At 69.1% G+C, this 57,671-nt stretch carries 47 protein-coding genes (1 of these 47 running past the window's edge); 24 read left to right on the plus strand and 23 right to left on the minus strand.

What is annotated here, in order from left to right:
- Nucleotides 1-219: 219 nt before the first annotated feature.
- The 6 genes from IT306_06215 to nthB form a co-directional block, all read right to left on the minus strand.
- Complete coding sequence (locus tag IT306_06215) at nucleotides 220-900, minus strand: ATP-dependent Clp protease proteolytic subunit (GenBank protein MCC7367996.1); 681 nt, start codon at nucleotides 898-900, stop codon at nucleotides 220-222.
- A 218-nt stretch (nucleotides 901-1,118) separates the two neighbouring features.
- Entirely contained in the window at nucleotides 1,119-2,792 is a 1,674-nt protein-coding gene (locus tag IT306_06220) for a family 10 glycosylhydrolase (protein MCC7367997.1), read from the minus strand.
- A gap of 239 nt (nucleotides 2,793-3,031) precedes the next feature.
- A complete protein-coding gene (locus IT306_06225) occupies nucleotides 3,032-3,454 on the minus strand; it encodes a nucleotidyltransferase family protein (GenBank protein ID MCC7367998.1) in 423 nt (140 codons plus the stop codon).
- A complete protein-coding gene (locus IT306_06230; protein MCC7367999.1) occupies nucleotides 3,405-3,761 on the minus strand; it encodes a nitrile hydratase accessory protein in 357 nt (118 codons plus the stop codon). The genes IT306_06225 and IT306_06230 overlap by 50 nt, the downstream gene beginning before the upstream one ends.
- 10 nt (nucleotides 3,762-3,771) lie before the next feature.
- Nucleotides 3,772-4,386 carry a nitrile hydratase subunit alpha gene (nthA, locus tag IT306_06235; protein MCC7368000.1) on the minus strand — a complete coding sequence of 205 codons (615 nt, stop codon included), beginning with the start codon at nucleotides 4,384-4,386 and terminating at the stop codon, nucleotides 3,772-3,774.
- Between the two features lie 91 nt (nucleotides 4,387-4,477).
- On the minus strand, nucleotides 4,478-5,167 hold the full coding sequence (gene nthB / locus IT306_06240; protein ID MCC7368001.1) for a nitrile hydratase subunit beta: 690 nt from the start codon (nucleotides 5,165-5,167) through the stop codon (nucleotides 4,478-4,480).
- 269 nt (nucleotides 5,168-5,436) lie between these two features.
- Between nthB and lhgO the strand changes: the two genes are divergently transcribed.
- From lhgO to IT306_06255, 3 genes are all read left to right on the plus strand, one after another.
- On the plus strand, nucleotides 5,437-6,669 hold the full coding sequence (gene lhgO, locus IT306_06245) for an L-2-hydroxyglutarate oxidase (GenBank protein MCC7368002.1): 1,233 nt from the start codon (nucleotides 5,437-5,439) through the stop codon (nucleotides 6,667-6,669).
- Between the two features lie 84 nt (nucleotides 6,670-6,753).
- Nucleotides 6,754-7,815, plus strand: coding sequence for a phosphotriesterase-related protein (locus IT306_06250; protein ID MCC7368003.1), 1,062 nt, complete (start codon nucleotides 6,754-6,756; stop codon nucleotides 7,813-7,815).
- A 179-nt stretch (nucleotides 7,816-7,994) separates the two neighbouring features.
- Complete coding sequence (locus IT306_06255; protein MCC7368004.1) at nucleotides 7,995-9,041, plus strand: methyltransferase domain-containing protein; 1,047 nt, start codon at nucleotides 7,995-7,997, stop codon at nucleotides 9,039-9,041.
- 93 nt (nucleotides 9,042-9,134) lie between these two features.
- Here the strand turns inward: IT306_06255 and IT306_06260 are convergent, their stop codons facing one another.
- The 5 genes from IT306_06260 to IT306_06280 all read right to left on the minus strand — a co-directional run bounded on the left by IT306_06260 (nucleotide 9,135) and on the right by IT306_06280 (nucleotide 13,758).
- A complete protein-coding gene (locus IT306_06260; GenBank protein ID MCC7368005.1) occupies nucleotides 9,135-10,115 on the minus strand; it encodes a threonine/serine dehydratase in 981 nt (326 codons plus the stop codon).
- Between the two features lie 43 nt (nucleotides 10,116-10,158).
- Entirely contained in the window at nucleotides 10,159-11,124 is a 966-nt protein-coding gene (locus tag IT306_06265; protein MCC7368006.1) for a phosphotransferase, read from the minus strand.
- 237 nt (nucleotides 11,125-11,361) lie between these two features.
- The gene (locus tag IT306_06270) at nucleotides 11,362-11,694 is read right to left on the minus strand and encodes a hypothetical protein (protein MCC7368007.1); all 333 of its coding nucleotides are present in this window, start codon (nucleotides 11,692-11,694) and stop codon (nucleotides 11,362-11,364) included.
- Nucleotides 11,649-12,647 (minus strand): LacI family DNA-binding transcriptional regulator, encoded by a 999-nt coding sequence (locus tag IT306_06275; GenBank protein ID MCC7368008.1) that lies wholly within the window; start codon nucleotides 12,645-12,647, stop codon nucleotides 11,649-11,651. The genes IT306_06270 and IT306_06275 overlap by 46 nt, the downstream gene beginning before the upstream one ends.
- Before the next feature lie 139 nt (nucleotides 12,648-12,786).
- On the minus strand, nucleotides 12,787-13,758 hold the full coding sequence (locus tag IT306_06280; protein MCC7368009.1) for a helix-turn-helix transcriptional regulator: 972 nt from the start codon (nucleotides 13,756-13,758) through the stop codon (nucleotides 12,787-12,789).
- 157 nt (nucleotides 13,759-13,915) lie between these two features.
- On the opposite strand from IT306_06280, the gene IT306_06285 reads away from it, so the two are divergent.
- The 6 genes from IT306_06285 (at nucleotide 13,916) to IT306_06310 (ending at nucleotide 23,563) form a co-directional block, all read left to right on the plus strand.
- On the plus strand, nucleotides 13,916-16,441 hold the full coding sequence (locus IT306_06285) for a CoA transferase (protein MCC7368010.1): 2,526 nt from the start codon (nucleotides 13,916-13,918) through the stop codon (nucleotides 16,439-16,441).
- A gap of 77 nt (nucleotides 16,442-16,518) precedes the next feature.
- Entirely contained in the window at nucleotides 16,519-17,337 is an 819-nt protein-coding gene (locus IT306_06290) for an enoyl-CoA hydratase/isomerase family protein (GenBank protein MCC7368011.1), read from the plus strand.
- A 108-nt stretch (nucleotides 17,338-17,445) separates the two neighbouring features.
- Complete coding sequence (locus IT306_06295) at nucleotides 17,446-19,338, plus strand: ABC transporter substrate-binding protein (protein ID MCC7368012.1); 1,893 nt, start codon at nucleotides 17,446-17,448, stop codon at nucleotides 19,336-19,338.
- Nucleotides 19,339-19,340: 2 nt separating this feature from the next.
- Entirely contained in the window at nucleotides 19,341-20,291 is a 951-nt protein-coding gene (locus IT306_06300) for an ABC transporter permease (protein MCC7368013.1), read from the plus strand.
- A gap of 2 nt (nucleotides 20,292-20,293) precedes the next feature.
- On the plus strand, nucleotides 20,294-21,211 hold the full coding sequence (locus tag IT306_06305) for an ABC transporter permease (protein MCC7368014.1): 918 nt from the start codon (nucleotides 20,294-20,296) through the stop codon (nucleotides 21,209-21,211).
- A gap of 72 nt (nucleotides 21,212-21,283) precedes the next feature.
- Nucleotides 21,284-23,563, plus strand: a complete 2,280-nt coding sequence (locus tag IT306_06310; GenBank protein MCC7368015.1) for a CoA transferase — start codon at nucleotides 21,284-21,286, stop codon at nucleotides 23,561-23,563.
- A gap of 143 nt (nucleotides 23,564-23,706) precedes the next feature.
- Here IT306_06310 and IT306_06315 read toward each other — a convergent pair whose 3' ends face one another.
- Complete coding sequence (locus IT306_06315; protein ID MCC7368016.1) at nucleotides 23,707-25,020, minus strand: DUF4038 domain-containing protein; 1,314 nt, start codon at nucleotides 25,018-25,020, stop codon at nucleotides 23,707-23,709.
- Nucleotides 25,021-25,175: 155 nt separating this feature from the next.
- Between IT306_06315 and IT306_06320 the strand changes: the two genes are divergently transcribed.
- Nucleotides 25,176-25,634, plus strand: coding sequence for a hypothetical protein (locus tag IT306_06320; GenBank protein ID MCC7368017.1), 459 nt, complete (start codon nucleotides 25,176-25,178; stop codon nucleotides 25,632-25,634).
- Entirely contained in the window at nucleotides 25,631-27,493 is a 1,863-nt protein-coding gene (locus IT306_06325) for a hypothetical protein (GenBank protein MCC7368018.1), read from the plus strand. Before IT306_06320 ends, IT306_06325 begins: the two co-directional genes overlap by 4 nt.
- Nucleotides 27,494-27,693: 200 nt before the next feature.
- On the opposite strand, the gene IT306_06330 is transcribed toward IT306_06325, so the two are convergent.
- From IT306_06330 to IT306_06340, 3 genes are all read right to left on the minus strand, one after another.
- On the minus strand, nucleotides 27,694-28,578 hold the full coding sequence (locus IT306_06330; protein ID MCC7368019.1) for a carbohydrate ABC transporter permease: 885 nt from the start codon (nucleotides 28,576-28,578) through the stop codon (nucleotides 27,694-27,696).
- Nucleotides 28,575-29,459 carry a sugar ABC transporter permease gene (locus IT306_06335; GenBank protein ID MCC7368020.1) on the minus strand — a complete coding sequence of 295 codons (885 nt, stop codon included), beginning with the start codon at nucleotides 29,457-29,459 and terminating at the stop codon, nucleotides 28,575-28,577. The genes IT306_06330 and IT306_06335 overlap by 4 nt, the downstream gene beginning before the upstream one ends.
- Nucleotides 29,460-29,704: 245 nt before the next feature.
- Nucleotides 29,705-31,198 carry a hypothetical protein gene (locus IT306_06340; protein MCC7368021.1) on the minus strand — a complete coding sequence of 498 codons (1,494 nt, stop codon included), beginning with the start codon at nucleotides 31,196-31,198 and terminating at the stop codon, nucleotides 29,705-29,707.
- 686 nt (nucleotides 31,199-31,884) lie between these two features.
- Between IT306_06340 and IT306_06345 the strand changes: the two genes are divergently transcribed.
- Entirely contained in the window at nucleotides 31,885-34,737 is a 2,853-nt protein-coding gene (locus IT306_06345) for a PAS domain S-box protein (protein ID MCC7368022.1), read from the plus strand.
- A 125-nt stretch (nucleotides 34,738-34,862) separates the two neighbouring features.
- The gene (locus IT306_06350) at nucleotides 34,863-35,684 is read left to right on the plus strand and encodes a phospholipase (GenBank protein MCC7368023.1); all 822 of its coding nucleotides are present in this window, start codon (nucleotides 34,863-34,865) and stop codon (nucleotides 35,682-35,684) included.
- Here IT306_06350 and IT306_06355 read toward each other — a convergent pair.
- Nucleotides 35,597-35,959 carry a hypothetical protein gene (locus IT306_06355; GenBank protein ID MCC7368024.1) on the minus strand — a complete coding sequence of 121 codons (363 nt, stop codon included), beginning with the start codon at nucleotides 35,957-35,959 and terminating at the stop codon, nucleotides 35,597-35,599. The two genes, IT306_06350 and IT306_06355, sit on opposite strands and share 88 nt — an antisense overlap.
- A gap of 243 nt (nucleotides 35,960-36,202) precedes the next feature.
- Complete coding sequence (locus IT306_06360) at nucleotides 36,203-39,301, minus strand: PD40 domain-containing protein (GenBank protein MCC7368025.1); 3,099 nt, start codon at nucleotides 39,299-39,301, stop codon at nucleotides 36,203-36,205.
- 506 nt (nucleotides 39,302-39,807) lie between these two features.
- On the opposite strand from IT306_06360, the gene IT306_06365 reads away from it, so the two are divergent.
- From IT306_06365 to IT306_06395, 7 genes are all read left to right on the plus strand, one after another.
- Complete coding sequence (locus IT306_06365; GenBank protein MCC7368026.1) at nucleotides 39,808-41,475, plus strand: ABC transporter substrate-binding protein; 1,668 nt, start codon at nucleotides 39,808-39,810, stop codon at nucleotides 41,473-41,475.
- A 20-nt stretch (nucleotides 41,476-41,495) separates the two neighbouring features.
- Entirely contained in the window at nucleotides 41,496-42,533 is a 1,038-nt protein-coding gene (locus IT306_06370; GenBank protein ID MCC7368027.1) for an ABC transporter permease, read from the plus strand.
- Nucleotides 42,534-42,538: 5 nt separating this feature from the next.
- The gene (locus IT306_06375; GenBank protein ID MCC7368028.1) at nucleotides 42,539-43,438 is read left to right on the plus strand and encodes an ABC transporter permease; all 900 of its coding nucleotides are present in this window, start codon (nucleotides 42,539-42,541) and stop codon (nucleotides 43,436-43,438) included.
- The gene (locus tag IT306_06380; GenBank protein ID MCC7368029.1) at nucleotides 43,435-44,478 is read left to right on the plus strand and encodes an ABC transporter ATP-binding protein; all 1,044 of its coding nucleotides are present in this window, start codon (nucleotides 43,435-43,437) and stop codon (nucleotides 44,476-44,478) included. Before IT306_06375 ends, IT306_06380 begins: the two co-directional genes overlap by 4 nt.
- Entirely contained in the window at nucleotides 44,475-45,284 is an 810-nt protein-coding gene (locus IT306_06385) for an ABC transporter ATP-binding protein (GenBank protein MCC7368030.1), read from the plus strand. Before IT306_06380 ends, IT306_06385 begins: the two co-directional genes overlap by 4 nt.
- 24 nt (nucleotides 45,285-45,308) lie before the next feature.
- The gene (locus IT306_06390) at nucleotides 45,309-46,604 is read left to right on the plus strand and encodes a 2-isopropylmalate synthase (GenBank protein MCC7368031.1); all 1,296 of its coding nucleotides are present in this window, start codon (nucleotides 45,309-45,311) and stop codon (nucleotides 46,602-46,604) included.
- A gap of 70 nt (nucleotides 46,605-46,674) precedes the next feature.
- A complete protein-coding gene (locus tag IT306_06395) occupies nucleotides 46,675-47,667 on the plus strand; it encodes a zinc-binding dehydrogenase (GenBank protein ID MCC7368032.1) in 993 nt (330 codons plus the stop codon).
- 170 nt (nucleotides 47,668-47,837) lie between these two features.
- Here the strand turns inward: IT306_06395 and IT306_06400 are convergent, their stop codons facing one another.
- Together IT306_06400 and IT306_06405 are read right to left on the minus strand one after the other, a co-directional pair.
- Entirely contained in the window at nucleotides 47,838-48,200 is a 363-nt protein-coding gene (locus IT306_06400) for a Uma2 family endonuclease (protein MCC7368033.1), read from the minus strand.
- Entirely contained in the window at nucleotides 48,196-48,375 is a 180-nt protein-coding gene (locus IT306_06405; protein MCC7368034.1) for a hypothetical protein, read from the minus strand. Before IT306_06405 ends, IT306_06400 begins: the two co-directional genes overlap by 5 nt.
- A 312-nt stretch (nucleotides 48,376-48,687) precedes the next feature.
- Here IT306_06405 and IT306_06410 point away from each other — a divergent pair, with 312 nt between their 5' ends.
- A complete protein-coding gene (locus IT306_06410; protein ID MCC7368035.1) occupies nucleotides 48,688-50,577 on the plus strand; it encodes an aldehyde ferredoxin oxidoreductase family protein in 1,890 nt (629 codons plus the stop codon).
- A gap of 181 nt (nucleotides 50,578-50,758) precedes the next feature.
- On the opposite strand, the gene IT306_06415 is transcribed toward IT306_06410, so the two are convergent.
- From IT306_06415 to IT306_06430, 4 genes are all read right to left on the minus strand, one after another.
- A complete protein-coding gene (locus IT306_06415) occupies nucleotides 50,759-51,310 on the minus strand; it encodes a hypothetical protein (protein ID MCC7368036.1) in 552 nt (183 codons plus the stop codon).
- Nucleotides 51,289-51,705 (minus strand): HEPN domain-containing protein, encoded by a 417-nt coding sequence (locus tag IT306_06420; GenBank protein MCC7368037.1) that lies wholly within the window; start codon nucleotides 51,703-51,705, stop codon nucleotides 51,289-51,291. The genes IT306_06415 and IT306_06420 overlap by 22 nt, the downstream gene beginning before the upstream one ends.
- Nucleotides 51,706-52,098: 393 nt before the next feature.
- The gene (locus IT306_06425; GenBank protein MCC7368038.1) at nucleotides 52,099-52,365 is read right to left on the minus strand and encodes a MoaD/ThiS family protein; all 267 of its coding nucleotides are present in this window, start codon (nucleotides 52,363-52,365) and stop codon (nucleotides 52,099-52,101) included.
- 374 nt (nucleotides 52,366-52,739) lie between these two features.
- Entirely contained in the window at nucleotides 52,740-53,318 is a 579-nt protein-coding gene (locus tag IT306_06430) for an NAD(P)H-dependent oxidoreductase (protein MCC7368039.1), read from the minus strand.
- A 252-nt stretch (nucleotides 53,319-53,570) separates the two neighbouring features.
- On the opposite strand from IT306_06430, the gene ggt reads away from it, so the two are divergent.
- The 3 genes from ggt to IT306_06445 all read left to right on the plus strand — a co-directional run.
- Nucleotides 53,571-55,322: a gamma-glutamyltransferase gene (gene ggt / locus IT306_06435; GenBank protein ID MCC7368040.1), complete on the plus strand. Its 1,752-nt coding sequence runs from the start codon at nucleotides 53,571-53,573 to the stop codon at nucleotides 55,320-55,322.
- Nucleotides 55,323-55,583: 261 nt separating this feature from the next.
- Entirely contained in the window at nucleotides 55,584-57,194 is a 1,611-nt protein-coding gene (locus IT306_06440) for a hypothetical protein (GenBank protein ID MCC7368041.1), read from the plus strand.
- 426 nt (nucleotides 57,195-57,620) lie between these two features.
- A protein-coding gene (locus tag IT306_06445) for a TIM barrel protein (protein ID MCC7368042.1) crosses the window boundary here: on the plus strand, nucleotides 57,621-57,671 show its 5' portion. 840 nt of this gene lie beyond the right edge of the window; only the first 51 of its 891 coding nucleotides appear in the window; its start codon is at nucleotides 57,621-57,623; its stop codon lies beyond the right edge, outside the window.

A 57,671-nucleotide genomic window follows, 5' to 3' on the forward strand; every position in this document is an offset into this window, starting at 1 on the left:
GGAACGGGCGGTCGGGGGTTGAAACCCCCGCCTACAGTCACACCGTCGCTGCGCGACGGAGACCGGGAACAGCCGTCGTCCGGTGAGACTGGAGCGTCGCGCAGCGACTGCAGGATCGTAGGCGGGGCTTTCAAGCCCCGACGCGGCGGCACGACCACATCAACATGCAATCGCCCTGTCCGGCGACCGCCCTTTATTGATCTGGGGATGAACGGCGAGCTAAACGACGCTGGAGCCGTTCGTCGAGGGCGGCGTGTCGGTCAGTCCCTCGCCCTCGGCCGGGCGCCCGACCACCGAGTCTGCGATGCCGTACTCGACCGTCTCCTGCGCGCCCATCCAGAAGTCGCGTGAGAGATCCTGCCGGATCAGCTCGGTGGTGCGGCCGGTGTGGAACGAGTAGATCTCCTCCATCCGCTTCTGGATGCGGAGGATCTCGCGGGCCTGCACCTCGATGTCAGCGGCGGTTCCCTGGAAGCCGGCCGAGCCCTGGTGGATCATCACGCGGGCATTCGGCAGGACGTGGCGCTTGCCCTTCGCACCGGCCGCCAGCAACAGCGAGCCCATCGACGCCGCCAGGCCGACGCAGGTCGTCGAGACGTCACTGGGGATCAGCTGCATCGTGTCGTAGATCGCCATGCCGGCCGTCACCGAGCCGCCGGGCGAGTTGATGTACATCGAGATGTCGCGATCTGGATCCTCGCGGGCGAGGTACAGCAGCTGCGCGACGATCAGGTTGGAGATGTGATCGGAGACAGGCGTCCCGAGGAAGATGATGCGCTCTTTGAGCAGCAGCGAGTAGATATCGTAGGACCGCTCACCACGGTTCGTCTGCTCGATGACCATCGGGACGTAGTTGGTCGCCGAGTGGCGCGGATCGATGATTGAGCGCGGGTCTGCCATGTGAGCCTCCTGCCAGAGTTGAAGTATACGAGGCGCGCGCAACGCTCCCGCGAAAAGTCCGGCACACCGGTGCTGTCCTGGACGGCACAGCCGTGCGGACAACGAGGGGCCGTGCCGCGGGAGGGACGGGCGGGCGAGATATCGGCCCGCCCCCAGCGTCAGGGCTATCGGCTGTCAGGGCAGTTCGAGCTGCGCATCAGGGCAGTTCGAGCTGCGCATCAGGGCAATTCGAGCTGCGCCAGCGCCCCGCTCTGCACATCCAGTTCTGCCGCGCGCTGCTCACCCCGCCCGCCGTTCGGGCGCACGGTGATCGCGTAGCGCCCCGGCGGCACCGAGAGCGCCCCGAACATGCCGGTGCCATCCGTCTCGCCGCCCAGGCTCTTGGGGCCGGAGAGATCGACGCGCGCGCCGTCGAGGCCGGGCACGCGCAGCATCACGCTGCCGGCGCTCGCGCTCGGCTTCCAGGCGGTCGCCGGCGTCAGCGTCCGAGCCGGGAAGGGCGGCTGTCCGCCGTTGAGCGGCCCTGGCTCGGTCAGCGCGGCCCAGACCTCCGCGCCCTGGGCGCGCGAGGTGACGGTGTCGTCGCCGGCCGCCGAGGGGCGCGTCGCCGCATACGAGTAGAGCGCCACGCCGGCCGTGCCTGGGCCGTTCGGATTCTGCGCGAGCGCCCGCTTGATCTGCGCGATGCTCTCGGCCGGCTCGTTCAGGTAGAGCGCGACGGCCGGGATGATCTGCCGGCCGTAGGCATGGTTCCGCTGCCAGTCTACCCAACGGTCGAACCAGGGGCCTTGCCCGGCCGACTCGCGGAAGTAGTTCATCGGCATGACCTGATCGACGATCCCCTCTTCGAGCCAGGAGCGCCAGTCCTGGAAGACGCTGCTGTAGCCGGCGCTGCGCTGCCAGTCGGCATCGGTGCGGGGGCCCTCGCCCCAGGGGATCGCCGCAACGCTGAGCTTGACGGTCGGCTTGACGGCCAGTGCGCCCAGGTAGATGCCGCGCACCAACGCCGTCACCTGGTCGCGCCGCCACTGATTCCAGGCAGGATCATTCCCTGGCGGGCGGCCCTCCCGACCGTAGCGGGCGTTGAAGCGGTCGATGCTGGTCTGGTTGTAGCCCCAGCTCTGGCCGTCTGCGCGCTCGGGGTAGCGGATGTAATCCAGGTGCAGCCCGTCCACGTCGTACTCGCGCACGATGGTGAGGGCCACGTCCGTGGTGTACCGCGCGGCATCCGGGTGGCCCGGGTCCAGGAAGTACCCGCGAGACCACGTCGTACCGTCCTCGCGGCGGCTCAGCCAGTCCTCGCGGCCGGCGGCCGATGCGCCGTGCTGGTTGAAAACGTGGGCAGGATCGACCGGCGCGCGGTTCTGGCTGCCCCAGATGTTGGTGACGACGATCCAGGCATGCACCTCGATGCGCGGCTGCTCGGCGCGGGCGCGCTCGATGAGGTAGGCCAGCGGGTCGAAGCCGGCGGCCAGCTCGGGGTCTTCGGCGCGCGGCTCCAGGCTGCGGGCGTACATCGCGTCGCCCCGCCGCCGCATCTGGACGATCAGCGCATTGACGTTGGCCCGGCGGGCGTCCGCCAGCAGCCGGTCGACCTGGGTTGGCGTCTTGAAGCCCTCGCGGTACGCATCGACCCAGAGGCCGCGGAACTCCGGGCCTGCGCCCGTCGGGTTGACGACGGCTGATGCGCCGCCCGGGCTGACCACCGCTCCGCCGCCGGCCGGGCCGGCCGCTGGCGCAGACGGGCTGGCTGGCCCCGCACCGCCCGGCGCGATGACCGGGGCCGAGCCACCGAACAACTGGGCCTCAGCGGAGGGGACGGAGCCGAGCAGCAGCAGGGCTGCGAGCAGGCCGGCAAGGGCGATGGCCCAGGATGATCGGAGTGGCGTCACGCGCGCGTCACCTCAGAGATGGCAGTGGCCCCTGGTCCCACGCGGCCCTTCGAGCAGACGGAAGACGAACGCGGCCTGCTGGAGGAACGGATTGGCGAGGGCGAGGGTTGCGGTCTGTCAGTGTCACGTGGGGGAACGCCTGGCGCAAGCGGCAGGGGGCGGCGTTTCGGGCGGACCTGACGGGCACGCCCAAAACTGTGACGCGCCACGCTGTGATTTGCCGCTCAGGCGATACGCTATCACTCGGCTCGGAGTCTTGTGACCGTACCTCTACCTCTTGCCGGACAATACGTGGCATGTATGGCCTCGCGGAGGATCGTGGCATGTATGGCCTCGCGGAGGATCACGGCACGCAGGCATGGACGGAGGGCGTCTGCCATCACCAGATCCACCTTCGCACCGAGTATCGCTTCGAGCCGCATCTGGATGCGTCCGAGATCGAAGAGATCGAGCTGTCGGCCCAGGTCGATCAGCAGATCGATATCGCTCGTCGGCCCTGCTTCGTCGCGCGCGACCGAGCCGAACAACGAGAGCGCTCCGACTCCCATGGCTGCCAGCTCCACGCGGTGCTCGGCGAGCAACCGCAGCACCTCATCTCGCTGCTCCCAGGGCTCAGAAGGCGTCGTCGCGCTGGCCGGAGGTGAACTCCGCCAGCCGCGCATCCAGCTCCTCCTGGCTCACCAGCCCCTTCTCGACCAGCAGGTGCTCGAACGCCTCCAGCCAGCGCTCGTAGTACGTCGAGCTGCTGCCCGAGCGGTCCGCCTCGCCGATCTCTTCGATCAGCTCATCGCGGAACTCGTTCCATTCGAACAGGTTCCGCTCGTGCATCGAGATCGTCATGCCGAAGACGCGCGCCTCCCAGGCCGCGTCAAACACCAGCTCGCCGTTCTTGCGGGGCAGCGCTTCCGTCCCCTGCATATCGGCGATCTCGCGGCTCGGCCCCTGCGCCTCCGTACTGTCAGCCATCATGCCCGCCACCTCAGCCGACCGCCGCCGGAGCCTGCACCTTCGCCACGCCGATCATCGAGTCGCGGGAGATCAGGTCCACCAGCTCATCTTCGGAGAGATGCTCGGTGCCGGCCGGCCGCTCCGGCAGCACCATGTAGCGCAGCTCCGAGCTGCTGTCCCAGACCCGCACCTCAACATCGTCCGGCAACTCCAGCCCGAACTCGCGCAGGACGGCGCGCGGCTCGATGACGGCCCGCGAGCGGTAGGCGAACGACTTGTACCAGGTGGGCGGCAGCCCGATCAGCTGGCTGGGGTAGCAGGAGCAGAGCGTGCAGACCACCATGTTGTGCACCATCGGCGTGTTCTCGACCACCGCCAGCAGCGCCCCGCCGAACCCCAGCTCCTCCACGGCGGACGACGCATCGGCCAGGAGCCGCTGCTTGTAGGCCGGATCGACCCACGCCCGCGCGATCACCCGTGCGCCGTTCCGTGGCCCGATGTCGTCCTCGTACACGGAGATGACCTTGTCCACCACGTCGCTGGAGGTCAGGCCCTTCTCGATCAGCAGCGATTCGAGTGCCCGCGCCCGCACGGACGCCGACGACTCCGGATGGCTGTGATGGCCGCTGCCGTGGTTGCCGCTCATGGATCAGCACTCCTTCGATGAACGCGCAGCAGGAAGCTCGGGTCGGATGTCGCACGCCCGGGGCGCAGCGCCCGGACGGACCTACGGAGATTCAGGACGGGGAGCCAGCCGGCGGCTCCAGGTAGCTTTCCCAGAGATCGATGTACACCCGCTCGCGCGGCTCCGAGGACGGCCCCCACAGCTCCCCGCCCTCGAAGGCGACGGTGTACATCGGCTGTGGCTGCTCGCCCAGGCCGTGCGCGTGGGTGTCCGGAAAGATGTAGCTGCCCCGCACGGCGTGGATCGTGCCGCGCTTGCCACGCACGTAGCGCGGCAGCCGGGTGTGCCCGAGCGGGTGCTCGTTGCGGGTGACGACAGCGTCCCCTTCGGCGAAGCGGGGCGCAGCGCCCGGGCGCTCGTACTGGTCGCGGCCGGCGCTGGGCGTCCGGAGCACCGCGATCAGGTCCGGATCTTCGCGCCGCGGCAGCGGGGCGTCCGGCTGCTCCTGGAGCAGGCGCACCCGGGCCTCCAGCTCTTCCTGGGTGACGACGCCCTTCTCCACGAGGTTCCGCTCCAGCGAGGAGAGCCACCGCTCGTAGTAGCTGGCGGCGAGGTACTCGGCTGGCGGCATCCGCTCGATGCCGTGGCGGGACTCGTCGATGTTGATGATGCCGCGCACGCGGGTCACGCGGGACATCATGAACACCTTCTTCTCCCACTCCTCGTGAAAGACCGGCTCGTTCTCCTCGCGCACGACCGGGCCGAAGCCGTGCATGCCCCCCATGTCATGTGCGCCGTTCATGCTGCTCCTCCCCGGCCCCGTCGCCGTCCCTGGCCCTGTCTCTGGCCAAACCGCCTCGTTCGATGATGCGCGATGCGGCTGACGATGGCAAGCATGCGGCCAGCCGGGCGGTCACCCTGGACCCGCGCCGCGCGACGCCCGGCCGGCCGCGCCGCACGTCGTCTGAGCGAAGAGGGGTCGCGTTACCCCCGGAACGCCTGACGCCTGTCTCATCACCCTCGGGACGCTGTCAGGTACCATTTCCTCTTGAGGACGGAGGTATCTTGACGATGGCCCAGCAGTGGTACGACATCGTGATTGTGGGCGGCGGTATCGTCGGCCTCGCCACGGCCCGCGAGCTGCTCAAGCGACGCCCCGGACAGCGCGTCGCAATCCTCGAGCGAGAGTCGGCGATTGGCCAGCACCAGACCGGACACAACTCGGGCGTGATCCACGCCGGCGTCTACTACGCGCCGGGCTCCCTGAAGGCTCGCCTCTGCACCGAAGGCCGCCTCAAGACGTATGAGTACTGCGAAGAGAAGGGCATCCCCTACGAGAAGTGCGGCAAGCTGATCGTCGCCATCGAGCCGGAGGAGCTGCCCCGTCTGGAGAACCTCTACCAGCGCGCCACCGCGAACGGCGTGCCCGGCATCCGGATGGTTGGCCCGGAGGAGATCCGCGAGATCGAGCCGCACAGCGCCGGTATCAAAGGCATCTTCTCGCCCGAGACGGGCATCGTGGACTGGAGCCGCGTGGCCGAGGCGTACGCGGACGACGTACTGGCCCTCGGCGGCGAGATCCTGACCAACTACGAGGTCGATGGCATCCGCCGCAAGGGTGACTGGGTGCTCATCAAGACCACCTTTGACGAGATCATCCCGACCCGCTACCTGATCACCTGCGCCGGCCTCCAGTCCGACCGCGTGGCCGCGATGTCTGGCGCGGACAAGAACCCGCAGATCGTGCCGTTCCGAGGCGACTACTACAAGCTCAAGCCGGAGAAGGCGTACCTCACCAGGGGCATGATCTACCCCGTGCCCGATCCACGCTACCCGTTCCTGGGCGTCCACTTCACCAAGCGGCACGACGGCGAGGTCTGGCTTGGCCCCAACGCGGTGTACGCCTTTGCGCGGCACGGCTACGGCAAGCTCGACATCAGCATCCGCGACAACCTGGAGACGGTGACGTTCCCCGGCTTCTGGAAGATGGTCAAGCAGCACTGGAAGATGGGCGTGGACGAGATGGTCCGCGACTTCAGCAAGAAGCTGTTTGTCGAGACCTGCCAGAAGTACGTGCCCGAGGTCACCGAGGACGACTGCGAGCCCGGCCCGTCCGGCGTGCGGGCGCAGGCGCTGGGCGCAGACGGCTCGCTGGTAGACGACTTCGTGGTGCAGACCTCGGACCGTATCTTCCACGTACGGAACGCGCCGTCGCCGGCCGCCACGTCGTCGATGGCCATCGGCCGTGCCATCGCGGACCGCGCCGAAGAGGCGTTCTCGCTGCCGCACGGCCTCAGCGTGTAGGTTACAGGGGACAGGTTACAGCGAAGGCTTGATCCCTGTCCCCTGTCCCCTGCAACCTGTCCCTGACACCTCGTGGAGGCGCGTGTGAGCGATACCCGTGGCAAGGTCATGACCGTCCTCGGCCCGATCGCCCCTGAGGCCCTCGGCACGACGCTCATCCACGAGCACATTCTCTTCGACCTCTCGGTGTACCACGAGCAGCGCTTCGGGCCAGGCAAGGCCGAGCCGCTGCCGGATGAGCCGCTCGGCATCCAGCACCTCCACATCCTGAAGCACAACATCGCCCGGCTGCGCGACAACGTCTTCCAGAAAGATGTCGAGACCGCCGCCACCGAGCTTGACCAGTTCAAGGCGCTTGGCGGCAGCACGGTGGTCGAGGTGTCCAGCGGCGGCCTCATGCCCGATCCGGCCGGGCTCGTCCAGCTTGCCCAGTGGACAGGCCTGAACATCGTCGCCGGGACCGGGTACTACATCGGCGCGTCGCACCCCGCCGACCTGGCGAGCAAGAGCGTCGAGCAGGTCACGGACGAGATGCTGCGCGACGTGCTGGAGGGCATCCCCGGCACGGGCGTCCGCGCGGGCATCCTGGGAGAGATCGGCACCACCGAGCCGCTCTCCCGCACCGAGCGCATCGTGCTGGAGGCGACAGGGCGCGTCCAGGCGCAGACCGGCACGGCCATCGTGCTGCATCCGGACTCGTTCCACCGCACCTACAGCCAGATCACCCCGAACCTGGACATCCTGGAGCAGGCCGGCGCAGACCTGAGCCGCGTCATCGTGAGCCACTGCGACGACCGTCTTCACCAGCATGTTGAGTCGTACCGGAAGCTGGCGGCGCGCGGGTGTACGCTGGCGTTCGACACCTTCGGCAAGCAGGCGTACTACCCGACCCGCAAGCGCCAGTACCCAAACGACGATCAGCGCATCGCCACCATCGCGCGGCTGGTAGACGACGGGCTGGCCGGCTCGGTCACGCTGGCGCATGACGTCTGCTACAAGACCGACCTGACGCGCTGGGGCGGCGACGGCTACGGGCACATCCTGCGGAACATCGTGCCGAGGCTGCGGGAGACCGGCGTCCCGGACACGGCGATCCAGCAGATGCTGGTGGAGAACCCGCGCCGCCTGCTGACGCTGACCCGCTAGTGCAGGGGCAGACGACACCCGCTGGGAGCGCGCCATTCCCCGGGAGGGCGACACCCCCTGGGGGCGCGGCCATCCTGGCCGCCCCCGGGAGGGACACCCCGTACCGGGGCGGCCAGGATGGCCGCGCCCCCAGGCGAGACCGCGACCGTCCCCCACCAGCCACCTTCGAGCTGGAGTGCGTGGCTGGCCTTGAGTCGTTCGGCCTCGACGAGCTGCGACCGCTCTCCCCACGACCCGCGATCTACGCCCCATCACCCCGGTTCTCCTACGGTGGGTCGTGGGCGGCGTTGCTGCGGCTGCGGACCGTGGTGGCCGTGCACGTCATGGTGGCCGATGGCCTGCCCCGCCCGACCGCCCTTCTGGACGACGGCATCTTCCGCCGGCTCATCGCCACGGTCGGGCACATTCGGTCGCTGCACGGGGCCGGGGCGTTCAAGACGTTCCGGCTGAGCGCGGCCGGGGCTGACTCGCCAGTCTTTCAGCGATTCGCAGCGCGGTTGACCCTGGAGACGGGCCTCAAGCCGGCCGAGGACGCCGGCGATCTGCTCCTGCGCTGCCGGCGCGGGGCCGATGGCGGCTTCGAGCTGCTAGTGCGGATCTCGCCGCGCCCGCTGGCCGCCCGGAGCTGGCGCGTCTGCAATCGGCCGGGCGCGCTCAATGCCGCCGTCGCCTCGATCGTGGCGAGGCTATCCGTGCCCCGCCCCACCGACGTGTACCTGAACCTCGCCTGTGGATCGGGGACGCTGCTGGTGGAGCGGGCCAGCCTCGGGCCGGCCGCGCGGCTGCTGGGGTGCGACCTTGACGCCGAGGCATTGGCCTGCGCGACGCGGAACGTCGAGGCCGCCGGACTGGCCGCCCTGTCCGCTGACAACGGCGCCACGACAACGCCGACGCCTGACGGACGTGCCACCGTCGAGCTGGCGGCCTGGGACGCCACCGCGCTCCCGCTGGCAGACGCCTCGGTAGACGCGCTGACCGTCGATCTGCCGTTCGGGCAACTGGTCGGCACGCACACCGAGAACGCCGAGCTGTATCCGCGTCTCCTGGCCGAGGCCGCACGGGTGGCCCGGCCGGGCGCGCGGCTCGCCGCCATCACGCAGCAAGTACGCCTCTTCGAGCGGTCGGTGCGCGCCGAGACCTGGATCGCCGAGCGGGTGCTCCGCCCGACGCTCACCACCAGCGGCGGCGCGATCAAGCCCGGGATCTACGTCCTGCGCCGCGCCTGACCCTGACCGGGATGCGATGCCCTCAGGCGGGCGGGAACGCAGCATCTTGGAGCCTGCACGGCCACCGTTCGCGTTGCTCGCGCGCTCACCCGTTCAGGCTGACATGCCGAGCGTCGAGCGGAGCACGGCCGGCGCGACGTTTCGGCCCGTCAACACCAGCACCACGCGCTGCCCGGCGACAGGGATCTCGCCGCGCAGCAGCAGCGCGACCGTCACCGCCGCCGAGCCCTCGATCAAGATGTGCTCGTGCTCCAGGGTGGCGCGCATCGCCGCCGCGATCTCCGCCTCGCTGACCAGCTTAACCTCGTCCACGTAGCGGCAGGCCAGATCGACCGTGATGCTGCCCACCGCGATGTTCCCCGAGAGGCCGTCCGCCAGCGAGTCCTCGACGGTCACCGGGACTTGATGGCCGGCCGCCAGCGCCGCGTGCAACGATGGCGAGGCCGTTGACTGCACGCCGACCACCCGCACGGCCGGCTTCAGGCCCTTCGCGGCGAGCGCCACCCCCGAGATCAGCCCGCCACCGCCGGCCGGCACCAGGAGCACGTCAGCATCCGGCTGCTCTTCGAGGATCTCCAGCGAGATCGTGCCCCCCCCGGCCACCACGGCAGGGTCGTCGTAGGCCGAGACGAACGTGATGCCGCGCGCGCGGGCCAGCTCGATGGCATGGGCCTCGGCGGCGTCGTAGTCCGGGCCGTGGAGGATCAGCGTGCAGCCGCTCTGCCGCAGCAGCTCGACCTTTGCCGCCGAGGCCGTTTCCGGCACGACCACCATGGCCGGCAGGCCGGTCAGCTGGGCCGCCTGCGCCACGCCCAGCCCGTGATTCCCCGCCGAGGCCGTCAGCACACCCTTCGCGCGCGCCTCGGCGTCCAGCGAGAGCAGCGCATTCAGCGCGCCGCGCAGCTTGAACGAGCCAGTGAGCTGGAAGCACTCGAGCTTGAGCCAGACCTCTGCGCCGCTGGCCTGGGACAGCCAGCCGGAGCGCTCCAGCGGCGTCCGCTGCACGTACGGTCGGATGCGGCGGCTGGCAGCCTGCACGTCCAGCAACGTGACGGCATCGGCGGGCTGACTCATCAGGATCACTGCTCCTCGTTCAGGCGTGCCGAAGGATAGCCGGTCACGGCAACATGATCTCCCGGGTGCGGCGGGCCGTCCAGGTGAGATTGTCCCAGTCCCCGGCGAACGCCTGGTAAGCCAGCCCGCCGAGCGCGATGTGGAGCTGGCAGGCCAGCAGCCGCTCGCGGAAGCAGGGGATCGTCAGCCCGATTCGTGTGTAGTATCCCCGCGCCTCGGCCTCGAAGTCGATGCCATCCCAGGCAGCGAACCAGCGACCCCAGAAGGAGAACCACGCCACATCGTAGAGGAAATCCCCGTAGAGGCCGCAGCCCCAGTCCAACACGCCGGTGATGCGGTCGTCGGTCACCAGCACGTTGAAGTGGAGCAGATCGCTGTGGATCAGGGAGCGATCCTCCGGCTGATGCTCGATCAGCGATACCAGCCGCCGGTAGCCGTCGTCGAAGGCCGCCAACGCATCCGGACGCTCGGCGAGGCGGGCGCGCCAGCCGTGGATGCGCTGCGTCGGAGGATCGTTCGCCACGTCGAGCAGGAACGCCCGCCAGGTGGCGACCATCCCGCGTCCAGCGCCATCCCAGCCGCCATAGCCAGCGGTGTCGGCGACGTCCGCCAGCCGCATCGCGTCGAGCGTGCGAAAGAGCGACGGCAACAGCGCCCGCATCTGTGCGCCGTCCACGTCGTCGATGTAGCCGCCGTGCAGCCGCTCGGAGATGGCGTAGTACCCGCCGATCTGGCGGCCGGTTACCCCGACGCCCTCGGCCTCGCCGATCTCCAGCACGCGCGGGATCGGCAAATCCGGCCCGGCGAAGCGCATCGCGAACCGGTCGCGGTCGAAGTCCTCGCGGAGCGCCCCGAAGCGGATGACCAGATCGTCGCCGGCGTGCCGGAACGCAAACGCTTTGGACCAGACGCCCGTGCCCAGCACGGCGACCTGCTGTACAGCCGCGCCGAAGCGCTCCTTCAGGAAGGCGGTGGCGCGCGCCTCGTTCACGGCATCAGGATCGACCATGCGCCCTCTCCCCGCGGCGTCTCGCGTCATGCTACCGCGTTCGGCGGCCCGCATGGCGAAAAGAAGACCTCACGCCGCGGCCGTCGTGCCCGCGCCGGGAAGGGGAAGCATCCCGGCGGAGCACGGGGCTGCGGGTGAGGTCTTTCGGTTGGGCGGACGTGCCCAGGGCAGGTGAGTTCGACGCCGGTCAGCGCAGCATGCGTGATGCGGACGGTCAGCCCAGCGTGATGCGGACGGTCAGCCCGGCGTGATGCTCCGCACGTCCAGGAGCTGGCTGGCGCGCGGCGCGAACCCGGCCATCTTCTTCGCGCCGGCGTAGAAGTCGTCCGGAGCGAACAGCGGCACACCCGGCGGATCCTTGTCGATGACGGCAAGGGCCTGGAGGTAGATCTTGATGCGCTCGTCGCGACTGGCCGTCGACGCGCCGGCGTCGATCAGCTTGTCCAGATCCGGATTCGAGTAGCAAGCGTACCGGAAACCGGTCTGATACGTCTGCCCTGAGGCCCAGGCCGTGCGGGGCGGCCTCAGGCTGGCGGCGGGCCGCTGCTGCCGCGCACCCTCAGCGGGCACGTCAGCACCCGCGACGCCACCCGCGGGCCACCGTCGAGCTGCTCCAGCAGGCCGGTCATCGCCAGCGCGCCCATCTCGTGGCGCGGGACGGACATCGTCGTCAGCGGGGGCCAGGACAGCCGCGCGGCCGTCGTGTCGCCAAACCCGACGATGCTCAGCTGCTCGGGCACGGCCAGCCCCCGCCGGTGGGCCGCCGTCAGCGCGCCGACAGCCATCTGATCGTTGACACAGATCAGCGCCGTCAGGCTCGGGTGCTGGTCGAGCAGCCGCTGGGCGGCCTGCTCGCCGCCATCAGCCGTGAACACGCCGCTCATAACGCGATCCTCCGGCAGCACGTCGGCGTCCAGCACACCGCGAATGCCCTGGAGGCGCGCCCGCGAGGTGGTCAGGGTGGCCGGCCCGGCGATGACGCCGATCTCGCGGTGCCCCAGCCCGACGACGTAGCGGGCCATCTCGGCGGCGGCGGCGCGGTTGTCGATGGTGATGCACGGCGCAGCGGCGGCCACCTCCGCCAGCGCCACGACCACCGTGCCCTGCTGTTCGAGCCGCGCGACGGCGTCGGCGTGCCGGGCTGCCTGGACCGCATCCGTGACGCCGCCGGCGGCCAGGATCACGCCATCGACCCGGTAGTCGTGCAGGGTCTGGAGGTAGCTCAGCTCGGTCACAGGGTCGCGGTCGGCGTTGCAGACGATGACGAGGTAGCCGGCCTTCCGCGCCACGTCCTCGACCCCGCGCACGATCTCCGCAAAGTACGGATCTTCGACGTCGCCGACGATCACCCCGACGATCTGGGTCCGGCGGGTGACGAGCGCTCGCGCCAGCACCGATGGCGAATACTGGAGGGCGTGAGCGGCCTCCAGCACGCGCTGCCGGGTGGCCTCGGCCACGGGGTAGCCGGTGTCGTTGAGGACACGCGAGGCGGTGCTGAGCGAGACGCCAGCGCGACGGGCCACGTCGTCGAGGCGGGGCCGAGCGGGCCTGTCGGGTGCGGGGATACGGCGCTCCCAGAAGTCACCGGGCGCAGCAGCGCGCGGAGCAGTCGGCGGGAGTCTAGGGCGCGAGTCGATGCGCTGGCAAGCAGGCGTCGCTCAGTCAGAGCTGGCTGACGAACCACGCCCGGACGGCGGCCGGGTCTTTGATCAGGTTCCGCTTGCCCCAGGTCCGGTCGAACGCCTGCGAGAACGTCTTCACCACCGACAGCCCGGCCATCTCCATCCCGAAGATCGTCCAGCCCTGGGCGTTCACCATGTGGGCCTGCCGCAGCGTCAGCAGCACGACCTCGTGCCCGACGATGGTGGCGTCGAACGGCAGCGCGTCCTCCTCCAGCCCGATGGAGAAGTTCGGGTAGTGGCGGTCCAGCAGCCCGAGGATCAGGTCCACCTGATCGCGGATCTGCTCGTGGGTGAGCTGGTTGCCCTGCCACTGGCGCGAGCGCAGGTACCCGGCCATCGTCTGCATGCTGTAGATGTGGCGGACCTCGTACTCCTCGACGCGCCGCTCCCACCGTTCGAGCCGCTGCGTCTGCTCCTGCACATACCGCTCGACGACATCCTGGTCGTACCACTGCTCGTAGATGCGCGTGATCGAGTCCGGGCGCAGGAACGTCGGCGGGCGATGCAGCATGCCGTGCATGCTGCCCTGGATCTCGCGCTCGATCTCCGTGGAGCGGCGCGACCATTCGGAAGGGAAGCTGCGGCGCTCGTACTGGTAGGCGTAGACGGCACAGCGGTCCGGCAGCTCGACGCGGTTGCGCTCGTCGGGCCCGCCCGGCGCGAGCAGCGGCTGACCATGGCCGGCCAGCACCAGCAGCCGATCCCAGTGTGCGCCCTCCACAGATGGCGTCCCGCCGCCGTCCGACCATTGCAGCACGTTCTGGAGCCGCTCCAGGTTCCGCCGCGACGGCATCGAGCGGCCGGTGCGCCAGCGGAAGACCTCGGAGCGGGAGACGTCGAGCCGCCGCGCCAGGGCCGTGTCCCAGACGTTCGCGCGCAGCATCAGCGCTTCGAGCGCCTGCCCGAACTCCTGATGCGCCGATCCGCCCGCGCCCCGTGGCCGCCCTGGCATGCCGTTCTCCTGGTCCTGTCGCATTCGACGCTGCATACAACGTTGCATCCGCCCTGGGGCGTGCAACGCGCCCAACGATACCATGAGCCAACCCCGCGCGGAGTTGCGGATCATCGCCGTGCGGGCCTGAGCAGCGGTCTCGATGGGGAGGGGTGGATTGGCTGACCGACCACTGGCCGGCCTGCGTGTGCTGGAGCTGGCAACCGGAATCGCCGGGCCGTACGGCGGCAAGCTGTTGGCCGATCTCGGCGCGGACGTGCTCAAGGCCGAGCCGCCAACGGGCGACCCATCCCGTGCCCGCGGCCCGTTCCGCGCCGGCCGCCCGGACCCCGAGGCGAGCGGCTTCTACCTCTACCTGAACAGCGGCAAGCGCGGCATCACGCTCGATCTGGAGAGCGCCGAGGGCCGGGCCGCCCTGCTCGACCTCGTGGGCGGCGTCGACGTGCTGCTGGAGAGCTTCGCGCCGGGCCTGCTGGATCGGTTTGGCGTGGGCGTCGAAGCGCTCCAGGCCCGCAATCCCCGGCTGGTGGTCGTCTCGACGACGCCGTTCGGGCAGTGGGGGCCGCGCTCGGGGTGGCAGGGCAACGACCTGATCGCCTTCCAGAGCTCGGGTTTCGCCTACGGCTTCCCCTCCCGCGAGATCGAGGCCGCCGATCTGCCGCCATTGAATGCCCCCAGCCACGCGGGCCTGTTCCTGGCCGGCGAGATGGTGGCCGGGGCCGCGGTCCACGGCCTGCTGGTGGCCCAGCGCGACGGCGTCGGCAGCCACCTGGACATCTCCGAGCAGGAGGCCGTCAGCGCCGAGAACCAGGCCCAGCACAACGCCCTGGACCGGAAGGCCGGCGAGCGCGGCGGCTACGATGGCGGGGATGGCGGCGTCAGGAGGACGGTGGTCGAGAGCTCGGCCAACGCGACCGTCTTCTTCCTGCCCTGCCGCGACGGCTGGGTGGTGGTCTCGCCGCGCGAGGATCACCAGTGGGCGCGCTGGCTGGAAGTCATGGGCGGCCCGTCCTGGGCCGACGACCCCCGCTTTGCGACCAAGGCTGCCCGCCAGGACAACTGGCTGGTGCTGCATCCGCTGATCTGCGAGTGGAGCCGCCAGCAGGCGAAGCGCGACATCTTCGAGGCGGCCCAGGCCGAGCGGGTGGCCTGCTACCCGCTCGGCACGGCCACCGACATGCTGGAGCTGCCGCAGTTCGCCCATCGCGGCTTCTTTGTGGAGCAGGAGCATCCGACGCTCGGCACGCTCTCGTTCCCGGGCGTCTCGTACCAGTCGCCGGACGTGGCGCGCCCGCGGCCGACGCTGGCGCCGCGCCTGGGGCAGCACAACACCGAGGTCTACGGCGAGCAGCTCGGCTACGACGCCGCGCGGATCGCCGAAGTCAGCGGCCAGGGACAGCGCAACGGCACGGACGGACCTCGCCCCCCCTTCCCTTCTCCTCATAGGGGAGGGGCCGGGGGTGAGGTTTTCTCGAAGCCAGCCGCCCGGCCGTCGAACGGCCACCTGCCGGCATCCAAGCCGCTGGCGGGCGTCCGCATCGTCGACTTTAGCTGGGTGATGGCCGGGCCGATCTGCACCAAGTACCTCGGCGCGATGGGCGCTGAGGTCATCAAGATCGAGTCGAAGGCCCGCCCGGACCTCTCGCACCGCAACCCGTCCTGGGAGGAGCTGAACCCGGGCAAGCGCAGCATCACCCTGAACCTCAAGGACGAGCGCGCCCGCGACCTCGTGCGGCAACTAGTGGGCATCGGCGATGTCGTCATCGAGAACTTCTCGACGGGCGTCATGGAACGGCTCGGGCTGGGCTACCCGGCCCTGCGCGAGATCAACCCGCGCATCGTGATGGCCTCGGCGTCCGGCTTCGGGCGGACCGGGCCGCAGCGCGACCTGGTGGCCTACGGGACGCTGCTCCAGTGCTTCACCGGCTGGGCCAGCCTCTCGGCCTACCCCGACCGCGTCCCGACCTCCTCGGGCGGCGTCTGGACCGATCCGCTGACGGCCTGCATCGAGGCGTTCCTGCTGATGTCGGCGATCTACCGCCAGCGCAAAACCGGCGAAGGCGGCTTCTTCGACCTCTCGATGACCGAGACGATGATCGCCGCGCTGCCCGAGCCGATCCTGGCCTGGACCGTCGCCGGGCAGGTGCTGGAGCCTAGAGGCAACCGCGATCCGCTGGCCGCGCCGCAGGGGGCCTACCAGACGGCCGGCGACGACCGCTGGATGGCGCTGAGCGTGGCCGACGACGCGGCGTGGCAGCGGCTGTGCGGCGTGCTCGGGCGGGCCGACCTGGCCGCCGACCCCGGGCTGGCGACGGCCGCCGGCCGGCGCGCGCGCCACGACGAGTTGGACGCGGTCATCGCGGCCTGGGTCCGCGACCGCGACGCACAGGAGACGGCGGCGCTGCTCCAGTCACACGGCATCGCGGCCACCCCGACGCTGACGGCGCTGGACGTGGTCTCGGACGCCCATCTCGCGGCCCGCTCCTTCGTGAGCGAGGTCGAGAAACTGGGCGGCGGCACCCGCTACACGCTCGGCGCGCCCTGGATGGTGGACGGCGAGCGGCCGAACGGCTTCCGCCGCGCGCCCGAGGTGGGCGAGGACAACGAGTACGTCTTCAAGTCGCTCCTGGGACTCTCGTCGCAGGAGTACGACCGGCTCGTCGGCGAGCAGGTCATCTACTGAACGATACCCACCACGACGATGGCGGCGCGCAACGGCTGCGTCTGACGCCCGAGCAATCACGGAAAGGCACCACCAGCATGGCAGAGAACGGCACGGCGCAGTACGAGTACGTGACCCGCGAGCAGACCGGGTCGATCATGCGGATCACCCTGAATCGCCCTGAGAAGCTGAACGCCATCGACTATCAGGTGGGCGCGGAGCTGTACGACGCCTTCGCGCTCTGCCAGGACGATCCGTCGATCCGCGCCATCATCCTGGCTGGCGCGGGCCGGGCGTTCTGCGCCGGCGACGAGCTCGGCCGCGAGCGCACCGCTGACGAGCAGCTATCGCTCAAGCGGCGCGGTCACATCAAGCACTACGTCCAGGGGCCGGGCCGCTGGACCAGCACCGTCCGCCTGATGCGCAGCCTGCCCGCCCCGGTCATCGCGCGGGTCCAGGGCTACGCCTACGGGGCCGGCTTCAACCTGGCGCTCGGCTCGGACTTCCGCGTGATGGCGCGCGACGCGAAGCTGGCAACGCCATTCATCAAGCGCGGTCTCGCTACCGGCACCAACCTGCTCCAGCAGTACGTCGGCATCGGCAAGGCCATCGAGATGACGCTGCTCGGCGAGCCGCTCGACGCCGAGGAGGCGCTGCGGCTCGGGCTGGTCAACGAGGTCGTCGATCTTGCCGATCTCGACGTCGCCGTCGAGCGCTGGGCCGAGAAGCTGGCGAACGGGCCGAGCGCCGCCATCGGCCTGACCAAGCACGCCGTCTACCGGGGCTGGGACCACGACCCCGACGAGGCGTACTGGCACCAGGGCTCGGCGGTGGCCCAGGGGCGCGAATTGGAAGACCTTGCCGAGGGCGTGGCCGCTTTCAAGGAGAAGCGCCCGCCCGCGTTCACCGGACGGTAACGCAGCCGTTCGTTCGCAGTTCGACATCTTCGCGCCGCGCAACGATGCACGGCGTACCGCGCGATCTCGCCACGTCCGACCGTGTGTGTCGGGGAAGGAGCCTAGGCGATGAGGCGATTGGAAGGCCAGAGGGCGCTCACTCGGCGCTCGTTCTTACGAAGCATGCTGGTGGTCGGGGCGGGCGCCTCGGCCGCCCTGATCCAGGCCTGCGGGCCGCAGGCGCCGGCCCCGGCGGCCGGCGGTGGGCAGTCGGCGGGCGCTGGCGCCCAGGCGAGCGGCCCGGTCGTCCCGACCTCGACCCCGCGCGCCGTACCGGCCACCCAGGCGCCGGCCGCGCAGGCAGCACCCGCGCAGACCGCGCCGGCTCAGGCTGCCCCGGCGGCTGGCGCGGCCCAGCCCACGGCAGCGCCGGCCGCAGCCGCGAAGCCGGCCGCCGCCGTGAACAATCGGCCGCCGCTGGTACGCCAGCAGGACCCCGGCCCGCCGAAGCGCGGCGGCATCCTGGAGACCTCCGTCGGCAAGGATCCCGAGACGCTGGAGGTCATGCAGGCCGTCAACGGGCCGCTGCGGATCACCTCCAGCCTCGTCTACCGCCGGCTGGTCCAGTTCCGTGGCACCGACTACTACGACATCGAAGTCGAGCCGGACATGGCCGACTCCTGGACGGTCTCGCCGGACGGCAAGACCTGGACGTTCAAGCTGCACCAGGGTATCAAGTGGCACAACGTCCCGCCGGTCAACGGCCGCGAGTTCACCTCGGCTGACGTGGCCTGGACCGTCGAGTACTACAAGACGAAGTCCAAGGAGTACGCCTGGCTCTGGGAGTGGGTCTCGAAGGTCGAGACGCCGGACAAGTACACCGTCGTCTTCCACTCCGACAAGCCGAACGCCGAAGCCCTGCTCAACATGGCGGTGGACAACAACGCCATCGTCCCGAAGGAAGTCTTCGACCAGGACGGCAACTACCGCTCGAAGATCATCGGGACGGGGCCGTACATCTGGAAGAACTGGGAGCCGGGCGTCAAGGTCGAACTGGTCAAGAACCCGGACTACTGGGAGGTCTCCGAGGTGGACGGCAAGCCGCTGCCGTACCTCGACGGGATCACCGCCTACATCATGCCGGACTACGCCACGCGGCTCGCGGCGTACCGCTCCGGCAAGATCGCCGGGCACCGCTGGGGCTTCCAGGCCGCCCGCAACGACGTCGACAGCCTCTTCAAGGGGATGCAGGGCCAGCAGCGCTGGGACGGCGTCCACTTCCTGTCCGGCGGCGGCTTCACCCTGAACATCTCCAAGAAGCCGCTCGACGATCTGCGGGTCCGCCGCGCGATGTCGATGGCGCTCAACCGCGACGCCATCATCAAGGACGTCCAGCAGGGCGCGGCCCAGTGGGCCGGCTTCGTCACGGCCTCCTTCACCAAGTACGCCTGGCCCGAGGAGAAGCTCAAGGGGCTGGAGTTCCTGAAGTACAACCCGGACGCGGCCCGCGCCCTGATCAAGGAGGCCGGCGCCGAGGGCGGCAAGATCATCATCGACCTGCACCCGGACACCACGCCGGGCGCAAAGGTGCTGGTCGAGATGGCCCAGCAGATGTGGAAGGACATCGGGCTGGACCCGGTCATCGACCCGACGGACACCCCGGCCTCGTACGCCAAGCGCCAGTCCGGCGACTTCATGGTCTTCGGGAACGGCGTCGGCTTCAGCTCGGCGTCCATCGACGCGGGCACCCGCCAGCTCTACCACTCCGAGGGCCAGCGGAACTACACCCGCAACAAGGATCCCGAGTTCGACAAGCTGGCCGATGCCCAGGCCATCGAGCTGGATCTGGAGAAGCGCAAGCAGCTTGTCGATCAGATCCAGCAGAAGATCTACGACAACATGTGGGTCATCCCCCACTACGACGCCATCGACACGCTGCTCAACCAGCCGTGGGCGAAGAACTGGGGCTTCCACTGGCAGCTCGGGTGGGTCCACTCCGAGCGCATCTGGATCGACAAGTAAGCATGCTGAGGTACGTCGCGCGGCGGCTGCTCCTGATGCTCCCGGTGCTCTGGGGCGTCAGCCTGATCGTGTTCATCGCGATCAGGCTGGTCCCCGGCGACGTCATCCTGGCCAAGATGCAGGGCGAGTTCTCCGCCAAGCCCGAGCAGATGGCCAGAATGCGTGCCGAGCTTGGACTGGACGTGCCGGGCTACGTCCAGTACTTCCGATGGATTGGCGGCGTCGTCACGGGCGACTTCGGCGTCTCGATGAACACGTTCCGCCCGGTCCTCAGCGAGATCGTGAGCCGCATCCCGATCACCGCTGAGCTGGCGATCCTCTCGCTGTTCTTCGCGGTGGTCATCGCGGTGCCGATCGGGGTGGCCTCGGCCGTCTACCAGGACACCTGGATCGACTACACCGGGCGACTGCTGGCGATGCTGGCGCTCTCGATACCGAGCTTCGTCATCGCCAGCGCGCTGATCCTCTTCCCGTCGATCTGGTGGGGCTACTTCCCGCCGATGGGACTCACGGCGCTGACGAAGAATCCGCTGGAGAACCTCCAGCAGGTGCTCCCCGCCACGATGGCCCTCGGCGCGATCCTGGCGGGACAGGTCATGCGCCTGACCCGCTCGTCGGTGCTGGAGGTGCTCCGCAGCGACTTCGTGCGGACGGCCCGCGCGAAGGGGCTGAGCGGCTACGCCGTCATTGCGAGGCACGTCCTGCGGGCCTCGCTGATCCCCGTCATCACGCTGATCGGCAGCGACTTCGGGCGTCTGCTGGGCGGGACGGTGGTCATCGAATCGATCTTCGCCTTCCCCGGCATGGGCCTGCTGACGCTGACCTCGATTCAGCTTCGGGACTACACCCAGCTTCAGGGCAACGTCCTGTTCATCGCGGCGGTCTTCGTGCTGTTCAACCTGCTGGTCGACTTGCTGTACGGCGTGCTCGACCCGCGCATCAGGTACAGCTAGCCATGAGTACGCGAGCAGCAGCCATCACCGAGGTTGGCAGCCTGCCGGCCGTGGGGGCGCGCAGCCCTCGCCGCCGGCTGCTGTCGCAGATCCAGCGTCGGCCGCTCGGGGCGCTGGCCCTGGGCATCGTGATCCTGGTCATTGCCGTCGCGATCCTGGCGGACGTGATCTCGCCGCAGGATCCGTATCGCATCTTCAACGGGCAGACCCGCGCCGCGCCCGGCGTCGTGGCCGCGAACGGGGTGCCGTTCGTGCTCGGCTCGGACGAGTCCGGCCGGGACATCCTGAGCCGGATCATCCACGGGGCGCGCGTCTCCCTGTGGGTGGGCGTGCTCGCCGTGGCCGTCGGGACGCTCGGCGGCACCATCGTCGGGGTGGTCAGCGGCTACCGAGGCGGCCGGGTCGATCTGATCCTGCAACGGGTGATGGACAGCGCCCAGGCGATCCCCTCGCTGGTGCTGGCGCTGCTCCTGATGGCCGTCCTCGGCTCCAGCCTGACGAACGTGATCCTGGCGATTGGCATCGTCCAGATCCCGTACACCAACCGGGTGGTGCGGTCAGCGGTCCTCAGCCTGAAGCAGGAGACGTTCGTCGAGTCGGCGCGGGCCATCGGCGGCACCGACACCTGGATCATGCTGCGCCACATCGTCCCGAACGTCTTCGCGCCGATCATCATCATCAGCACGTCCGGCCTGGGCGGCGCGATCCTGACCGAGGCGTACCTCAGCTTCCTGGGGCTGGGCGCGCCCCCGCCGATCCCGTCCTGGGGCGGCATGGTCAGCACGGCCCGGACCTACATGCTGACGAACCCGCAGTTGCTGCTGGCGCCGGCCGTGGCGCTGAGCGTCACCGTACTGGCCTGGAACCTGGCCGGCGACGCCCTGCGAGACATCCTCGATCCGCGCTTGCGGCACCGGTAGGAATACCTCACCCCGCAGGGGGCTGGGGGGTGAGGTTCCCCCACACTGCGAATGTTCTCTGGAGCAACTGATATGACGGGTCCACTGGCCGGTATTCGCGTCATTGATTTCGGGCAGTACATCGCCGGGCCGCTGACGGCGATGCTGCTCGCCGATCACGGGGCGGACGTGATCCGTGTGGACCCACCGTCTGGGCCAACCTGGAAGACGCCGGCCAACGCCACCTGGAACCGGGGCAAGCGCAGCATCGCGCTGGACTTGAAGCAGGCCGCGGATCGGGAGGCGGCGCAGGCGCTGATCGCCGGGGCGGATGTCGTCGTCGAGGGGTTCCGCCCGGGCGTCATGGACCGGCTCGGGCTGGGCGCGTCAGCAGCCCTGGCCGCCGATCCGCGCCTGATCTACTGCTCGCTGCCGGGCTTCGCCTCGGACGATCCACGCGCGCAGATGCCCGGCTGGGAGGGCGTCATCGGCGCGGCCACGGCGACCTACCGCCCGCCGATGGACACGCCGAAGGGGCCGCCCGCCTACACGGCGATCCAGATCGCGTCGCACTTCGCGGCGTTCCAGGCGGCCGTCGCCATCGTGATGGCGCTGGTCGCACGGGAGCGCTCGGGCCTGGGGCAGCGCATCGAGATGCCGCTGTTCGACGCCACGTTCGCAGCCATCGGGGCGCACGGGCTGCTGATCGACGGCGGCGTGGCGGGCGGCCGGCCTGACGACTTCTGGGGCGGCCTCTTCGAGTGTGGGGATGGCCGCTGGGTCTTCTTCAGCGGCTCGACGCCCCGGTTCCGCCGCCGGTTTGTCGATGCGGCCGGTATCCAGAGCTGGGAGGCCGAGGGCCTGCTCGACATCCCTCGGATGACGCGCGATCCGGAGCTCGGCTCGCAGCTACGGCCACGCCTGCGGGCGCTGTTCAAGACCCGGCCGGCCCTGGAATGGCAGGAGCTTGGCGCAGCGGCCGGCGTCCCGATCACCGTCTCACGGACCAGCGCCGAGTGGATCGCGGAGGACCACGCACGGGCGGCCGGCATCGTGCGAGAGGTGGCCGACCCGGCGCTCGGCCCGACGTGGCAGCCGGGCCGAGCCGTGCGACTCTCGGCCTTCCCAGACGAGCCGTTGCGGCCGGCCTCCCGCCTGGACGCCGACCGCGCGAGCGTCCTGGCCGAGGCTGCTCGGCCGGCCGGCACGGTCACCTCGACGCACGCTGCGCTGACCCAGGCGCTCGGCGGCATACAGGTGGTGGACGTCTCGCTGGTGCTGGCCGGGCCGACGGCTGGCCGGACCCTCGCGGAGTACGGCGCGCGCGTCGTCAAGATCAATGGGCCGCGCGAGGAAGGGGCCGGCTACCGCACGAGCGTCCACCGCTACCACACCGACGTCAACCGCGCGAAGGAGACGATCCTGCTCGACCTGAAGGACGAGGCCGGCCGGGACGTCTTCTTCAACCTCGTGCGGCAGGCCGACGTGGTGGTGCAGAACTTCCGCCTGGGCGTCCCCGAGCGCATGGGCATCGGCTACGAGCAGCTTCGGGCCATCAAGCCAGACCTGATCCACGTCTCGGTGAGCGCGTTCGGCTACAGCGGTCCGTGGGGCAATCGCCCGGGCTACGAGCCGAACGCCCAGGCCGCGACGGGCCTCCAGACCCGTTTCGGCGGCGACGACGCACCGCTGATGCAGCCGTTCGCCGTCAACGACTACGGCACCGGCCTGCTCGGGGCGTTCGGGGCGGGGCTGGCGCTCTACCACCGCGCGAAGACCGGCCAGGGGCAGCGCGTCGAGGCGGCGCTGGCCTACACCGGCACGCTGCTCCAGTCCGCGCACCTGAACGACTACGCCGGCAAGGTCTGGGACGAGCCACGTGGTCGGGCTGCGCGCGGGACCGGGCCGCTCCACCAGATGTACCAGGCGGCGGACGGCTGGCTGTTCCTGGGCGCGAGCGAGGATCAGGTGTCGATGCTGGCATCCGTGGACGGGCTGGCCGGCTGCGAGGCCCTGGCGGGCGACGCGCTGGCCGCGTTCCTGGAGGCGCGTCTCGTGGCCGGCAGTGTCGAGCAGTGGGTGACGGCGCTGACGGCGGCCGGGCTGGCTGCGGCGCGGGTGGTCACCTCAGTGCCGGCCGTGATGGTCGATCCGTGGGTGGTCGCGCACGGCCTGAGCGTGACCCGCCCCCATGACACCGGCGAGCAGATCACGACGGTCGGCCCCGGGGTGCGCCTCTCGCGGACCCCGGCGACGCCCGGGCGGCCTGCCGCCACGCCGGGCGCAGACGCGCGCGCGGTGCTTCAGCAGGCCGGCTCGGCAGAGGCCTTCCCCGCGCTTGCCGAGCGCGGGGTGGTGCTGGAGCGCCCGTAGCGCACAGCCAGCCCACACCGTCGAGGATCTGGCTCGGCAGACGCCCTCTCGGAGCGCGGCCACGCACTCCCCCCTGTCATCCTGAACGGAACGAGCCTGCGAGTGAAGTGAAGGATCTCACCCGCTGACCGTCAGCGATCGCGTCAGCGGGTGAGGATCAGCACCCAGTCCTCGGCTGACGGCCTGGCGGGGGCCGGCCAGACGCCATTCTCGGGTGGGGTGACCGCGCCAGCCGACTGCTCGGCGCCGGTCCGCGGGTCGAACCAGGCGGCCTGCCAGCTGTCCCCGTTCAGGCCGAGCAACTCAACCGCACCGCTGCCGTCCGGACAGTAGACCAGCCAGAGGCTGCCCTCGATCAGGCCGCAGGCCGGCTGCCGCACACGCAGCGTCTCGCCGCTTGCAGCGCGGACGCGCTCGGGGGCCGGGCGCAGTTCGTACCAGGGCAGCGTCCGCAGCTTGCGCGCCCCGATGCCGCAGTGCTCGCCGCCCGCGCGCTTGAGGCCCACATCCCAGGTCTCACCGATCTGTGGGCCGGCCAGGAACTCCTCGGAGTCACCGGGGCGCTTCCAGTTCCAGATGCCCTGCGAGCCGTAGGTGTGGCCCATCGTCGCGCCGGACAGGACGCTGACCCAGAAGGCGTAGCGGGCGTGCTCGGCGGTGAACAGCGGCCCGAGGCGGGGACGGTCGGTCATGTCCGGGTGGCCTTCGTACCACGGCTCGCCGTTGACGTACGCTTTGACCGGCTCGGCGCGGTAGTAGGCCAGCGCCGTATCCGCGACGTTCGGGCGTGCCCAGCCATAGTGGCCGGTCTGGATCATGTGAAAATCGTGCCAGGACGCGTCGTGGTGCAGGAAGCGCCAGCCGCGCTGCGTCATCAGGTGGTTGGTGGTCGGGTGGCCGTTCGGATCAGCCGCCTCCACGGCGCGGCCCACGGCGTCCCACTTCTCCGGCTCCTCGTCGTACGGGGCGTCGCCGGAGAGGCTCCAGAGCACCGGAAACCGGGTGTAGCGCCGCACCAGCCACGCGACGTGCCGGGCGGCCTGTTCCGTCGAGAAGTGGACGGCCGAGAGGTGCGGACGCGGGCCGCCCCAGATCAGCATCAGGCAGGTGAAGAGGCCGCGCTCGGCAGCCATCTCCACGAACCGGTCATACCGCTGAAAGTACGCTTCGTTGGGGCGTTCGGGATCGCCGTCGTAGAAGGCGACGTTGCCATCAGCGTCTGGCGCGCCCCAGGTCCAGGGCAACGTGTCCACCTGCACGACGCTGAACCCCTGGGCCTTGCGGCGGTCCAGGTAGGCGGCCCACTGGTCCGGCTGGCCCTTCCAGACGATAGACCATGCGGTATCGGCCAGGAAGAAGAACGGCTGCCCGGTGGCGTCCACCAGATACCGTCGGTTCTCGCTGAGTCGGAGCGGGGCGACAGCGCCCGACTGCGATGTGGTTGCCGAATCCGCCATGGGATCGCTGACCTCCGTCGATGACGGGGTGAGTGTAGCGCGTACCCGCCATCTCGCCCCTGCGCGCCCCGGCAGGCGCATGCGCCTGCCGCGCACAGCGGGCTACACTCCGTCTGGGCGCTGGGCGCCCAGACGCCGAACGGGGGCGGGAACCGATGGCGAAGCGCTCGCGGGCCGTCGTTCCGCTGACGGACCAGCCAGGGAGCATGCGCCGGCCGGCGGCGGTCACCCTGGTCGGCTCCATCTACGTGCTCCAGGGGCTGCTGTCCGTGGCCTCCGGGATGGTGGCGCTGGCCGTCCTGCGGATTCCCAGCCCCGAGGGCCAGTACCCGCCGTTGACGCTCGCCCTGGCGCAAGAGACCAGCCTGGAGATCGTCATCGGGCTCGGGCTGCTGCTCGCAGCCTACGGCCTGTTCAGGCTGCGACGCTGGGCCTGGACGGCGGCCATGGCCACGCAGTGCATGATCCTCACCGCATCGTTGGTGGACCGCCTTTCTGGGACCGCCCCCTACGGCGTGATGGTTCTGGGCGTGCTGAGCGTGCTGATCCTCAATCAGCGCGACGTCCGCCTCATCTTCGAACCGGCGCAGGGAGAGGGCGCTTCGCTGCTATGACAGTCGCAGCCACGGAGGCCCGCTCGCGCGCCGAGGATCTGGCGCTGCTTCGCCGCTTCGAGCCGGTCCTGCGCTTCAACGCCGGCGAGGCGTACCTGCCGCAGACGGTGGATGCCTACGTCGAGCGCTGTTCGCTGTGGGTCCACCACGCCGACGGCCGCGACGAGCTGCTGGTCGAACGGGGCAAGCTGACGATGCCCCTGCTGACCGCGCCGCGCGATCTGCCGGCCGGCTCCGTCCTCTACCTGGACTTCGTCGATCCGCTCGACCTGCCAGAGCTGACGGCGCTGGCAGTGCAGGAGGGCGTGGAGCGGCTGCGCGGCGGCACGGACCTGTTCCGTCCGCACATCGGGCGGCTGGCCCGGCTCGGCTACGGCTCGCGGCTGCTGGCAGCGCTGTTCAGCCTGACGCTGTTCATGCGGGGGCGGGTGCCCGGCGATACCGCCGCTGCCGCCACCCTGGTGACCCGCCAGATGCGGAAGCAGCATCCCGCCCCGGTCTACTACGGGCGCGTCCTGCGGGATCCGCGCGGCTGGATCGTCCTCCAGTACTGGTTCTTCTACGCCTTCAACAACTGGCGGTCCGGCTTCTACGGCGCGAACGACCACGAAGCCGACTGGGAGATGCTGTGCGTCTACGCCTACGAGCGTGAGGACGGCGAGATCGTGCCACAGTGGGCGGCGTTCTCCTGCCACGATTTCTCGGGCGGCGACCTGCGCCGGCGCTGGGACGACACGACCGAGCTGACGCTGATCGGCGAGCACCCGGTAGTACACGTCGGGGTCGGATCGCACGCGGGCTACTTCAGACCGGGCGACTACATCGCCGAGATCGAGCTGGCCCTGTTCGCGCCGCTCGCCCGCGTGGTCAACCTGCTGCGGCGCTTCTGGGTCGGGACGCTTCGGCAGGCGGGCGTCGCGGCCCGCGTCTCACGATTCCAGCTGTTCCGCGTGCCGTTCGTGGAGTACGCGCGCGGCGACGGCGTCCAGGTCGGGCCCGGGCAGGAACAGGAATGGTCTCCCGTGCTGCTCGATCCGATCCCGGCCTGGGCCAGCCAGTATCGCGGCCTCTGGGGCTTCTACGCGCAGGACCCGGTCGGCGGCGAGGACTCCCCCGCTGGCCCGATGTACGAGCGGAACAGCAGCCCCCGCCCCTCGTGGCAAGACCCGCTGGCCTGGGCCGCCCTGGATGGCGTCCCGACGCCCGCCTCGGAGAAGGAGCTGCTGGCACGGCGGCGCGTCGAGCTGCTCGGCCGGCACCGCAAGATCGACGGCGAGCTAACCGAGCACCTCGACCAGTTGGAGCACCTGAACGTCGATCTCGGGGTGCTCCACGACGAGCCGTTCCTGCGCGGGATGCACCAGCAGTTGACAGACCGGCGTAGCGACCTCCGCCGGCGCATCGACGCCCTCCGCGACCAGCACGACGAGACCAGGACGCTGGTCGAGGCCATCGAAGCCCGACAGGCCCGCCTCGCCGCCGGCGAGTCCGATCCACCACGCACCCACATCACGAAGCTCGCCACGCCGGTCCCAGAACCGTCCTACCGCCTGCGCCGCCTGGCGGAGCTGTGGTCGGCGCTCAGCATCGCGGCGCTGATGCTTGGCGTCTTGACCCTGACGGTGGCGGACCGGTCGCTGTTGGGGCCGCATCTGCTGCTGCTGGTGATCGCCTTCTTCAGCATCGATTCGCTGCTGCGTCAACAGGTTGGCACGTTCGTGTCGCGGCTGGCGATCATGCTGTCCGGCGTCTGCGGGCTGATCCTGGTGATGGATTTCGCCTGGCAGATCCTGGTCGGGGTGATCGTCGTGGCCGTCTTCTACCTGGCCTGGACGAACGTGCGGGAAGTGTTCCGCTGACACCCCGCACCGCATCCCGGGTGCAACACCCACATTGTCATCCTGAGCGGAGCGAAGGACCTCACCCGCTGGCCGTCAACGCACGTGTCACACGTCGACCGTCATCTTATGCATCACCCGCCGACGGTCACGTATCGCGTCAGCGGGTGAGGTCCTTCGCTCCGCTCAGGACGACAGGGAAGCGTGTGTCTGTCGCGAGGCTACCCCTTGAGCGCCCCGCTCGTCATGCCGGCGATGATGTACCGCTGCGTGAACAGGTAGAGCAGCACCAGCGGCGAGGCCGTGATCGCGATGGCCGCCGCGATCAGCGTCCACTGCGCCGCGAACTCGGCGAAGAACTGGAGCAGCCCGGCCGAGATCGGCTTGATCGAGTTCGAGGGCAGGAAGATGACCGGCCCGATCACGTCGTTCCAGACGCGGATCGCCACGATCAGCCCGACCACGCTCAGGGCCGGCCGCAGCAGCGGCACGATGATCTGGAAGATGTAGCGGACGTACGGGCAGCCGTCGATGGCGGCGGCGTCGTCCAGCTCAGACGGGATGCTCTTGATGAAGCCCGTCAGGATGAAGATCGGCAGGGCGATGCGGCTCCACCAGAGCAGGATGTAGCCGATGCGGGTGTCGTAGATGCCGACCTGCTGCATCACGAAGAACTGCGGGATGATCCCCGCCGGCAGCAGGATGCCTGACAGGAACAGGATGTACAGCCCGTTGCTGCCGCGCACGTGCGCCCGCGCGATGGGGAACGCCGCCAGCGTGGCGAACGTCAGCGTCCCGGCCACCACGCTCACGGTGTAGACGATGGTGTTGATGAAGTACCGCTCGAACGAGCCTTTGACCCAGGCCTCCGGGTAGTTCGTCCACATGATCGGGTCCGGAAAGGACGCCGCGTTGAGGGCGAACTGGCGGCTCGACATCAGCGAGACCTGAAACACGAACGCCAGCGGGATCAGGTAGATCAACGAGAGCAGCGCCAGGATCACGTAACCGCCGATACTGCCAGGGCGGATCCGCAGCTGCACCTGCGATCCTGGCTTGACGGCCGCTGCTGCTGCTTGATTCAGACCGGATGACTGTCCAATCACAGCACGGCCTCCCGACGCCGCAGGTAGAACTGCATGATCATCGCTACCAGGAAGACCATCGCAAACTGCACCATCGCGATGGCCGAAGCGTAACCGGGCAGGCGGTTGCCCGTGAAGAACGCCTGGTTGAAGACCCACATCCCGAGCGTCTGGGTGGTGAAGGCCGGGCCGCCGTCCGTCAGCACGAAGATCAGCTCGAAGCCAGTCATGGTGCCGATGACCGCCAGCAGCACGTTGATGGTGATGCTCGGGGCCAGCAGCGGGATCGTCAGGAAGCGGAACGCGCTCCACGAGGTCGTGCCGTCGATCTTGCCGGCCTCGTAGACCTCAGCGGGGATGCCCTGCATGCCGGCCAGGTAGACCATCATGCTGAAGCCGAGGTTGGCCCAGATCTGGACCCAGATGACGGCGTAGATCGCCGTGTCCACGCTGCCGAGGATGTTGGCCCGAATCCCGAACTCGCGCAGCACCATCGTGACCGGGCCGCCGAGCGGGTTGAACATGACGTACCAGGTCAGGCCGTTGATGGTGGCGCCCAGCACGACAGGCAGGAACACCAGCGAGCGCACCGCGATCTGACCGCGCAGATTGGAGTTCAGCAGCCAGGCGATCAGCACGGCGAAGCCGTTCTGCAAGACCGTGACGGCGATGGAGAAGACCACCGTGACCTGGAGCGCCCGGATCAGGAACGTCTGGCCGCCGGTCAGGAGGTCGATGTAGTTCTGGATGCCGACGAAATGGATCGGTGCGTTCGGCAGGCCGGTGTAGTCGGTCAGGGAGAAGATCGACGTGGCAAACGCCGGCACGATCTCGAGCAGGATGAAGACGGCCAGGGCCGGCATCAGACAGAGGTACGGCCAGATGCCCGCGGTTCGACCCATAGGAGCTCCAGACGGGGGTGTCAGCGGTCAGTGGTCACTGGCCAGGAGAACTCCTGGTGAAATGCTGCGAATCCCAGTGGTCATCCTGAGCGCAACGAAGGATCTCACCCGCTGACGCGAGCATTGATGGCCAGCGGGCGAGATCCTTCGTTGCGCTCGCAAGCTCGCTTCACTCAGGATGACAATTGAGACTTGGACGCATGTACCATGTGCTGACGCCGGACGCTGACGCCCGACCGCTTGACCTACACGCTGAAGTACAGCTTGGCCCAGTCCTGATCGAACATGCCGATGTACTTCTGCCACTGCGGCCGGGAGTCTTCGAAGTTCTTCTGCACGTACTTCGCGTACGCCTCGGGCGTGTACTGCTCCGAGAGGATCAGCTCCGACCACTGGTTGTCGTAGGTCATGCCCGGCAGCGCCAGGCGGACCATCGAGACGGCCGTCTTCTTGAGCAGCGGCGCTTCGGCCTCCGGCACCGGGCCGGTCAGCTTGACATCCTGCGTCGGGTAGTACTGGAGCACCTGCATGAAGCTCTGGAAATTCTCCTTCTCGCCGAAGAAGTTGATCCAGTCCTTCACGGTGTCCACGTTCTTGCTGTAGCGGAGGCCGGCCCAGCCGAGGTCGCCGTAGACGGGCTGGACAGCGTTGGCCTCCTTGTCGTCGGACATGGCGCCGGTGAACGCCTCCAGCTTCTGGAAGGTCGGCTTGTTCGCCATGATGTCGCCGCCGGAGAACGAGCCCTCAGGCCACATCGCGTACTTGCCGGTGGCGAAGAGGCCGGCCGTCGTCGGGTAGTCGATGCCGCTGAAGGCCGGGTCGAAGTTGGTCTTGACGAAGTCCTTCGCCCGCTTGAACGACTCGACCCACTCGGGCGTAGTGAAGTCGGCCTTGCCCGTCACCAGCATGTCGGCCCAGAAGTTCGGGTGCTTCGGCCGGCCGACCGTCATCTCGGTGATGCTCGACCAGCGGGTGAGCGCCGTGGACGGCTTCGCGCCGTAGAGGATCGGCGTCTCCTTGGCCTTCAGGAGCGTCTCGCAGACCGAGTTCCACTCGGCGTACGTCGTGGGGGCCTTGAGGTTGTACTTGGCCATCATGTCGCCGTTCGCCCAGACGACATGCCCCACGTACGCCAGCGTCATCTGCCAGACCTTGCCCTTCCAGGTCATGAAGCGCTGGATGTTGGTCTTGTCGAAGTTCTTGAGCGCGTCCAGGCCGGTCAGGTCGATGAACTGCTCGTCCGGGCGGAAGTTGATGATGTCCTGCGGCGCGAAGCCGTACGTCGCCGTGACGTCCGCCGTCTGGCCGGCGATGCGGGCCATCTGGGCGTTAGTCCAGGTCGCGCCCTGCCCGAGCGGCTCGAAGGTGATGGTGACGTTCGGCTTCTTGGCCTTGAACTTGTCGTTGATCTGGGCCATCGCGTTCTTGAACGCGTCGGCGCTCGATCCAGAGTTCCAGGCGATGACGGCGATGGTCACCGGGCCGGAGCTGCTGCCAGCCGGCGCGGCGGCGGCTGGAGCGCTGGTCGGAGCCGGAGCGGCGGCGCCGGCTGGGGCGGTCGTGGCGGCCGGCTGGGCGGCCGGGGCCGCGGGCTTGGACTCGGCCGGCTTCGATTCGGCTGGCTTCGACTCAGCAGGCTTGGCTGGCGCTGACGACGAGGACTGACCACACGCGGCCAACACGACCGCGCCCGCGCCCATCGCGAGCGACCCAAGCAGACGTCGACGGCTCCACTGCATTCCGAAAACCTCCGCGTCTCCGAACTGGCGCCTGACATGCACACGACCGGCGTGCATGCCCATCTGGTTGCTGCCGCCCGAGCGGCTCGACGACGGCAACGGTGGACCCCGCCTGCGTCGGCGGTGCAAGGCACTATAGCCCTGTCTTTCGGGGATGTCCACCCATAGTGTCGCGCTCATATTCACAGGGCGCTGTCCTACAGACCGGGCGAGCATCCGGCCGGCCCGGCACGCCAGGGCACGTGCATGTTCACACGTGCATGTTCATTGGTGTTCCCGAAACCCGTCGCAGCGCGACGGTGTACGGTAGGCGGGGCTTTCAAGCCCCGACGAGGCGGCACGACGCGCTCAACATGCAATCGCCCTGCCCGGCGCGCTCGTCGGGGTGACGAAGCACCCAGACGGTGCTATGGTGCGGGCCGGGCGCTATTGCGTGAGGTCTCCATATGGTGACCGCTCGCCGACATCTTTCGGACTGACCGGGCATGACCCGTCCCGAACCAGACCGCGATTCCGATTAAGCGGAGTGCAGGCGTCGGCGGAACCCCCAGGCCGCCGTCGCCGCGCGGGCAACGCTGGACGCACCCTTGCTCTGCCCTTCTGTCATGGGGCGTCCGGGCTGGGGAACGCCACGCCTGCAGTGTGCGTGCCACCGACGGCGTGGCCGCAAATGGTGACGAGTCGGCATGGGGCGCTTCCGAATCGATCTGCTCCAGGGACTCAGCGGGGCATTCGCCTTGCTGGCCGGGCTCCTGATGTTGATGGAGCCCCACCGGCTCGTGCGATTCGCAGCCTTCGCGCCGCTGCAGCCGTACTTTCACCTGGCCGGCTCCCTCTTCCTGATAGGTGGGGTGCTGCTGATCGGCCGGATGGTCGCGCGGCCACGCCGCGACGGCACGACGCCGCTCGCAGCCGTCCTGGCGTTTGCGCTGTCGCTCGCGGTCGCGACACCTATCGTGGCGGCGTTTGCCATCGACGCCGCCCGCGACGATGCCGAGACCCGCGCCCACAAGTTCGAGGACACGCAGGATGCAGCCGCCCTGATCTCCGAGATGGTTGCCGGCGCCATCACCAACCAGCAAACCATTGCCATCAGCGTCGCCTCGGGGACGGACCTGCTGTCCCTGCCGCCGGACGACGTGCATCGGCGGCTCACGTCCCGCGCGACACGCCAACCGACGCTGAGGGCCCTCGCGGTCTTCCGGGCCGATGGGACGCCGCTCGGGCGCAGCGACGACGCGGCGCCCCGTTCGCCGGCCGGCCTGCCGACCTTCCAGCAGACGGTGACGACCCAGAAGGTGCACACCGGCCTGGAACGATCCCTGGCGCTCGGGCGACTGCTCGTCATCAGCGCCGCGCCGATGCTCAACGAGCGCGGCGAGCTGATCGGCGTTGCTGCCGCCAGCTCGGAACCGGGCCAGGTGCTCGCGTCGCTCTCAAACCTCCAGATCCCTGGTGCGCGCGTGTTCCTGGTTGACGAGCAGGGCGTTGTGGTGGCCACGAACACCGACGCCGCCATCGGGACACAGGTCGCGTCGCCGACCGTCCTCGCCGCGCGGGAGCGCGGGCATGAAGTCGGCACAATCGCCTACGGCACTGGCGGAGACGAATGGCTGACGGCGTACCAGCGGCTGCCCGACACCGGCTGGATCGTCGTGGTGGAACGGTCGGCTGCGACGCTGCTGGCCGACACCTATGCGTACCGCGACCGGATGCTCGTCTACCTCCTGGTGGCGATGGCGGTGGCCATCGTCGGCGGCGTCGCCCTGGCCCGCCGGGTGTCAGCGCCCCTGATCCGCCTGGCTGCCGCCGTCGGGCAGTTCGACGGCCGACACCCTTCCTCGCTGCCGCACAGCACACTGACAGAGGCCGCCGAGCTTGCGGCGGCGTTTGCCGACGCGCAGATGAGACTTGCCGCACGCACCGCCGAGCAGGAGGCCAGCGAGGCCGAGGTGCGCCGTCTGAATCAGACGCTGGAAGAGCGCGTGCGGCGGCGAACGGCGGAGCTTGCCGCCGCCTCCGCCGACGCTCAGCGTTTCCGGGCGCTCGTCGCCTCGTCTGACGACGCCATCTTGAGTAAGGATCTCCGTGGAACCGTCCTGAGCTGGAATGCCAGCGCAGAGCGGCTGTACGGCTACGCGGCCGAGGAGATGATCGGCCGTTCAGTCAGCATGTTGTTTCCCGCGGACCGCCAGCATGAGCTGCCGGAGCTGCTCGCACGGGTGGCGCATGGCGAGTCCGTCGAGGCCTTCGACACCATCCGGGTCCACCAGGATGGACGACGGCTCGATGTCTCGGTGCGGGTCTCGCCGATCCGCGACGACGATGGGACGGTTGTCGCGGTGTCCGCCATCGCGCGCGACCTGACCATTGAGATCGAGCGGCAGCGGCGGGAGATCGGGTCCGAGAAGCTGCGGGCGCTGGGGCAGATGGCCGGCGGCATCGCGCACGACTTGAACCAGTCGCTCTCGCTGATCACCGGCTACGGCGAGCTGCTCGAAGACGCGCTCGCCTACGACGCCGAGCGACCGCTGCCGCCACACCTCGCAGAGATGCTGCGGACCATCCGTCAGGCCGCCCATGACGGTGGCGAGACGGTTGCGCGGCTGCTCCGGTTCGCCCGTGGCGGCAGCGACAGCCCGGCGATAGCCCCGGAGCCGGTCCACATCTCCACCCTGCTCGACGAGGTGGTGCGGCTGACCGCGCCACGCTGGCGCGACGCCAGCCAGGCTGACGGGCGCCCGATCCGGCTCGACGTGGAGAGCGCCCCGGATGTCGTGATCCAGGGCCATCCGGCCGGGCTGCGCGAGGCCTTGACCAACCTCGTCTTCAACGCGGTCGATGCTCTGCCCCAGGGCGGGCGGATTCGTCTGGTGGCGCGCCAGCGCGTCGGAGGCGTGCGCCTGATCGTCGAAGACGATGGCCAGGGGATGCCGGCCGACGTGCGCGAGCGCATCTTCGAGCCGTTCTTCACCACGAAGGGCGACCGGGGGACCGGCCTCGGGCTGGCGATGGTTCAGAGCATCGTCGAGCGCCACCGGGGGACCATCACGGTGGAGTCGGCGCTCGGGCAGGGCGCCCGCTTCGTGCTGGACTTCCCGCTGGCCGGCCAGCCCCTCACGATGGACCAGCCAGATGATGAGGCTGCGCCCCCGGCACGGGGGCGGCTGCGCCTGCTGCTGGTGGACGACCAGAAGGGCATCACCGCGATGGCGTCGATGATGCTGGCGCGCCACGGGCATGCGGTGGCGCAGGCGTCGTCGGGCGAAGAGGCGCAGTTGCGGCTGGAGGCGCAGCCGTTCGACATCGTCATCTCGGACGTGGCGATGGGCGAAGGGATCAACGGCTGGCAGCTTGCGGCCCAGATCCACGAGCGCTGGCCTGGGCTGCCGGTGGTCCTGGCGACGGGCTGGGCGGCCGGCATCGATCCTGATGAGGCCACGGCACGGGGCATCGCCGGGGTGCTGCACAAGCCGTATCGCTCGGCCGATCTGCTGGCGATGATCGCGGCGGTGACGGCGTCCGCACCGGCCATGTGAGACACTGTCGGTGTGACGCGCTGGCGGTGTGACGCGCTGGCGGTGTGACGCGCTGGCAGGCGGCGCGGCGCAGAGTACGACAGGTGGGACGGGGGATGCAACGGACGGGGCGACGGCGGCTCGTGATGGGTGTGGCGGCGAGCCTGTCGGCGGCGGTGCTGGCTGCCGCCGGACCCGGGCCTGTGCTGGCCGCCCCTGGACAACGCGTTGGGCAGAGGAGCGCGATGGCGAACGACTGGCAGGCGTGGGCGGGGCGGCGGCAGGCCACCCCTGGGGCCGGGCGGTTGTCGGCACGGCCCCGGCCCCCGAGCGAGAGCGGCTCGGGAGGCTCCCAGCCAACGGGCCTGCAGCCGCTCGGCCTGGACGCCGAGCGCGACGGCCTCCTGTACATCCCGTCAAGCTACCAGCCCGATCACCCGTTGCCGCTGGTGTTGATGCTGCACGGCGCGGGCGGCAACGCGCAGGGCGGCATGGGGCCGCTGGCCGCCCGCGCCGAGGCCGCCGGCCTGATCCTGCTGGCGATAGACTCGCGGGGGAAGACCTGGGATGTGGTCCGCACCGACTTCGGGCCGGACGTGACGTTCATCGACCGGGCGCTGCAGCAGACGTTCGGGCGGTACACGGTGGACCCGGCCAGGTTCACCGTCGAGGGGTTCTCGGATGGCGGGTCGTATGCGGTCTCGCTGGGCGTCTCGAACGGCGACCTCTTCTCGTCGATCCTGGCGTTCTCGCCGGGATTCATCGCCGCCAGCGGGCTGATCGGCTCGCCGCGCGTGTTCATCTCGCACGGGACGCAAGACCCGGTCCTGAACATCGACCGGTGCAGCCGGCGGATCGTGGCGCTGCTCCGGCAGTCGAGCTACGACGTGCAGTACCACGAGTTCGAGGGCGGCCACACCATCCCGCCGGAGATCGTGGACGAAGCACTGGCATGGCTCTCCGCCTGACTCGCCCTTGCCGCGCGGCAAAGATCGCCCGCTCGGCTCAGCCGCCGCGCACTGTCGGCATCGAGCTTCTGCTGATGGTCCCAGGAGTAGGCCAGCGCTGAGTGCACCTGACCGAGCGTCAGAGTCGGAGACTGAAAGACCAGTTCCTCGGCGCTCCAGCCATACATCTGCTGCGCCACCACCAGCTCGACGACCTTCATGGTCGTACCGGCGATCAACGGCACACGGCTATCGTCAAGGACAATGTGCTGATACGCCGTCCCGACGATGCTCATCTTGGCTCCACGCAGAGTACAGAACAACAGTCCAACGAGCAGTGCCGACTTCTATCGTAGTCCAGGCTCGCAACGCTCCCGTGGGATCCTGGGGCTTCCCTCAGAGTGATTGCATGGTTGCTCATGTTCCCAAGCACGGCGAATCGGGCGGTCAGGGGTTGAAACCCCAATGTCGTTCAGAGAGGACGCCATCCGCACTGCGAGCATCAGCGAGCCGGACCTTCGCCAATCGGGTCCACTCGCTTACCGCGGGCCGCCGCCCGCCCCCACGAACGTCGTGTACGGGCCGCAGCCATCCACGATCTCCAGGTGGGCCGTCATCGGGCCGGGCTGCTCGCGGGTGACCAGCAGCCGGACCTCCCGGCTCTCCTCCGGCGGCGTGTACGCCGCCCCCTGCGCCAGCGACGGCCCGCCCACCACCGCCACCTGGGCGTTTGAGAGGCCCGTCAGCCGCACAGACCGCAGCGCGTTGCCAGGGGAGGCCGCCGTCGCCTCGGTCGAGATCGCCGCTTCGAGCTGACCGGGGCCAACCTGGGACGTGCGAACCTCGATCTTCGGGCGCGGCGCGCAGGCCGAAGGGCTGCCCGCCGGCGTCGCCTGACTCGGAGCTGCCGTGCCGGCCGGCGGCGTCATGGTGGCCGTCAGGGTCACGCTGATGCCCGGCGTGCCGCTGCCCGGTGTGGCGCTGACCGACGGCGTGGCCGTCGCAGTGGCCGGTGGCGTACCGGCCTCCGCCTCGGGCACGAAATCGGCGCTCACGTCCAGCAGCGACCGCTCACCGCGCGCGGACCGAACCGCCGCGCCGTCTGCCGCCGCGCCGCCCACCAGCGTGCCAGTCCCCGTGAACGCGATCCTGAACGACTCGCGCCGTTGCAGCCCGACCTCGATCGCGAGGCTGAAGCTCTCGTTCGGGCCGAGGTTGCCGTCAGTCCCCAGCGCCGCGTCCGGCACCGAGACCACCGCCCCGACGCCTGTGGGCGTGCTGGTGGGCGCGCCGTCCCGGTTCACCACCGTGTGCCCGCCGGTCAGCTCGGCGATACGCGCCTGCAGGTCGGTGAAGGTGTCCTGGCTGATGTTCCGGAAGCTGAAGGTCGCCCGGTAGACTCCGGCCGGGGCGCGCGGATCATTCGGCAGGTACGTGCCGCTGGCGCTCAACTGCTGCACACTCCCACCGATCGGTCGGACCGTCCCCGTCCCCGGCGACGGCCTCCAGTCCACGTCTGAGGCGCTCAGCTTGTAGAGGCGCTGGTCGCTGCCATCGGCCTTCATGATGAAGATGCCGTTGTACTGCTCCAAGAACGTGTTGCGGTACTTCTCGAACGCGATGCTGACGCCATCCGGCGACCAGTCCGGCCGGAGATTCTTGTCCTCATGGGTCAATTGCACCGGGTTGGAGCCATCGGCATTCACCACGAAGATCTGGTCACCCGACTCATAGGCAAGCTTCGTCCCGTCGGGTGACCACGTCGGGCTCAGGCTTGCACCCATCGACGTCAGACGCTGCGAAGCACCGCCAGCCGCTCCGATGACCCAGATATCCCCCAGGGCCAGATACGCGATCTTCGAGCCGTCAGGGGACCAGGCTGGATCCATGCCGCCCACCGGTGCGCCCTGCTGGTCCCGCAGCAGTCGCTCGCCCGTGCCGTCGGCGTTCATGATGCAGAGGGCGCTCGGCTGGTTCCCGCGAATGCAGCCAAACACGATACTCCGGCCGTCCGGCGACCAGGCCGGCTGGGCGCTCAACTGACGGCCCGCCGTCAGCGAGGCCTTGCCACTGCCGTCGGCGTTCATCACCCAGATCTCCCCGTCCGGGAACCCGTTCGAGTTCACGTAGGCGATCTTCTGCCCATCCGGGGACCATGCAGGAGCGCCATTGCCCTTCGGCCCGCCCGTCAGGACGCGCTGGTCCCCGCCATCGGCATTCGCGACAGCGATATCCGAGAAGACACTCGACGGGCGGAGGATCGAGTAGGCAAGCTGCGCGCCTGCGACCGGCAGCGGCGTTGCCGTTGGCGGGACCGTCGCCGTGGGCGGTGGTTGTGAGCCGCCGGGCGCGTTGATCCGCGCGACGAATGCATCGAAGAAGCCGTGAAACGTCTGCCCGGGCCAGACGCCAAAGGTCCAGCCGCCGATGTAGGCGTGCCCGAGGCTGTCGCCGGCCACGACCCGCACGTTCTCGCCGCTCGACGTGCCCACCTGGCGTTCCCAGGCCGCTGCGCCGTCCGGCGAGTAGGCGCGGACGTAGACATCTGTTGCACCGGCCGATGTCTGGCCCGGCAATGAGCCACCATCGCCAACCCCGCCGGTCACCAGTACCTTGCCGGTGCCGTCCACGGCGATCGCCTGTATGCCCTCGCCGAACTGGCCGACCAGGGGGGCCAGTTGCGTCCAGCGGACGGATCCATCGGGGCCGTAGCGCCTGATGAAGTTGATGCGTCCGCTCGCCGGCGGCATCCCCCAGAGCGCGCCCTCGGCGGCCCCGGCGAGGTACAGATCGCCACCAGCATCCAGCGCTGCGCCCACGATGCGGACGTCTGAGCCTCCCTGAGCGCTGGTGGAGCCGATCTGACGCGTCCAGACTTCACTGCCGTTGCGGTCGTACTTTCTGAGAAAGCCGTACCCACCGCTGCCCGACGTGTGTCCGGGCGGCAGCGTCTGACCGGGGAAGACGCCACTCGTGTTGCCCGCGACGTAGACAGCGTCTTCACGAGCGGCGACCGCATAGGCAACGTCACGTTCGGCTGTCCCAAACTGCCGCGTCCAGGTCGGATAGCCGTTCAGATCGTAGGCGGTGATGTACGCATCAGTGGGGCCTTGCAGCTGATAGCCCGGCAATGGGCGGTCCGTGCCGCTGACGACGTAGACCTGCTGCACGCCGTCGGTCGCCACGGCCGGGTTGCGATCCGGGTTCGACAGCTCGCTGGACAGGATGATCTGGGTCCAGAGCACATCCCCATCCGAGCTGTACTTGCGCAGGTAGGCGTTGTGCGAACGAAGCCCGGCTTGATAGACCCCGTAAACTGGGCCGTTCCGATCCACGGCAACCCCGCGCCCCTCCATGCTGTCCAGTTCCCACGGCTCAGACGCGAACGTCCGCACCCACACCTGATTGCCAACCGTGGAGTACCGTCGGAGGAACGCCTCATTCCGGCTCCCGCCAGCGTTCATCCCCGAGACGTACACTGCGCCTGGGCCGAGCGCGATGCCCCAGAGCTCTTCGGCGCTGTCAGTACCGAACTGACGGACCCAGGACAGCTCTTGTGCCCCGACGTCCAGCTGGGGCTGCGCGAGAACGAGACACGCCAGGAGAATGAGCGCAAGCACGACGCCGCGGGCGACCATCGGGGATGCCTCGGTGCGTAGTGGACGTGACGTCCCGACAGGAGCACGTCCGAACGGCTGAACCGACGCGAGACCATGCTCCAAGGGTGCGCCACGGCCGCCATCATGACGACGCGTGGTCGCGATGGCTGCTCCACAATGGCGCAACCTTGCCACGCTGTCAATCCGCAAAGTGGCCAGCGCGACGGCTCCCTCATTCTGCCGGGCGACTGCACAGATGGACAGTCAGGACAGGACGCGCCGGTCAGCAGCGATGGTCGCGACGCGTGCGGGCACGGAGGGGCGGCCGGCCAGACTCGGGGGCAGCGGCCGAAGCGGACGGACGCCCACGAGCCGGCCCGTTTCCTCCAATCGGACATCGGCTGGAATGTAGCAGTGTGCCCAATGACACTACATGTAGTGTGTAGTACACTGGCTCTCACTCGGCAGGGAAACCTCAGATCGGGTGGGGGTGTCACATGTTGACCCGTCAATCCAGCCAGTCCTGGCGGCGCTCGAGCGCGGCCATGGCCGGCGCCGTTCTTCTTGCCACGCTGACAGCGTGCAGCCAGCCGGCCGCGCCGCCGGCTCAGAAGCCGGCGGCCCAGGCGACAACCGCTCCGGCCGCGCCAGCGGCCACCACTGCGCCGGCTGGGGCCGCCGCCCCGAAGCCAGAGGCCGCCAAGCCGGAGGCCGCGAAGCCCGCCGCGGCCGCCGCCGCCGCCGCCGCCGCCGCCGGTGGGAAGGACACCCGCCTTGTCGTCGTCTACAACAACACCGTCAACTCGGTGGACCCCGTCAACGCCGACTTCGCCCAGTCCAACCAGATCGAGCAGGCTCTCTACGACACCCTCGTCGGCTACAACGCCGAGAACAAGGTCGTCGGGCGGCTCGCCCAGGAGTTCAAGCTCGCAGCGGACGCCTCCTCCCTCGACATCACCCTGCGCTCGGGCGTCAAGTTCCACGACGGCACGCCCCTCACGGCGAAGGATGTCGCGTTCAGCCTCGACCGCTACAACAAGCTCGGGAAGGGCGTCGCCCAGTTCATCCGTGGGTACGAGTCCACCACGATCAAGGACGACACCCACCTGACCATCAAGCTCAGCCGCCCCAACTCGCTGATCCTCGGCGGCCTCAGCAAGATCTACATCCTCAACTCGGCGCTGGTCACCAAGGAGGCCGGGTCAGACGACGGCCAGGGCTGGCTCTCGAATCATGCCGCCGGCAGCGGCCCGTTCACGCTCGGAGCCATCGAGCAGAACGGCAACATCACCGTCAACCGCTTCGATGGCTACTGGGAGTTCGACGCCGGCCGCCCCAAGACCGTCATCTACCGTCTGATCAAGGAGACGGCCACCCAGCGCGATGAGCTGAAGGCTGGCAACGTCGACGTGACGGCGGCGCTCGGGCCGCTCGACGTGAAGGCCCTCGAAGGCGCCGGCGGCCTCAAGATCCTCCGCAACCGCGACCGCTCGATCGCGTATGTCGCCTTCAACATGGTGAACGGGCCGACGACCAACCTCGCCGTCCGCAAGGCGATGCAGCTTGCCTACGACTACGATGGCGCGATGGCCAAAATCTACGGCGGCGACGCCGAGATCGCGAACGGCCCCCTGCCGACGACGATGGCCTGCCACCCGGACCTGCCGAAGTCGAAGCGCGACGTCGAGCAGGCAAAGAAGATGCTCGCGGATGCCGGCATCAAGGATCTCTCGCTGACGATGCACTTCCAGACGGCCTTCGAGAACCAGAAGCAGGAGGCCACGCTCCTTCAGTCCAACCTCAAGGACGTCGGCATCAACCTGGATCTCCAGCCGCTGGCCTTCCCGGACTGGCTGGCCCGCCTCTCGGACCGGAACCAGATCCCGCAGTTGTTCTTGCTGGCTGACTTCGCGCAGTATCCCGACCCGGGCGTCATGCTGGTGCCGTACTACCAATCGACCTCGGTTGGCTCGAACCGGACCGGCTACGCCAACCCGAAGGTGGACGAGCTGCTGACGAAGGCCCTGGGCACCGGCGATGCTGCCGAGCAGTGCAAGCTGTACGAGGAAGCCCAGAAGCTCATCGACGCCGACGCCGCGATCCTGAGCATGTACACGCGGATCACCAGCTACGGCTACCGCGAGAACGTCCAGGGCCTGCACGTGGCCTACGCGGGCAACGGCCCGTGGGTGCCCGACCTGCGCGTGCCCTGATCCCCCGGATCTCTACCATCATGGCAGCATTTCGCGGTCCGCTCTGGTTCCTGGCCCGGCGGCTGGGAACCGTCTCCCTGACCCTGCTCGGCCTGGTCACCATCGTCTTCGCGATGACGAAGGTTATCCCGGGGGATGAGGCCCAGGTCGCGGCCGGGGCCGGCGCCACGCCCGAGCAGGTGCAGCGCATGCGCGTGCAGCTGGGGCTGGATCAGCCGGTGCTGGTGCAGTATGGCCGGTACGTCGGGCGGCTGGTGCAGGGTGACCTGGGCACGTCCGTCGTCAGCCACCGCCCCGTGCGGTCCGATATCGGGGCGGTGCTGCCGGCCACCGCCCAACTGGTGATCCTGTCACTGGCGCTGGCCCTGGCCGTCTCGATCCCGCTGGCGAGTCTGGCAGCGCTCCAGTCCGGGGCCGGCTCGGCCACGGCCAGCCGCGTGATGGTGATTGTGGCGGCGGGCCTGCCGACCTTCTGGCTGGCCCTGGTGCTGCAATGGGTGCTCGGATCGTGGCTGCGGCTGCTGCCGATCTCGGGCACGATGCCGGTCGGCACGTCGGTCCCGCCGGTCACCGGCATGACGGTGCTCGACGCGCTGCTCGCGGCCGACCTCGGCCTGAGCGCGGACGCGGTACGGCACCTGATCCTGCCGGCTGGCGTCCTGGCCGTCCACGCCGGGGCGCAGTTCTACCGGCTCCTTCGCGCCGAGATGCTGGCCGTCCTCCAGCGCGAGCACATCCTGGTGGCCCAGGCCAAGGGCGTCCCGATGACCCGGCTGGTGGTGGCGCACGCCCTGCCGAACGCGCTCGGGCCGGTCCTCACGCAGCTCGGCATCCAGGTCGGCTTCATGGTCGGCTCGGCGGTGCTGGTCGAGTCGGTGTTCAGCCTGCCGGGCGTCGGCTCGTACCTGTTCTACGCCGTCGAGCAGCGGGACATCTTCGCGGTGCTCGGGGCGGTGCTGACCATCGGCGTGATCGTCGTCGTCGCCAACTTCACGATGGATGTCGTGCAGCTCTGGCGCGACCCCAGAATCCGTGCGGCGCAGATCGGGGGGAGATAGCTCCGATGATCGTCCCGGCTGAAACACCCGCACCCGCACCTGCGCCCACGCCGTCAGCCGCCGTTGCTGCGCCAACCCGCGCACCCGGGCGCTTCCGAGTCTCCCTGCTGGAAGCGGTCGTCGGGCTGCTCGTGCTCACCATCTTCGGCGCGGCGCTCTTCGGCCCGATGATCGCCCCCTCCTCGATCTACGCCTCAGACATCCTGAACTCCCTGGAGCCGCCGAGCGCCAGGAACTGGCTCGGGACGGACGACCAGGGCCGCGACGTCTTCTGGCGGATCGTGGCGGGCAGCCGCGAGAGCCTGCTCTCGGCCATGGTCATCGTGCTGGGCTACTCGACGGTCGGCGTGCTGGTGGCGACGGTCGCGGCGGTTGGCGGACGCTGGGTTGACGAGACCCTGATGCGCCTCACCGACACCGTGCTGGCGCTGCCGGGCATGCTGGTGGCGCTCGGGTTCGCGGCGGCGCTCGGGCCGAGCCTCAAGAGCGCCATCATCGCGATGATCCTGGTCGGCTGGCCGGCAACGGCCCGCTTGCTGCGCGGCATCATGCGCGAGACGATGGCGATGCCGTACGTGGACAGCGCCCGGGTGCTCGGCGTCTCGCGGTTCCGCCTGATGGTGCACCACGTCCTGCCGAACTCGCTCGACGTACTGATCGTCAAGTGGGCCGCCGACATCGGCTTCACGATCCTGGTGCTGGGCGGACTCTCGTTCATCGGGGTGGGCGCGCAGCCGCCGAGCGCCGAGTGGGGGGCGATGGTGGCCCAGGCCCGAGGGTACATCACGACCGCCTGGTGGGCGGCCCTCTTCCCGGGCGTGGCGATTGCGCTGACGGCCACGGCGTTCGGCCTGTTCGGGGAGATCCTCCAGGTGCGCCGCAACCCGATGCTGAGGGACGCATGAGCAGCGCGACGGTACGCTCTCCCCTGACCGTGGATCATCCTGGCTCCGCCTCCGCGCCGTTGCTCGCGGTTGACCAGTTGTGCGTGAACGTGCCGACCGAGCGCGGCCCCCTGCGGCTGGTCGAGCAGTTCGACCTGACGCTCGCGGCCGGCGACCGCGTCGCGCTGGTCGGCGAGTCCGGCTCCGGCAAGACCGTCACCGCCCGCGCCATCATGCGGCTGAACCACCGGCTCCACGTGACCGGCTCGATTCGGCTCGACGGCGTCGATCTCCTGAAGCTCGGCGAGAAGGAGATGACGCGCATCCGGGGCAGCCGCATCGGGATGGTCTTCCAGGACCCGATGGACGCGCTCAACCCGCTCCAGACGGTCGGGGATCAGGTGGCCGAGCCGCTGATCCTGCGTGGCACCTCTCGCAAGGAGGCGCTGGCCCGTGCCCAGGCGATGCTCGAAGAGCTGGGCGTCGCGCGGGCCGCCGAGCGCATGAAGGCGTACCCGCACGAGTTCTCGGGCGGGATGCGGCAGCGCGTGGTGCTGGCGATGGCCCTCATCGGCGAGCCAGACGTGCTGATCGCCGACGAGCCGACGACGGCGCTCGACGTGCGGGTGCAGCGGCAGGTGCTCAATCTGCTGGACGAGGTTCAGCAGCGGCGCAAGTTCGCCGTGCTGCTGATCACCCACGATCTGGCCGTCGTGGCCGGCTTCGCAGACCGGGTGGTGGTGATGTACGCCGGACGGAAGGTCGAGGAGCACCCCACCGAGCGCCTGTTTGCCGCGCCGGCCCACCCATACGCCTCGGCGCTGTTGCAGGCGCTGCCGCGCATCGACCGGCCGCCGGTCAGGCTGGAGCCGATCCCCGGCGCGCCGCCCTCGCCGGCCAGCCGCCCGCCGGGCTGCGCCTTCCATCCGCGCTGCCCGCAGGCCGTCGACCTCTGCCGCGAGGACGTGCCGCCACTGCTCCCAACCGCCGATGGCGGGATGGTCGCCTGCCACCTTGCCGACACCATCCCTGCCGAGTCCCCGCTGCCGGAGGCCCGATGAGCCTGCTGAGCGTCTCCCGCCTGACCAAGACGTTCCATGCCATCGGCAAGCCGCCCGTCCACGCCCTCAAGGACGTCTCGCTGGAGATCGACGAGGGACAGACGTTTGGGCTGGTGGGCGAGTCCGGCTCCGGCAAGTCCACGCTGATCCGCTGCATCGTCAAGCTGGAGCACCCGGACAGCGGCAGCATCGCCTACGACGGCATCGACGTGGTGCGCGCCTCGGGAGCGACCCTCGGGCGGTTCCGCCGCGAGGTCCAGATGGTGTTTCAAGACCCGCACTCCAGCCTGAACCCGCGCATGACCGTCGAAGAGCTGGTGGGCGAGGGGATGCTGGTGCACCGGCTGGAGCCGACCGCCGCCGCGCGCCGCGAGCGGGTGGGTGAGCTGTTGTCGCTGGTCGGGCTGACGCCCGGCGACATGCGGCGCTACCCGCACTCGTTCTCGGGCGGGCAGCGCCAGCGGATCGCCATTGCGCGGGCGCTGGCCGTCCGGCCTCGGCTGCTGGTCTGCGACGAGCCGGTCTCGGCGCTCGACGTGTCGGTGCAGGCCCAGGTGATCAACCTGCTGGTGGACATGCAGGCGCAGCTTGGCCTGACGATGCTGTTCATCGCCCACAACCTCGCCATCGTGCGCCAGATCTGTCAGCAGGTCGCGGTGATCAGCAGCGGGGAGATCGTGGAGCAGGGGCCGACCGAGGCGATCTTCGCGCGCCCGCGGCACGAGTACACCCGCGACCTGCTGGACGCCGTGCCGATCCCCGACCCATCGGTGCGGCAGCGGGCGCGGCTGAGCGCACCAGCATGAGTGTGGTTCGAAAGGGGAGGCGCTGTGCTCAATCCCGACAAGGTTCACCGGCGCGAGGGCTCCTTCTGGGTCAGCACGACCAACTTTGATCCCGAGGTCACCGCCGAGTTCTCCTGGCCCGATCCGTTCCTGGTCATCGACAGCACCCTGCGGAAGATGCTGTTCACGGCCGGCGCGCTGACCAGCATCGACGGCTTTGTACGCGTCGCCGAGGCGCTGGCCGAAGCCGGCATCAAGCATGAGAGCCTCAACATCAACTGGGCCGGCGGGCGCACGCCGATCCCGCGCGGGCTGGCACTGGTCAAGGCGATTGCCGGGCGTGACTTCGGCTTTGAGCTGAACGTCTACGCCGACACCCTGCTCTCCGACGGCGAGCGCCGCCAGCCCGTCACCGCCCGCGAGACGGCCGAGCTGCTGGCCGAGCACGGCGTCCGGACGCTCGGCGTCGGCATCGTGCAGGCGCCCTCAGCCGACGCCCAGGCCCGCCAGATGGACGAGCTTGCCGCCTACTTCGAGACCGTCCGCGAGCTGGGCCTCACGTCCACCGTGACGCTGGCCCGGGCGGGCTGGCGCGGCTTCGACAGCCTGGTGGCCGTCTCCAACGAGGCGATCGCGCTCGGGGCCACCCGCATGGACCTGATGGACTCGTCGAGCAGCCTCAGCCCCGAGGCGATGAAGGTCTTCGTGCGCCGCTACCGGCAGGGGCTGATCTCCGACGTGCCGGTCACCATGCACATGCACGACGACTTCGGGCTGGCGACGGCCGGCGCCATCGCGGCGGCCACGGCCGGCGCGTCGCCTGATGTGTCGGTGGCCGGCGTCTCCTACCGCTGTGGCTTCGCGCCGCTCGAAGAGGTGATCGTCAGCCTGGAAGTGCTGTACGGCGTGGACACCGGCATCAAGGTGGACCGGCTCCAGCCGCTGGCCGATCTGGTCGCTGCCGAGATGGGCGTGCCGATCCCGCCGCTCAAGCCGCTGGTGGGGCAGTACGCCTACCTGCGGCACATGCCGGGCGACGTCCTGGCCTGCCTGAAGGGGGGCCTCGATCAATTCCCTGCGCCGGCCGCCTGCGTCCACCCGAGCGTCATCGGCTCGCAGATGACCTGGGTCTGGGACGCCCTGACCACCGACGCGAACGTGCGGGCGCTGGCGGCAACCATCGGGGAGACGCTCGCCGAGGACGAGGTGCCGGCGGTGCGAGCGGCGCTCGACGGCGCGGTGGACGCGATCACGACCTACCCGCGCTGGCTCACCGCCGAGCAGGCAACGGAGATCTGCCGCGCGGCGATCCGCGAGGCCCGCCGGGCGCCGGCCAGGTAAGCAAGGCCCGCCCCCCCGTATCCTGCGCTATCCTCCTGTCGCGCCTTCGCAGGCGCGAGGGAGGCTGGCGATGAAGGCTGCCATCTACTACGGACCCCGCGATATCCGCGTCGAGGACATCCCACGCCCGACGCCCGGCCCGAACGAAGTCCTGGTGGCCGTGAAGGCCTGTGGGATCTGCGGGTCCGACCTGCACACCTACCGCTACGGCATCTTCGAAGATCTCGGCGTCGAGCTGTCAGGGCGCGATGGGCGCGTCATGGGGCACGAGTTCGCAGGCGAGGTCGCGGAGCTGGGGCCGGGCGTCACCAGCCTCAAGGTAGGCGACCGGATCGGCGGGATCGGCCGGGGCGCCTACTCCGAGTACGCGATTGTCGAGGTCGGCGCACGGAGCGTCCATCCGCTGCCAGACGCGGTCAGCTTCGAGGAGGCGGCCACGTTCGAGCCGTTCGCCACCTCGCTGCACGGCGTGGGGCTGGCCGCGCTCCAGCCCGGCGAGACGGTGGTGGTGCTCGGGGCGGGCATCATCGGGCTGGGAGCGGTCCAGGCGATCCGCGCCACGACGACGGGTGTCCGCGTGATCGCCGTGGACGGGGCCGCCCCGCGCCTGGCGATGGCCCGCCAGATGGGCGCTGACGACGTGGTGGACTTCACGCACGGCAACCCGGTCGATCAGGTGCTGGCGCTGGTCGGCGAGCAGGAGATCCCACGTCTCGGCTACCCGGGCGGCAACGTCGATGCCGTCATCGACTGCGCGGGAGCCGTCAACTCGTCCCAGCAGGGCTTGCAGATGCTGAAGCAGGAGAACGGGCGGCTGGTGCTGGTGGCCCTGTTCGAGCACGATGGCCCGCTGGACCGGAACATGATCGTGCGGAAGCACGTCCGGCTGCTCGGCTCGTGGGCCTGGACCACCGAGGACATCCAGCACGCCGCCGCGCTGGTGCGGAGCGGCAAGGTGGACCGTCGGCCCCTCGTCTCGCACACGTTCCCGCTCGATCAGGCAGCTGAGGCGTTCGTGCTCCAGGAGAAGGGGCAGGCGATCAAGGTGGTCATCACGCCGTAGCCGGGGTGTGCGTCGCCGGCGGCGGCTGTGCTGCCGCCTCGCGACCACCAGCAACACGAGACAACCTGACAGTGCAGCCGGCCGGGTGCACGCTCGCTCATGCTCGGTCGCTGATGCGTGAGGCTATCAGCGGCGGAGCGTGCACGTGAGGTGGAACAGCGGTCAACGGATTACTCGGCCGGCGGCTGCTCCGGGCTGGTGGCCTGCGCTTCCGCTGGCTCGTCGTCCTCCACGAGCCAGTCGTCGACAATCGAGTTGAACAGCCCCTGGACGGTTGCCCCAAACTCCGGGAGCACGGGCGCGAGGTCGATGGGATCGTCGCCGCGCAGCACCCGCAGCGGCTCACCCGGATGGATGTCGTAGACCATCTCGTCGGTCGGGTCCACCACCAGCGAGATCGGGATACCCACGCCGGCGTAGCCAACGCACCTGCACATCATCTCGCCCACACTCTCGCCCGCCGAGACGATCTCGACGGCGACATCCGGCGGGATGTCCAGCTTGCCGAAGCGCCGGCGCGTGTCGGGCTTAATCCTCGCCGCCGAGCGCTACGACAGCTCCGAGCCGGTCAACCTCGGCGCCGGCCAGGAGATCATGATTCACGATCTCGCGTACCTGAGCGCCGAGCTGACTGGCTACGAAGGCCGCGTCGAGCTGGACCCGACCAAGCCGAACGGCCAGCCTCGACGCTGCCTCGACGTCACCCACGCCGAGCAGGAGTTCGGCTTCTGCGCGCGGTCGGATCTGGCATGCTGCTGTTGTGGGATCGGGGCTTCCACTCGTAGGAGATGGTCCGCGTCACGCTCGCACAGCAGGCGCAGTTCCTGGGGCGAACCAAGAGGAACATCGTGCTCCGACCCTACCGGTGTCTGTCAATCTTGTACTACGACATATATGACAAAGAATACCGTGTGAGATTCTGGCCGAGAATACGCTGCCGGTTCGTCCGGAAAGCGCCCGCCGGAGTGGTATGATCGTGCCGAGTGGACTGACTCCGCCCACGATGAGGAGGCGAGCGGCATGGCGCACGGCTTTACGGGCAAGATCCTGCACGTCGATCTGACGGAAGGTCGGCACTGGGTCGAGGAGCCCGACGACGCGTTCTATCGAAAGATGATGGGTGGTCGCGCCCTGGTCTCCCACTACCTGCTGACGCTGGTGCCGCCCGGCGCTGACCCGCTCGGTCCAGAGAACATCTTCGTGATGGCCCCGGGCATCGTGACCGGCTCGACGTTCTCCGGCCAGGGTCGCAACGGCGTGGGCGCGAAGAGCCCCTTGACCGGCGGCCTGGGCAGCGCTGAGGCTGGCGGCTACGCCGGCTCCGAGCTGAAGCGGTCTGGCTACGATGCCGTGGTGGTCCGAGGGAAGGCGGCCAGGCCCGTCTACATCTGGATCAATGCCGGCAAGGTCGAGATCCGCGACGCCGCGAACGTCTGGGGGCTGGACATCGCGGACGCCGAGCACAAGATCCGCGAAGAGGTTGGCGAGCGGACGGCCCGCACATCGCTGATCGGCCCGGGCGGCGAGAACCTCGTGCGGTTCGCCTGCGTCGTCAACGACATCTCGCACTTTGCGGGGCGGACGGGCGTCGGCGCGGTGATGGGCTCGAAGAACCTGAAGGGCCTCGCGATCAAGGCGAAGGGCGCCCTGCCGGTCAACGACAAGAAGCCCAGCCTCGACCTCAGCAAGTGGATGACCGAGAACCTGGATCTGACGTGGCACTTCCACGACGTTGGGACGGCTGGCGGTCTGCGCGCGCTGAGCCTCGCCGGCGGCCTGCCGACCTTCAACTTCCAGGAAGGCGCCTTCGAGGGCAACGAGAAGATCACCGGCACCACCATGCGCGACACGATCCTGATCAAGCGGGACACGTGCTACGCCTGCGCGGTGCGCTGCAAGCGGGTGGTCGAAGTTGAGGACAAGGAGCGCGGCATCTACGTCAACCCGATCTACGGCGGGCCGGAGTACGAGAGCCTCTCGGCGCTCGGGAACAACTGCGGCATCGACGACCTGATCGCGCTGGCGAAGGCGAACGAGCGGACTGCCGCCCTCGGCCTGGACAGCATCTCGACGGGCATGGTCATCGCCTGGGCAATGGAGGCCTTTGAGCGGGGGCTGATCACCAGAGAAGACTTTGGCATCGAGCTGAACTTCGGGGACACCCAGGGGATGCTCGACATGGTCGAGGCGATTGGCAAGCGCTCCAACCCGCTGGGCGACCTGCTGGCCGAGGGATCGTACCGCGCGGCCCAGAAGGTCGGCAGGGGCAGCGAGGAGTTCGTCAACCACGTCAAGAAGCAGGAGTTCCCCCTGCACGAGCCGCGCATCAAGCACGCGCTCGGCATGGGCTACATGGTCTCGCCGACGGGCGCCGACCACATGCACAACATGCACGACGTGGCGGCAGTCAGCGAGGGGCCGTTCCTGAACCGCATGCGCGAGTATGACCCAAGCTTCACGACGGTCCAGGCGCACGGCTTCGACGAGAACAAGCTGAAGCTCCACTGGGCCTTCACGACCTGGCGGCACTTCTGCGACTCGGTGGGTCTGTGCCACTTCCTGCCGTACTCGCCGTCGCAGATGGTCAGCGTCGTCAACGGCATGACCGGCTGGGATGTGGACATCGACGAGCTGTTCGAGGTCGGGCGGCGCACGGCGACCATCGCGCGGATCTACAACCTGCGCGAGGGGCTGGACTCCACGACGGACACGCTGCCGAAGCGGTTCTTCCAGGAGTTCCGCAACAACAACTCGGCTACCGGCAAGCCGCTGGACGAGGCCGCGACGTATGCCGCCCTCAAGTGGCACTACCAGCGCAACGGCTGGGACGAGAACGGCGTCCCGACGCCGGAGACGCTGAAGGAGCTTGGATTGGAGGAGTACGCGGGGGCGCTGGCCGCCAGGGCGTAACGCTCATTCCGCAGCCGATCAGGGAGGCCCCGCACGACCAGTCGTGCGGGGCCTCTGCATGGATGGGGAAGCTGGAGATTCAAGCGACGCCGGTGGCCGCCAGCAGCCAGTCTGGGAGTTGCTCGGGCCATCCACCGGTCCTGACGACATACAGAAAGTGGAGCTCATCTTCGCGGAAGCTCTACCCGGCTGGCGGCCTGGGCGCTCCATCAAGCCGACGAAGATCGTCCGGGTCTCGGTCGTAAAGCACGAGATAGCGCGGGCCGGCTGGCGTATCGATGACGCCCTGTACCGTTCCCGATTGTCCCGTTGCCTTGACGCGGACTCGTGCATCATGTCCGATGGCATCGCCACGCACTCGGTAGATGCGGGCTGACCGGTAGAGGCGATTGCCGACGCTCAGCAGCTCGAAGCGAATGTCGTGCAACCCATCATCGGTGCCGACTCTCCGTTTCAGATCACGGACGATGTGCTGATTCGGGCCTGCCACGTAGAAGTCGCTGAGATCCAGCTCCGAAATGCTCAATGCAGGGAGCAGCTCTAGGATTGCAGCATAGATGGGGCGCGAGCCAATCTGCCCACCGTCCGGCGACGAGATGGCCAGTTGCCAGACGCCGGTTTCGTCGTCCTGGAGCCAGGCTGCAACGTCGATCACGAAGCCGCGCGCTTCCAGAGCGTTGACAATAGCCCGCCCCGCTTCAAGGTCGACATCTACCAGTGTTGTCTTGTCCATTCCAACACTCCATCGGGAACGGCGTCAACGGCAGCAAGAAGTTGCCACGCTTCCTGCATGGTCCAGCTCTCGTACCGGCTCTGCTCGGACCATTTGAGGGTATCTTCCCAGTTCACGCTGAACTGCGGCGAATGCCGCATCCGTGCTGCCAGGACATCGCTCAGGCCGGCGAGTCTCACAAGGTCTCGAATGCTATGGGTGAAAAGGTCACGCGAGTAGGTGGCGCTCGGCGGGTACTCGTACTGCCGGATCTGCCGCGCAATGCACGCTTTGAGACCGCACTCGACGGCATAGCCTGCCAGGTAGTATGCCCCAGAGTAGCGAGCACTCTGGAAGAGGGCCTTCGCAGCGTCCAGGCGCTCCTCTGCCAACCGTTGGAGATCAGACCGGTTCACGCCCCCTCCGCGCCACAGCCTCGCGACCGGAACATGCGTTCTGGTGGACGCTACCATCGCAGCCGGGGGTTGCGCCGTCAAGACAGGCCGGCAGCCATCCAGGGCGATTGCATGTTGATGTCGTCGTGCCGCCGCGTCGGGGCTTGAAAGCCCCGCCTACCATCCTGCAGTCGCTGCGCGACGCGCCAGTCGCACCAGTGCCTGCCGTTCCCGACGGCCGTCGCGCAGCGACGGCATGCGTGTAGGCGGGGACGTCAGTCCCCGACCGCCCGTTCCAAGATGCTTCGGGGACACCAATGAACATGCAATCGCCCTGGGCAGCCATCGCCTGGACGCTGGCGGGCACGCCTGGGACGGGGTGCGCCGGCCGCGTGTTGGCCGTTGCGGAGAGGGTCAGCCGCCGGCCACGGGCGCGAACAACTCGATGGTGTCGCCGGCGTCCAGCGTCACGTCGCGCGGGCAGGTCTCGCCATTCTTCGCGACGAGCCAGACCTCTTTCCGCGGGATCCCCAGCCGGTCCAGCAGGGCTTCGATGGTGATGCCCGGCTCAATCGGGATGTCGATGCCGCCGTAGCTGCGCGTGAAGTAGACGGTCAGCTCGCCGTGGGGATGCACGGTGATCGTGGGTGCAGCCGACTCGCCGGTCGTCTGAGTAGTCATGGACTGGGCTCCTCGGGGCCGTTGGGGATCAAGGTGCCGTGGTTGGGCATCGGGCGGTGACGGTGTGCAACAGAGCCGTTCGGCATGAAGCGTACGCCATCCGGGCGCGACCGGCCCGAACAGCCGGCGTATCGCCGACGAGTTTGACGCAGCCGCCGTGCCAGCCATCCCTTTCCGTGCACGGGATGCGTTGACTGATCGCTCCTTGCACAGACATCTTCCGTGCTGCCCGGTTGGTTTGAGGAGGCTGGCCGGGCAGCGTTCCATTCCGCCAGCCAGATGGGCAGCCAGCCAGATGGGCGGCCAGCCAGATGGGCGGCCAGCCAGCACCGTGCCAGCGTGCTGCCAACGCCGCACCGCTGTGCTGCTCGCGCCTACGCCGAGCGCACTTTCTGCGCCCAGTCTGCCAGCGCCGCGACCAGCCCGGCCAATGATGCGCGCGTCGCCTCGTCGGTCAGGCGGCCGTCAGCATCGAACTTCCGCGGCGCTTGCTGGATGTACAGCTCCGGCTTGGGCATCAGGTACGCCTCGTTCGATGCCAGCACGGGCCGCAGCGCCAGTTGCGCGCGGACCGTGCCGAAGCCGCCGCCAGCCCCGGCCAACGCCACCGGCTTCTGCCTGAGCGCCGAGACGGGACGCGGCCGGGAGGCCCAGTCGAGCGCGTTCTTGAGCACGGCCGGGAATGAATGGTTGTACTCGGGGACGGTCAGCAGCAGGGCGTCGGCGGCCTCGATGCGGGCGCGCAGCTGCAGGACCGCGTCTGGCGTGCCTTCAGCTTCCACATCGCCGTTGTAGAATGGGATCGGGGCAAGGTCGAAGATCTCAACGGCGACGCCCTCAGGGGCCAGCTCCTGGGCCGCGATCAGCAGCCCCCGGTTGAACGACGCCCGGCGTAGGCTGCCGGCGATGCCAAGAATCGTGATCTGCGAATCGGCCACGCTGTCTATCCTCATGGTCGTGGGACGGCCGGAGCGCCTGGGCGTTGCCTTCAGGAGCGCCCGCGTCGGCCGGCCCCGGTGAGACGCTCGAAGCTGTCTGTCTCACCTCCTCGCTCTAACGGCCGGGCCGGCTGGATATTCCCAGGACGGCCGCCCGGCCTGGCGCGCCTCGACGCCCGGGACAACGCTCCAACCGCGCCCCTCAGCTATGATCCCGCAACGGCCTCACTGCCCTGCGCGGGCAGCGTCACGCGGGAGGATGACACCATGTCCAGCGCCCGGAACTCTGCGTGGATCATCGGCAAGCAGCAGGCGGAAGCCGACAACGGCATGGTCGCCTCGCTGCACCCGCTGGCCTCGGCGGCCGGCCTGGAGATCCTCAAGGCCGGTGGCAACGCCGTGGACGCAGCGGTTGCCACGGCGTTCGCCATCGGCGTGGTCGAGCCGTTCATGAGCGGCGCGGGCGGCGTCGCGGCGATGGTCTTCTACAGCGCCAGCACCGGGAAGACCGTGGTGGTGGACGGCTCGGGCATTGCGCCGCGCGCCGCCCGGCCGGACAGCTTCGAGCTGGACGACGCCGGCACCCAGGGCGGGCTGTACGGCTGGCGCGGCACGAAGGGCAACGCCCAGAACCAGGGCTTCCGCGCGCCCATCGTGCCGGGGATGCCGGCCGCCATGCTCTACGCCCACGCGACGTATGGCTCCGGCAAGGTCTCGCGGGCACAGGTGCTGGCCCCGGCCATCCGGCTGGCCGACGAGGGCTTTCCGGTCGACGGCTACGTCGCCTCGACCATCGCCTACCACCAGCGGATGCTCAGGCAGAACGCCGAGGCGTTCCGGACCTTCTTCCATGCGGATGGGACGCCGCTGATGCCCGGCAGCCTCGGCACGAAGCCCGAGCGGCTGGTCCAGAAGGATCTCGCACGGACGCTCACGCTGCTGGCTGAGGGCGGCGTCGACGCCTACTATCGCGGCGAGATCGCGCGGATGATGGTGGACGACTTCCAGGCCAACGGCGGCATGCTCACCCTGGAGGACTTCGCAGACTACGCCGATCATGGCGTCCGCGAGTTCGACCAGCCGCTCGCCGCCACCTATCGCGACTACACCCTGCACGGCATCCCGAAGGCCTCCGGCTGCGTAACGGCGTACCAGGCCCTCAACATCCTGGAGCAGTTCGATCTGGCCGCGTGTGGGGCGGGCACGGCCGGCGCGACGCACCTGATCGCCGAGGCCCTGCGGCGGGCGTTCCTCGACCGGCTGACCCACCTGGCGGATCCCGACCGCCAGACGGTCCCCTTCGACGGCGTGCTCTCCAAAGGGTACGCGCAGCACCTCGCCAGCACCATCGATCCCGAGCGGGCCACCCCGAACGTCGGTCCGGGCGATCCGTGGGCGTTCCAGGAGACCCGCCGCCCGGCCCTGGTCGGCGCAGCCGGCGGCGACGGCGGCGACACCTGCACCACCCATCTCACCGCCGTAGACGCCGACCGGAACGTCGTCACGCTGACCACAACCCTCGGCGAGCTGTTCGGGTCCGGGGTGATGCCGCGCGGCACCGGCGTGACCCTGAACGGCGGCATGACGTGGTTCAACCCGGAGCCGGGCACCGTCAACTCGATTGAGCCGGGCAAGCGCATCTTCTGGGCGCCCACCCCGACCATCGTGCTCGACGGCGCGGGGCAGCCGATCCTCGCGCTGGGCGCGCCGGGCGGGCGGCGCATCATGTCGGCGGTGCTCCAGAGCATCGTCAACGTGCTGGACTTCGGGATGGGCGTGCAGGACGCCGTCACGGCGCCGCGCATCCACTGTGAGGGCCCGACGACACTGGCCGAGGCCCGCCTGGGCGAGGATGTGCTCGGGCAACTGGCGGGCATGGGCCATCAGCTTGACGTGGTCGAGGAGAGCGGCCCGACCTTCAGCTTCGCCCGCCCGAACGGCATCGCCATCGACCATGCCAACGGCCGGCTGACGGGCGGCGTGAACCAGTTCACCCCGTCAACGGCGCTCGGCTACTGACCCGGGGCCGTCACCCTGACGGCCCCAGAAGTACGGTGTCGCGGCCACGCGCGTGGCCGCGACCCTGAGTCCACGGCCACCGGCCACGCCAGACTTGCGCCGATATGGTGCAGCCCACCTGGGCTACTTGCCATAACTTCGTCACCGCCGGTGACCATCACACGTTTTCCATGCTGGCAGCGGCGTCTCGTCCGCATCACGGCGGGCGCACCGATCTCCCCTCATACCCTCCCCGCTCTGGCTGTCAGAAAGGTCACCGACGTGTCACCCCTCGGTCTTCGGCGCAGTCCGCTCGCCCAGACGGCTGCCCGCCTCCTGCTGCTTGTGGTCGTCGTCGGGCTGGTCTTCGCGCCGCTCTCCACGCCAGCCGCCCAGGCGACCCCGGCCGCTGCGATCACCCGTGACTCGCGGTTTGGCCTCAACGAGGCGTGGCGCGCCGCCGAAGCTGCCGACCGTGCCGGTGCTGGCTGGTCCCGCATCCTGTTCTGGTGGAGCGAGATGCAGAAGGACGGCCCTGGCGGCCTGAACCTGTTCGCGACGGACCAGGATGCCTACATCAACAACGAGGCGGATCGCGGCCGGCTGCTGGTCGGCGCGGTCCTGAACACGCCGCCGTGGGCCAGCGCAGACGGCTCGCGCAATGGCGTCCCGAACGGTCTCTACCTGCCCTACGATCACCCGGACAACACCTGGGGCCAGTTCATGCGCCTGATGGCGCAGCACTACAAGGGACGTATCGACACCTGGATCATCTGGAACGAGGTCGATATCTCCCACGGGCAGTGGGCGACCTGGAACGGCTCGCTGGAGGAGTACGTCCAACTGCAGAAGGTAGCGTACAAGGCGATCAAGGCCGGCAACCCCAATGCGACGGTCCTGCCGTTCGGCGCAGCCTGGTGGTACGACTACGGCGCGACGATCAGCCGGATGCTCGACCTGCTGAAGGCCGATCCCGAGGCGGCAGCGAACAACTACTACTTTGACGCGGCCAACCTGCACCTCTACAGCCGGGCAGCAGACATCCCCCGCATCGTTGGCTGGTACCGGGCGGAGATGGCGGCGCGCGGTATGATGAGCAAGCCGATCTGGATCGGCGAGACGAACGCCATCCCCTACGATGACGCGATCTGGCGCGCGCCGAAGGCCAACTTCCGCGCCTCGATGGACGAGCAGGCCAGCTACATCATTCAGGCGTTCGCGACGTATGTCGGGCTGGGCGTCGAGCGGATCGGCGTGAACCGCACGATCGACGGCACCGACTTCGAGGCTGGCGGCGAGCCGTTCGGCCTGCTGCGCAATGACGGCTCGACGCGGCCGGCGTTCACGTCCTATCAGGTGGCGACCCGCTACTTCGCGGGCGTCCACAACGCCTCCCTGACCCAGGATGCTGCCAGCGGCGTGACGCGGGTGGTGATGCAGCGCGCGGGCGAGCGGGTGACGGTGCTCTGGACGATGTCGCCGGGCGGCTCCACGGCCACGATTGACGCGCAGGGCGGACAGGCCCTCAAGGTCAGCAAGTGGGGCGACGCCGAGCCGATCTCGGCAGCGGGCGGCAAGTACACCATCGGCCTCGCGCCGGCCACCGCCAACTCGAACGAGCATGACCGCGCCGACTACGTGGTGGGCGGCGATCCGGTCATCCTGGTGGAGCGGACAGACGGCAACGTGATGGCCGCGTACCGCTCGCTGGACGATATCCCGGTGCCCGGCCCGCAGGTGGTCGAGGCGGCAGCGGCGTCCGACGCCCCGATCATGAACCAGCCGCAGCCGGTGGCGAACCCACCGCAGCAGTCTGGCAGCAAGAAGGCGACGGCAACCCCGACGCCCACCCCGAAGAAGGCCACACCGACCCCGACGCCAAAGAAGCGGTAACGCGTGGATCGTGGATCGTGGATCGTGGATCGTGGATCGTGGATCGTGGATCGTGGATCGTGGATCGTGGATCGTGGAAGCGTGCTGCCTGATATGCGCAGTACGCTCATAGCAAACACGCAACTCCCCATGTCATCCTGAGCGCAGCGAAGGACCTCACCCGCTGACGCGAGCGTTGACGGTCAGCGGGCGACGGGAGTATTGACGCTCGGAGGGTGGCACGAGCGTTGACGGTCAGCGGGCGACGGGAGTATTGACGCTCGGAGGGTGGCACGAGCGTTGACGGTCAGCGGGTGAGGTCCTTCGCTGCGCTCAGGATGACAATTGCGACTTGCATGATTTCACAATCACTGAGAACCCGAAACCCATCGGGCCTCGCCTGCGCTAGACTCTCCCTCGTCGCTCCGGGCGACAGGGAGGGCAGGTATGGCGGTCAAGCTCGGCACCGCCCCGGACTCGTGGGGCGTCTGGCACCCG

The sequence above is a fragment of the Chloroflexota bacterium genome (assembly GCA_020850535.1).
Lineage (GTDB): Bacteria > Chloroflexota > UBA6077 > UBA6077 > JACCZL01 > JADZEM01.

Coding starts and splice junctions, on each gene's coding strand:
- IT306_06325 (MCC7368018.1), top strand. CDS start 25,631: ATGACAGTCGCAGCCACGGAGGCCCGCTCGCGCGCCGAGGATCTGGCG.
- IT306_06335 (MCC7368020.1), bottom strand. CDS start 29,459: ATGGGTCGAACCGCGGGCATCTGGCCGTACCTCTGTCTGATGCCGGCC.
- IT306_06230 (MCC7367999.1), bottom strand. CDS start 3,761: ATGATGGCTGACAGTACGGAGGCGCAGGGGCCGAGCCGCGAGATCGCC.
- IT306_06290 (MCC7368011.1), top strand. CDS start 16,519: ATGGCAGAGAACGGCACGGCGCAGTACGAGTACGTGACCCGCGAGCAG.
- IT306_06365 (MCC7368026.1), top strand. CDS start 39,808: ATGGCCGGCGCCGTTCTTCTTGCCACGCTGACAGCGTGCAGCCAGCCG.
- nthB (MCC7368001.1), bottom strand. CDS start 5,167: ATGAACGGCGCACATGACATGGGGGGCATGCACGGCTTCGGCCCGGTC.
- IT306_06340 (MCC7368021.1), bottom strand. CDS start 31,198: ATGCAGTGGAGCCGTCGACGTCTGCTTGGGTCGCTCGCGATGGGCGCG.
- IT306_06225 (MCC7367998.1), bottom strand. CDS start 3,454: ATGCGCGGCTGGCGGAGTTCACCTCCGGCCAGCGCGACGACGCCTTCT.
- IT306_06280 (MCC7368009.1), bottom strand. CDS start 13,758: ATGCCAGGGCGGCCACGGGGCGCGGGCGGATCGGCGCATCAGGAGTTC.
- IT306_06415 (MCC7368036.1), bottom strand. CDS start 51,310: ATGGACAAGACAACACTGGTAGATGTCGACCTTGAAGCGGGGCGGGCT.
- lhgO (MCC7368002.1), top strand. CDS start 5,437: ATGGCCCAGCAGTGGTACGACATCGTGATTGTGGGCGGCGGTATCGTC.
- IT306_06370 (MCC7368027.1), top strand. CDS start 41,496: ATGGCAGCATTTCGCGGTCCGCTCTGGTTCCTGGCCCGGCGGCTGGGA.
- IT306_06295 (MCC7368012.1), top strand. CDS start 17,446: ATGAGGCGATTGGAAGGCCAGAGGGCGCTCACTCGGCGCTCGTTCTTA.
- IT306_06430 (MCC7368039.1), bottom strand. CDS start 53,318: ATGAGGATAGACAGCGTGGCCGATTCGCAGATCACGATTCTTGGCATC.
- IT306_06395 (MCC7368032.1), top strand. CDS start 46,675: ATGAAGGCTGCCATCTACTACGGACCCCGCGATATCCGCGTCGAGGAC.
- IT306_06360 (MCC7368025.1), bottom strand. CDS start 39,301: ATGGTCGCCCGCGGCGTCGTGCTTGCGCTCATTCTCCTGGCGTGTCTC.
- IT306_06310 (MCC7368015.1), top strand. CDS start 21,284: ATGACGGGTCCACTGGCCGGTATTCGCGTCATTGATTTCGGGCAGTAC.
- ggt (MCC7368040.1), top strand. CDS start 53,571: ATGTCCAGCGCCCGGAACTCTGCGTGGATCATCGGCAAGCAGCAGGCG.
- IT306_06300 (MCC7368013.1), top strand. CDS start 19,341: ATGCTGAGGTACGTCGCGCGGCGGCTGCTCCTGATGCTCCCGGTGCTC.
- IT306_06260 (MCC7368005.1), bottom strand. CDS start 10,115: ATGAGTCAGCCCGCCGATGCCGTCACGTTGCTGGACGTGCAGGCTGCC.
- IT306_06320 (MCC7368017.1), top strand. CDS start 25,176: ATGGCGAAGCGCTCGCGGGCCGTCGTTCCGCTGACGGACCAGCCAGGG.
- IT306_06380 (MCC7368029.1), top strand. CDS start 43,435: ATGAGCAGCGCGACGGTACGCTCTCCCCTGACCGTGGATCATCCTGGC.
- IT306_06305 (MCC7368014.1), top strand. CDS start 20,294: ATGAGTACGCGAGCAGCAGCCATCACCGAGGTTGGCAGCCTGCCGGCC.
- IT306_06345 (MCC7368022.1), top strand. CDS start 31,885: ATGGGGCGCTTCCGAATCGATCTGCTCCAGGGACTCAGCGGGGCATTC.
- IT306_06375 (MCC7368028.1), top strand. CDS start 42,539: ATGATCGTCCCGGCTGAAACACCCGCACCCGCACCTGCGCCCACGCCG.
- IT306_06410 (MCC7368035.1), top strand. CDS start 48,688: ATGGCGCACGGCTTTACGGGCAAGATCCTGCACGTCGATCTGACGGAA.
- IT306_06425 (MCC7368038.1), bottom strand. CDS start 52,365: ATGACTACTCAGACGACCGGCGAGTCGGCTGCACCCACGATCACCGTG.
- IT306_06315 (MCC7368016.1), bottom strand. CDS start 25,020: ATGGCGGATTCGGCAACCACATCGCAGTCGGGCGCTGTCGCCCCGCTC.
- IT306_06350 (MCC7368023.1), top strand. CDS start 34,863: ATGGGTGTGGCGGCGAGCCTGTCGGCGGCGGTGCTGGCTGCCGCCGGA.
- IT306_06355 (MCC7368024.1), bottom strand. CDS start 35,959: ATGAGCATCGTCGGGACGGCGTATCAGCACATTGTCCTTGACGATAGC.
- nthA (MCC7368000.1), bottom strand. CDS start 4,386: ATGAGCGGCAACCACGGCAGCGGCCATCACAGCCATCCGGAGTCGTCG.
- IT306_06265 (MCC7368006.1), bottom strand. CDS start 11,124: ATGGTCGATCCTGATGCCGTGAACGAGGCGCGCGCCACCGCCTTCCTG.
- IT306_06385 (MCC7368030.1), top strand. CDS start 44,475: ATGAGCCTGCTGAGCGTCTCCCGCCTGACCAAGACGTTCCATGCCATC.
- IT306_06215 (MCC7367996.1), bottom strand. CDS start 900: ATGGCAGACCCGCGCTCAATCATCGATCCGCGCCACTCGGCGACCAAC.